Below are 46,650 nucleotides of genomic sequence, written 5' to 3'. Positions count from 1 at the left end.
ACCCCCTTGCCAAAGGTCCGTGAAGGGCTCCTTGAGGGAATCTGATTCCCTCAAGGAGCCCTTCACGGACAGTCACAACGGCGTTACGTAGGCGCCCGAGATGCCGCCGTCTACCAGGAACTGCGCGGCGGTGATGAAGCTGGCGTCGTCGCTCGCCAGGAAGGCCACCGCGGCGGCGATTTCCTCCGGCTCGGCGAACCGGCCGACCGGAACGTGCACCAGACGGCGGGCCGCGCGCTCCGGGTCCTTCGCGAAGAGTTCCTTCAGCAGCGGCGTGTTGACCGGCCCCGGGCACAGCGCGTTGACCCGGATGTTCTCGCGCGCGAACTGCACGCCCAGCTCGCGCGTCATGGCGAGCACGCCGCCCTTCGAAGCGGTGTACGAAATCTGCGACGTCGCGGCTCCCATCACGGCCACGAACGAAGCGGTATTCACGATCGAACCGCGGCCCTGGCGCTGCATGTGCGGCAACACGGCCTTGCAGCACAGGTACACCGAGGTCAGGTTGACCCGCTGCACCTTCTCCCACGCTTCGATGCCGGTGGTGAGGATCGAATCGTCCTCGGGCGGCGAGATGCCCGCGTTGTTGAAGGCGACGTCGACCGCGCCGAACTCGTCGACCGTCGTCTGGAAAAGGGCCTCGACCTGGTCCGCGTCGGTGACGTCGACCTGGACGAAGGCCCCGCCCACGGTGTCGGCGGCCGCCTTGCCCTGCCCCGGCTCGACGTCGCCGATCACCACCTTCGCGCCCTCGCTCGCCAGCCGTTTGGCGGTGGCGAGGCCGATGCCGCTCGCTCCGCCGGTGATCACCGCGACGCGGCCGTCAAAACGCTGCACCATCGTGGGTCATTCCTCTGTGCTCAGGAAAACGTTCTTGGTTTCGGTGAAAGCGGCGGCGGCGTCCGGGCCCAGCTCACGGCCGAGGCCGGACTGCTTGAAGCCGCCGAAGGGCGTCCAGTAGCGGACTGACGAATGCGAATTCACCGACAGGTTCCCAGAATCGACGCCGCGCGCAACTCGGAAGGCACGGCCGACGTCGCGGGTCCAGATCGAGCCGGACAGGCCATACTCGGTGTCGTTGGCCATCCGCACCGCGTCGGCTTCGTCGCGGAATCGGACCACCGCGACGACCGGGCCGAAGATCTCGTCACGGGCCAGCGGATCGTCCAAGCCCGGCGGGAGCACGACGGTCGGCGCGAACCAGTAACCCGGCCCGGACGGCGCGCTGCCGCGGAAAGCGACCGGCGTCCGCTCGGTGACGTAGGAGGAGACTTTCGCGTGGTGGTCCGCGGAAATCAGCGGGCCCATCTCGGTCGCCTCGTCGCCCGGATCGCCGACGACCACGCCCCGCACCGCGGGTTCGAGCAGTTCGAGGAACCGGTCGTAAACGTTGTCCTGCACCAGGATCAGCGAGCGCGCGCAGCAGTCCTGGCCGGCGTTGTCGAACACCCCGTACGGCGCGGTCGCCGCGGCTTTCTCCACGTCGGCGTCGGCGAACACGATGTTGGCGTTCTTGCCGCCCAGCTCCAGCGTCACCCGTTTCACCTGCGCCGCGCAGCCCGCCATGACCTGCTTGCCGACCTCGGTCGAGCCGGTGAACACGACCTTGCGCACCGCCGGATGCGTGACAAACCGTTGCCCGACAACCGACCCCTTGCCCGGGAGCACCTGGAAGACGTCTTCGGGGATTCCCGCTTCACGCGCGAGTTCGGCCAGGCGCAGCGCGGTGAGCGGGGTCAGCTCGGCCGGTTTGAGCACGACCGTGTTGCCCGCCGCGAGCGCGGGCGCGAAGCCCCAGCCCGCGATCGGCATCGGGAAGTTCCACGGCACGATCACGCCGACCACGCCCAGCGGCTCGTGGAACGTGACGTTGACGCCGCCGTCGACCGGGATTTGCTTTCCCAGCAACCGTTCCGGCGCGCCGGCGGAGTATTCGAGCAGGTCGCGCACGTTGCCCGCCTCCCAGCGGGCATTGCCGATGGTGTGGCCGGAGTTCTCGACCTCCAGCCGGGCGAGGTTCTCCCGGTCGGCGTCGACCGCGTCCGCGAACCGGCGCAGCAGCCTCGCCCGATCGCCCGGGGCGAGCGCCCGCCAGGCCGGGAACGCGGCGTGCGCGCGGGCGATCGCGGCGTCGGTCTCCGCCTCGCTGGTCAGCGCGACCTGGCGCACCACCTCCGCGGTCGCCGGATTGCGCACCTCGAACGTCGTCATTTCGCCTCCCGCACGGCGTTCACTAGCGCGGCGAACAGCCGGACGTCGTCGCTGTCCTGCTCCGGATGCCACTGCACACCGAGCACGAACTCGCCCGGCACCTCCGCGGCCTCGACCGTCCCGTCCGCCGCGTGGCCGGACGCGATCAAGCCGGAGCCCAGCCGGTCAATCGCCTGATGGTGGTAACACTGGACTTTCGTTTCCTGGCCCAGAATCGCGGCCGCCCGTGTGCCGTCGACCAGGCTGACCGTGCTGGTGCCGAACGTCGCCGGAGCCGGCTGATGCGTTGCGTCGCCGAGGGTTTCCGAGAGGTGCTGCGAGAGCGTGCCGCCGAGCGCGACACTCATCACCTGCAGCCCGCGACACACGCCGAGCACCGGTTTTCCGGCCGCGCGCGCCGCCTCGAACAGGCCGAACTCGAACGCGTCGCGCTCCGGTCGGATGTACGTCTTCTCGTGCGGCTCCTGGCCGTAACGGCTGGGTTCGACGTCCGCGCCGCCGGTGAGGACGAGGCCGTCGATGCGTCCCACGAGCGCGTCGTACTTCGTGCTTACTGGCGGCAGCAGCACCGGAACCCCGCCCGCCTTGACCACGCAGTCCGCGTACACCCGGTGCAGCAGCATCGCTTCGGTGTCCCACGCCAGGAACTTCGCCTGTTCCGAGTAGGTGCTGAGCCCGATGACAGGTGGGTCAGAGTCGTTCAAAACCACGGATGCGCTCCCAATCGGTCACAGCTCGCTCGTACGCTTCGCGCTCGATCCGCGCGGCGTTGAGGTAATGGTCGACTACATCAGCGCCGAAGGCATCTCGCGCGATACGGCTGCCTTCGAGGACTTCAGCGGCTTCAGCGAGCGTGACGGGCACAGTGGGCTTGTCGGACGCGTACGCGTTGCCTACGAACTCAGGCTCCAGCGGCAACTCGTTCTCGATGCCGTGCAACCCAGCAGCGATCATCGCGGCGACTGCGAGGTACGGGTTCACGTCTCCGCCGGGTACGCGGTTCTCGACGCGCAACCCGTCACCGTGCCCGACTACGCGCAACGCGCACGTACGGTTGTCCGTGCCCCACGCGATCGCTGTCGGCGCGAAGCTGCCAGGGACATAACGCTTGTACGAGTTGATGTTCGGGGCGAAGAAGTACGTCATCTCGCGCAACGCTTCCAGCTGTCCGGCGAGGAAGTGCTGCATCAGCTTCGAGAAGCCGTGGTCGCCGTCGCCGGGAAGCACCGCTTCGCCGGACTTGCCGCGAAGGCTCAGATGGATGTGGCAGGAGTTGCCCTCGCGTTCGTTGTACTTCGCCATGAACGTGAGGCTCTTGCCCTCCTGCGCGGCGATCTCCTTCGCACCGTTCTTGTAGATGCCGTGGTTGTCGCACGTCGCGAGCGCTTCGGCGTAGCGGAAGGCGATCTCGTGCTGGCCCGGGTTGCACTCGCCCTTCGCCGACTCCGGATACAGGCCCGCGCCCGCCATTCCGTTGCGGATCCGGCGCAGCAGCGGCTCGATGCGCGCGGTGCCGAGCATGGAGTAGTCGACGTTGTACTGATTGGACGGTTTGAGGTCCTGGTAGCGCTTGTCCCACGCGGATTCGTAGGAGTCGTCGAACACGATGAACTCGAGTTCGGTGCCGACGTACGCCTTCAGGTCGCGTTCGGCGAGCCGGTCGAGCTGGCGGCGCAGCACCTGGCGCGGCGAAACGGAAACCGGGCCGCCCTGCACGCGCTCGACGTCCGCGAGCACCAGCGCGGTGCCCTCCTGCCACGGAATCTCCCGCAGCGTCGCGAAATCCGGCCGGAGCACGAAGTCGCCGTAGCCGCTCTGCCAGGACGAGATGTCGTAGCCGTCGACGGTGTTCATGTCGACGTCCACCGCGAGCAGGTAGTTGCACGCCTCGGTCGCGTGGCCGACCACCTCTTCGAGGAAGTACTCCGCCGAGCAGCGCTTGCCCTGGAGCCGCCCCTGCATGTCGGTGAGCGCGACGAGCACCGTGTCGATGGTGCCCGCCGTCACCCGTTCGCGGAGATCTTCGAGCGTGAGCATTCCTCGCCTGGCCGCCATCGCATCGCCCCAAAGGTTCGGATCAGGTCCTTTGCGGCTTCTTCTTACCGGGCGGTCCTGCCAGGGTCAATCCACTGAAAGGTATTTTCATAGACCTTTAAACGAGGGTTCAGCGCGGCTCACCCAGGCGGCGCCTGCTATGTCCGGGTTGCCCGGCTGAGAAGATACTGTGAATCGGGTGCGTCCGGGACCAAATCCGCCGCCTCGTGCGTTGGACCGGGCAAGAGAGGTGAGAGGGATGACTGAAGCATTCACGCAGACCACGTTCAGCCAGCAGCAGGCGCGGCCGCAGCTCCCGACGCTGCCCACCGGGTGGCCGATCGGGTCGTACGAGTCCTACGAGCAGGCCCAGCAGGCCGTCGACCACCTCGCGCACGCTGACTTCCCGGTCGCCGACGTCACCATCGTCGGCGTCCAGCCGATGCTCGTCGAGCGCATCGCGGGCAAGATGAGCTGGAGCCGGATGCTCAGCAGCGCGGCCATGTCCGGCGCGGTGTTCGGCCTGTTCCTGGGCCTGGTGCTGAGCATGCTCAACCCGGCCGCCGGGCTGCTGTCGATCGTGCTCGGCCTCGCCGCGGGTGTCGTGTTCAACGTGGCCTTCGGCGCACTGGGCTACGCGGCGAACCGCAACAAGCGCGGGTTCATCTCGCAGAGCCAGCTGGTCGCGCAGCGCTACGACGTGCTGTCGCAGCCGCGCAACGCCGAGAAGGGCCGCCAGCTGCTGGCGGACCTGGCCGCGCGCTCGGCGTTCAACCACTGAGTTTTCGCCGACTCGCCTCCCGGGCGCCCGGGCCGTTCGCGGCCTGGGCGCCCGGTTTCGCGTTCGGCGGCTCGGGACCACGAGCCGGGCGAGAGACCGCCACACACCTCCGGCGTTTCCGGCAACGCCCGCGCCAGTCGGTGCACCCGGTCCAGCACCTCGTCGCCGGTGAGCCGCTCGTCCCCCGGTTCTCGAACAGGGTCGCGAACCTGCCAAGGGTCCGGCGCTGGGCGACGGCGGTCTTTGTCGGAGGCGGCTGCCAGAGTTGTCGCGGCGGCTGGGGCTGCGGCGGGTCCTCGTGCGCGGCGATGCCGGTTCTAACCGGCATTACCACGCACGACCCGCACTACCGCGTCGGCGGAGCGGCCTTCGTCGGAGTGCTCGGCGGGACCGGCGTCCCGGATGTCGCCGAAGCCTTCGGGATCACCGCCGCGAACGGCACCCCCGCGTCCTCCCGGCAATATGCGCGATGCCCGTTGTACCCGTTGACGTTCCCGCGGTCGTCCTGCACTCCCTCGACGACCTTCGGACGCGGGAACTGGTTGTCCTGCCCGGTCAGCTGGCTCGTGCCGGTGTCCTTCTCGCAGCCGTAGCGGGAGATCGCGAGCGGGCGGCCGCGGTCGTCGTACAGGTAGACGTTCTCAAGCGGTTTGCCGTTCGCGTCGAACACGTACAGGTTGCTCAGTTCGTGCTGGCCGTAGCGCAGCGCTTCGTTGCCGTGGACGTCCTCGTACATCGACGAGGCGTACGACGGGGTGGAACTCGACGAATACGTGCGGTCCCGGACGAGGTTGACCGCCGCGCCGAGTCCGCCGAACGCGCTGCCCACCACGAACGCCGACACCGGCACCGCGATCCACAGCATCCGGCCGTCGACCTTGATCCGCGGGCCCGCCCACATCACCAGGCCCGCGCCGACGAGCAGCACCGGCAGCAGCAGGACCGCGTGCAGGTCCCGGATCATCAGCAGCAGCCCGAACGCCAGCAGCGCGAACCCGCAGACCACCCACCACGCCGGCTTCAGCGAATCGAGATACGCGAGCGCGCGGTCGGCCGACCGGTCCTCCCGCATCGACTTCACCATCGCCCGCGCGCGGACCACCTCCGGCAGCTCCCGCATCGCGTCGAGCCCGCGCAGCAACAGGAACGCCACGCTCACCGCGAACACCGGGGCCAGCAAGATCATCCCGGCCAGCGCCTCGGCATTGAAGCGCACCGCGGTGTAGAACGCGATCATCGCGGTGCCTGCCGCGCAGAACACCAAGCCCCACAAGGCAAGCCGCGCTCCGGCCCGGCCCGGCTTCGCCGCCGCCGTCGGCAGGACCTCGGTCGCCGCTTCCGGAGCCGGAGCGGGCGGGTAGCCGCCGGAAGCCCGCAGTTCGGCCGCGTAGCTCTCCGGGGTGCCGAGCCGCGCGACGAGGTCCTCGACCCGCGCCGCAGCGCCTGCTTCCGCCTCCATCTCGGCCAGCTGCGGCCGGACGTCCTCGAGCAGTTCCTCGATCTCGTTCGCGGGCAGGTCCGCGAGCGCGGTGCGCACCCTCGACAGGTACACCCGCGCGGCCGTCGGCTTGTCCGTGCTCATGCTGCCTCTCCCCGATTCGTGCCCGCGGTTTCGCCTGTCCGCGCGGTCAGGCCCGCTCTTTCACCAAACTGTCCATAATGGACGCGAAGCTGCCCCACGTGCGCGCCGATTCGGCGAGCCGCGCCCTGCCCCGGTCGTTCAAGCTGTAGTACTTGCGGTGCGGGCCCTCTTCGCTCGGAACCACGTACGACGTCAGCAATCCCGCCTTGTACAGCCGCCGCAGAGTGCCGTACACCGACGCGTCCCCGACCTCCTCCAGGCCGGCGGCGCGCAGTCTTCGCAGCACGTCGTAGCCGTACCCGTCGTCGTCGCGCAGCACCGCGAGGACCGCGAGGTCCAGCACTCCCTTGAGCAGCTGACTGATCTCCACGGCGTTCCTTCCCGGTCCTGCGCGAGAGAAGCTACCACGCATAGCGCAGTAGTGTGCGCGGCGAGCGGCCGTTCGGCGGTATCGCTGCCCATCCGGCCAGGTCAGCGAGAGACGAACGGTCAGGTATACAGCGTAGACGTCGAGGTATACAGTGTAGACATGGTCGAGATCCCGACAGCCGAACGGCTCGCGGCGGCGGCGCGCGAGATCATCGCCGCCGAGGGCGCGGCGGCGGTCAGCATGCGCCGGGTCGCCGAAGCCGCCGGAGTCACCGCGATGGCGATCTACCGGCATTACGAAAACCGCGAGGTCCTGCTGCGCGCGGTCGCCGACTCCACCGGCCGGGAACTGGGCGCGGCGTGGAAAGACCCGGCGCCGGACGGCGAATGGCTCGACCGCTTCGACGCACTGCTGGACCGGTTCCTGGATTTCGCCCTCGGCCAGCCGCATCTGTACCGCTTCCTGATGACCGACGGCTGGGCTCGGGCCCGGATCTATCCCGACGGCTACCGCGAACCCGGCTCGCCGCCGTTCACCGCGCTGGTCCGGCTGATCGAAGAAGGCATCCGCGACGGCGTGCTGCGCGACGACGATCCGCTGGAAGCCGCGCTGACCGTCAGCACGCAAACGCAAGGCATGGTGCTGCACTACCTCGCCGGCCGGATGGGGGCGGCGGAACCCGAGTTCCGTGCGCTGTGCCGACGTACTTCCCGGAGGATTTTCGATGGCCTCAGAACGTAATGCCCGTTGGCAGGTCCCGGTCGCGCTGCTTTCTTCAGCGGCGCTCTTCTACTTCGGCACCGGACTGGACCCGATCGCCGCGCTCACCTGGCTCGCGCCGTTTCCGGTGCTGCTGCTGGCAACCCGAGCCAGCGGCTGGACGACGGTGAGCACCGCGTTCGGCGCGTTCTTGCTCGGCACCGCGAATATGTGGGCCTACCAAACACATTCCGGCGACGAACCGTTGTGGCCGTTCGGCGCCGCCATCGATGTCGGGATGTCGCTGGTGTTCACGTTCGCGGTGTGGCTGTTCTGGGCCTTGGCGCGCCGCCGCCGGACGCTGCTGGCCAGCCTCGCCGCACCCGCGGCGTGGACCGCCCTCTTGTACCTGATCGCCACGCTGAACCCGATGGGGATGATGGGTTCCCTCGCCAACGACCAGGGCGACGCGCCGCTCGTGCTGCAAACCGCTTCGTGGGCCGGGATGTGGGGCGTCGAGTTCCTGGTGCTGCTGCCCGCTTTCGCAGTCGCCGCGATGTGCGCGCCCGGAGCTTCCCGGGTACGCATAGGCGTTGTCGCCGCGGTCATTGTGGCTTTGTCCCTTGGCGGCGGCGCACTACGGCTTTCCGGCACTGGCGGTCCGACGGTGCGAATGGCCGCTATCACGCAAAATGCCGGCTACCACTGGGGTCCCGCGCTCGGCACCGCTCAAGGCCGCGCCTTGGTCGACGACTACATCCAGCAGATCTCAGCCATGCCAGACGGCGTGAAGCTCATCGTGTTGCCCGAAGCCGCTTTCAGCGCCGAGGAGGAATGGCCAGCGGCGTTGGTCGAGCCGATGCGGCGCGCGGCCAAGGCCCGGGGCGCGGCGATCGTGGTCGGCTTCGAGTACTACGACCGGCCAGGCAAGCACAACTACGACTACGCGCTGGCCTTCCCCGCCGACGGCGCCTCACCCGCTCGGTACCTGAAACACCACGACCTGGTGAGCCCGCCGGGCCGGGATCTGGTGTTCGTCCCGGGCACCGAGGTCCCGACCGGACTGGTGATCTGCGGCGACACGACGTTCACCTCCCCCAGCCGCGACTACGCCGCCGCCGGTTCGCGGATCCTCGCGATCCCGGCCGAACTGGCGGTCCCGCCGGGCAACAACGACGAGGGCGGCTGGCAGCACACCCGCAACGCACTGCTCCGGGGTGTCGAAAGTGGACAGTCGATCGCGCTCTCCGACGCGAACGGCAGCCTGATGCTGTCCGACGGTTACGGCCGCGTCCTCGGCGAAGCCCGCACCGGCGGACCAGCTCCGTTCACGACAGTCGTTGCCGATGTTCCCGCAGGTCCCGGCCAGACGTTCCACACGCGCTTCGGTGATTGGTTCGCTTGGCTCGCGATCGCGATTACCGTTGCTGGCTTGGTTTTCACCCGCCTCCGCGCGGCTACGCGACCATCCTGAAAATTCGCGGATCCACCCCGCCGCGCCGTGTCACTGCGGTCGGCGCAGCCCGTCCAGCAGGAGGGTGATGACGTCGTCAGCCTCGGCACGCCAATGTGGACGGTCGTGAGCCGCACCGATGCCGTGCAGCACCATCATCACGGCACCGGAATCCACGTCGTCGCGAACGCTGCCCTCCCGCACGGCGGCGGCCACCAGATCGGCGACAGCCTGCTCCAGTGCCTGGCTGCCCTCGGCGAGATCGCCTGAGCGTTCGGCCATGAGCGTGGCCAGCGTGCGGGCCAGGCCCTCGTGGGCGTCGATGTGGTCGACCATGCCGCGCAGGAAAGTCGCCAAAGCCTCCGCCGCGGGCAGCGTGGCCCGCAACTCGCGCGCGCGGTCGCACAGCGCGGCGACTTCTCCGTGGTAGACCGCCTCGGCCAGCGCCTCCCGGGTGGGGAAATGCCGGTACAGCGTGCCGGTGCCGACCCCCGCCAGGAGGGCGAAGTCGTCGAAGCGCAGGTCGAAGAACTCACCGGTGTCGAAGATCTCTCGCGCCTTGGCGACCAGGACATCGCGGTTGCGCCGGGCGTCGGCCCGCAGCGGCTTGTCGGCGGTCATGTGCTCCCTCGCGTTGACAAGTGGAGACAGTCTCCATATTTTGAAAAGTGGAGATTGTCTCCACATCGAATGCTACCCCACGAGGTGCACGTGAAGATCCTGATGTTCGGCCGAGGCGTGATCGCCACCGTCTACGGCTGGACCCTGCAACAGGCGGGCCACGACGTCGAGTTCTACGTCCGGCCGGGCCGCGCGGCGACGTACGGCGACACCGTCGACCTCGACCTGTTCGATCCGCGGCACTGGCGGCGTGGGCAGCGCGTCGAGAAGTGGCCGGTGCGCCTCCGCGAGGAGGTGGAACCAGACCATGACTTCGACCTGATCGTGCTCAGTGTCGGGCACCACCGCCTCGCGGAGGCGACGGCTTTCCTGGCTCCGCGCGTCGGCCAGGCCACGGTGCTGATCTTCGGCAACGTCTGGACCGAGCCGTTGGACGCGATCGGCGCACTCCCCGTCGACCAGGTCGCCTGGGGCTTTCCCCAGGGCGGCGGAGGTTTCGGCGCGGACGGCGTGCTCCGCGGATTCCTGCTGCGGTCGGTCGTCTTCGGCACTCTCGGCCAGCCCCCGACCGACCGGGAACTGGCTGTGCGCCAGGCGTTTCGCGAGGCCGGGCTCCGGATCAAGGAGCGGCCCGATTTCCGCGGCTGGCTGTGGGTCCATTTCGTCTCGGACGCGGGCCTGTTCTCCCAAGGCCTGCGGCTGGGTTCCCTGTCCCAGCTGGCCGGGTCGACGCGCGACGTGCGCGAGGGCCTGCTGGCCGGGCGCGAGCTCGTGCCGCTCCTCGAAGCGCGCGGTATCGATCTGCGACGGCACCGGGGCGGTCTGCTGCCGTTCCGAGCGCCCACCTGGCTGACGGCCCCCGTGCTCGCCTGGCTGACTGCTCATTTCGCGCCCGTGCGCGCGAGTTTCGCCGCACACAACAACCCCGACGCGGAGGAGCCACGCGAGGTCTGCCGGGACACACTGGCCGAAGCACGTCGGTTAGGCATCACGGCACCGCGGCTGGAAGCGGCGGAACCGCTCTTCGCCCGCGAGGAGACGGGTCGAGCCTGAACTCGCCGATGTCCCTGTCGCACAAGGCTTTTCGCTGTCGAGTGTCCGGGACATGGAAGGAAAAGGCCGCTGGTTCGCGCGGTTTGGTCTCACCACCTGGCCTCAGCGACCTCCCGTTCTCGCCCGACCGCAGCCACAACTGGCCGCCCAGCCCCGCCTCCACTGCCAGGCGACCACCCCGCGCGGCTAAACCACCCGAGCCCGCCGCTGACACCTGGGACACGAAAACGACGACCGGTTCATGAACGGCTCCCGCCGGATCGGCGAACCGCAGCGGCGGCACGGCATTCCTTCCTGACCGTACGCGTCGAGCGAGCGCTCGAAATACCCCGATTCTCCGTTCACGTTCACATAAAGCGCGTCGAACGACGTCCCGCCCGCGAGCAGCGCAGCCGACATCACGTCGCTGGCCGCGGACACCAGCGTTCGCCCTTGTGCGGCAGTGAGTTTCTCGGTCGGCCGCGACCAATGCAGTTTGGAGCGCCACAACGCCTCGTCGGCGTAAATGTTGCCCACCCCGGACACCAGCGTCTGGTCGAGCAGCGCCCGTTTCACCTCCGTGCGCCGCGAACGCAACGCGCGCACGGCGGCCTCCGGGTCGAACTTCGGGTCCATCGGGTCCCTGGCGATGTGCGCGATGGTGCCGGGCAGGCTGTCGCCGTCGACCTCGACCAGTTCGTCCAGGGCCAGGCCGCCGAACGTGCGCTGGTCGACGAACCGCAGTTCCGGTCCGCCGTCGGCGAATCGGACCCGGACGCGCAGGTGTTTCTCGTCCGCCGAGCCCTCGGGCTGCACCAGCATCTGGCCGCTCATGCCGAGATGCGCCAGCACCGCCTCGCCGTCGGACAGTTCCAGCCACAGGTATTTGCCGCGCCGCCGGGCCGCCTCGATCGTGACTCCGGCGAGCCGTCCGGTGAAGTCGGCGGCTCCTTGGGCGTGCCGCCGGATGGCGCGGTCGTGCAGCACCTCGACGGCCCGGACGGTACGGCCGGCGACGTGCGCTTCGAGACCGGCGCGGACGGTCTCGACCTCGGGTAGTTCGGGCATGCGCTCATTCTGCCCGGCGCCCCCGACAAAAAACGGCGGGCCCGTGCCCAGCAACAAAAAACCGGGGCCGGCCGACGTCAAGTCGGCCGGCCCCGGGAAGAAAAAACGACTCAGCTCGCGTCGTCGCCGGTGCCGAGTTCCTCCGACAGCGCCCGCCAGGCGGTCTCCGCGGCCTTCTGCTCGGCTTCCTTCTTCGTGGTGCCGTTGCCTTCGCCCAGCGCGCGGCCCGCCACCAGCACGGTGGCGGTGAATTCCTTGCGGTGGTCGGGACCGCTGTCCTCGACGCGGTACTCGGGCACGCCGAGTCCCCCGGAGGCGGTCAGCTCCTGCAGGCTGGTCTTCCAGTCGAGGCCTGCCCCGCGCAGCGGAGCCTCGGCCAGCAACCCGTCGAAGAGGTGGTGCACGAGCTTGCGCGCGACCTCGATGCCGTGCGCGAGGTACGTGGCGCCGATGACGGCTTCGAGACCGTCGGCGAGGATGCTCGCCTTGTCCCGGCCGCCGGTGAGCTCTTCGCCCTTGCCCAGCAGCAGATGCGCCCCGAGCCCGCCCTCGCCGAGCCCGCGTGCGACGCCCGCCAGCGCGTGCATGTTGACGACGCTGGCGCGCAGCTTCGCGAGCTGGCCCTCGGGCAGGTCGGGGTGGGTGGTGTAGAGGTGGTCGGTGACGACGAGGCCGAGCACCGCGTCTCCGAGGAACTCCAGTCGCTCGTTCGGCGGCAGGCCGCCGTGCTCGTACGCGTACGAGCGGTGCGTGAGCGAAAGACGGAGCAGCTCGGGGTCGAGAACGACCCCGAGCGCCTCGAGCAACGATGCGGGATCGGCCGCGGGTCCTCCGACGGGCTTACCCCCCATGATCGGCTGCCCGCTCAGGCGGGCTCGACGACCTGGCGGCCGTTGTGCTGGCCGCAAGCCGGGCAAGCGACGTGCTGGATTTTCGGCTGGCGGCAGGCGCGGTTGGAGCAGGGCACCAGCTGAACCGGAGCCGCCTTCCACTGGCTGCGGCGGGAGCGCGTGTTGGATCGCGACATCTTCCGCTTCGGGACGGCCACGAGTAGATCTCCTTCAAACGGTCTGCTCGCGGATGCGAGCGAACTTACTTCTCCCGGATCGAGCTGGACGCTCGTCAGGCTTGCTCTCCGGAGCCGTGCGCAGGCTTTTCGCCCGCGTTCTCGTCGAATCGCTCGACCAGCGCGGCCCACCGAGGGTCTATCTTCTCATGCCCGTGTCCGGGCTCGAGATCGGCCCACTTGACGCCGCATTCGATGCACAGACCGGGGCAGTCCTCGCGGCACAGCGGGGCGAGCGGAAGCGCCAGCACCACGGCGTCGCGGACGGTCGGCTCGAGGTCGATCCGGTCGTCGATCAGGCGGGGGATCTCGTCCTCGTCGGTGGTCTCCTCGGTGGCCGACCCCGGGTAGGCGAACAGCTCGGTGAGGTCCACCTCGATGTTCTCGGTGACCGGGTCGAGGCAGCGCGAGCACTCGCCGGCGGCGACCGCCGTGGCGGTGCCGGTGACGAGGACGCCCTCGACGACGGATTCGAGCATCAGGTCGAGCTCGACGGGCTCGCCTTCGCGGATTTCGAGCACGCCGGGGACGCCGAGCGCGGTCGGCACGGGCGCGGCGCGGCGCAGCTCCCGGCTGAGTCCCGCGCGGCGGCCGAGCTCACGGGTGTCGACCACCCACGGGCTGCGGTCGTCGAGCTGCGCGGGGCGGGGGTTCTGGGCAGGGTTTTCGGACATCGCCTACCAGCGTACGCAGGCCCCGCAACCGCATTGGAGGTGGCCGGACCTGGCGAGTGCCGATCGCGGCCGGAACCGGGACCGGCACACACGAGGCCACAGTGCCGGTCGGGACGGATGCCGAGGCTGTCGGCGGGGCGCATGACCGCCGCGCATCCGGTACCACCCGGCCCGGAACATCCACGCGGCGGGAACTCAGACCTGGTAGTCGTACAGCGTCGAGCGGCCGTTGCCGTGGCCGGTCGAGGGCGAACGCAGGTGGTTGCGGCCCGAGTCGACGGTGCGCAGCGTGGTGGCCAGCAGCTCGGAGAACTCGGCCAGCTTGCCGTCCACGTACGCGTCGCAGTCGGCGCGCTGGCGGTCGGCTTCGGAGTGCGCCTCGTCGACGATGCGCGCGGATTCGGCGTGCGCGGCCTGCACGACCTCGGTCTGCGAGACGAGCCGGGCCTGTTCGGCGCGGGCGTCCTCGATCGCGCGGTCGTAGGCGTCGCGGCCGGCCTGGATCATCCGCTCGGACTCGGCACGGGACCGTTCGGTGAGGTTCTGGTACTCGGCCTGTCCGCCCGCGACCATGCGCTCGGCCTCGTTGTGCGCGTCGCCCAGCATCTGCTCCGCGCGGGCGCGCGCGTCGGCGAGGATGCGCTCGGCCTCGGACGTGGCGTCCGACACGGTCCGCTCGGCTTCCTCGTTCGCGCCGGCGACGGTCTCCCCCGCCTCCTTGCGCGCGGCCAGCAGCAGGTCGTCTCGTTTGTCGAGAACGTCCTGCGCGTCGTCCACTTCGCTGGGAAGCGCGTCGCGGACGTCGTCGAGCAGCTCGAGAACGTCGCCGCGGGGCACCACGCAGCTGGACGTCATGGGAACCCCACGGGCCTCTTCGACGATCGTGACGAGCTCGTCGAGTGCCTCGAAAACCCGGTACACGGCCACTCCCTCAAGCAGTTTCCCCGATCACTGGCTTCCAGTCTGCCCGCTTCGCAGCCTGAACCGGTGAACGAGCACCCGACCGGGCGTGTCCTCACCTAACAGAAGGGGCGGCTTCACCCGCTGGTGAAACCGCCCCTTCCGGACCTGGGTCAGCCGTTGAGGTCGATCTTCTGGAAAGTCGCGTAGTGGTCCGGCGTGTAGACCAGCTCGCCGCCGTCGCCCGAGATCACGCGGTCCTCCGAGCCGACGTCGTACAGCGTGTAGTAGCCGGCGTCGCACGCGGGCAGGACGCCCTCGCGGTTCTCGTAGGTCGTGCCGTCGCTGAGGGTGCCCGCACGCACGCCGTCGACGACCTTCTTGGCCTCGTCGGAAAGCGTCGAGTAGCCGACCGGGCTCAGCTTCGACAGGTCGCCGCACTTCGTCGGGGTGCTGCCGCCGTCGATGTCGATGACCTGGAAGGACTCGTAGTGGTCGCCGGTGTAGAAGTACTCGCCGCCCTGGCCGGTCACGATCCGGCGGGTGCCGCGGTTGCTCGAACCGGGCGTGGGCACGGTGTACTCGTGGTAGTAGCTCGACGCGCAGGAGGGCAGGATCCCCTCGCGGTTGGTGAACACGACGCCGTCGTTCTTCGGGTACGGGAACGGGCCGTTCGTCTGGATGAGCTTGTAGGTGTCAGTCGCCTGTGCGGGCAGCGCGGACAGCTTGACGTGCGTGAACCCGGACAGATCCCCACAGGAGTTCTGCTTCGGCTGCACGGACGCCGGCGCCGCCGGGGACATCGGAACGGCCTCCGCGGCCGTGCCGAACCCCAGGAAACCGACCAGCAGTGCGAAAAGGACACCGACTATGCGGCTGCGGTTGTTGGTCATTTTCGGACGGTAACCCGGTCGGGTAGTCCGCAGAATGACGTGAGGTGAACAGCTTCGGGACGCGGCCGAAGTCCCGACGAAGGCTGTAATCCGTTCAGGCTAAATCGGCCGCCGGGCTGGCGTTTCGGCCGGAGGCGGTGCTCAGTCCCGGGGTGCTCAGTCCTGTTTGGCGTAGACCGCGACGAGGCGTTCGTACACCACCGGCGGCACCAGGTTCTCGATGTCGCCGCCGAGCGCCGCGATCTCCTTGACCAGCGAACTGGACACGAAGCCGTACGCCGGGTTGTTGGCCATCAGCAGCGTTTCGAGGCCGGTGAGCTCGCGGTTCATCTGAGCCATCTGCAGCTCGTAGTCGAAGTCGCTGACCGAGCGAAGGCCCTTCGCGACCGCGGCGATGTCGTTGTCGCGGCAGTAGTCCACGAGCAGGCCCTGCCACGAATCGACGCGTACGTTCGGCAGCTTCGCGGTGATCTCGCGCAGGATCTCCATGCGTTCCTCGACGCTGAAGAGGCCCTTCTTGCTCTTGTTCACCCCCACCGCGACGACAACCTCGTCGAAGAGCGCCGAAGCACGCTCGATGATGTCGAGATGTCCGTTGGTGGCCGGATCGTAAGAACCGGGACAGACCGCACGCCGCATGGCGCGGACGCTATCAAGCCACGCGGTCGCGCGCGCACTCGTGACGACTGCGTCACACCTCAGATGAGCTGTCGTACTCCGCCCAGTACAGCGCGGTGTCGCCGTAGCGCTTGTCGCGAAGCGGCTTAAACGTCGACGGCCAGTCTGGAGCACCGTCGCGCGCAGCCCGTTCAATCACCGTCAACGCGCCGTCAGCGAGCCAGCCACCACTGTGCAACGAAGCGAGCACTGTGCCCAGAGAAGCAGCATCGACCGCGTACGGCGGGTCTGCGAGCACAACGTCGAACTGCACCGACGCAGGAGCAGCGACGACCGTCTCGACCTGGCCCGCGCGCACTGTGCCGCCTAGCCGTAAATCGGCGACGTTGCCGCGAAGCACGTCTGCCGCCTTACGGTCGGCTTCGACGAACCACGCGTCCGCAGCACCTCGCGAAAGCGCTTCGAGACCGAGCGCGCCCGAGCCGGCGTAGAGGTCGAGCACTCGGGCTCCGTCCAGCTCACCGGCCACTTCGAGGGCGTTGAACAGCGCTTCCCGCACCCGCTCCGACGTCGGGCGGGTGCCTTTGGGCGGCACCTTCAGCCGCCGTCCGCCCGCCTTCCCGGCCACGATCCTCGTCACCCGGCCATCTTCGCCCAAGGTCGCGATGTGGCGTTGGGCAGGACTTGCCGAACCCTCGCGCGCGGGCGCGTAGAGTCGTTCTTCGCCCTCCAGAGGCGAAGTCATGGTGTTCAAGGGAGCGTTGCGTGTCGGAACCCCGGGTGAGACGGGCTGAGATCGCCGTCGAGCAGGCACACGTCGACCGGGTCTACACGCGGCTCGCCGAGCTGCGGACCCAGGCCGAGGCGATGCGGGCCAAGGGCTACGAGCTGGGCCAAGGCGCCCAGCGCGAAGCGATCTTCGAGCAGGCGTCGATGCTGTTCGAACGCGACATGATGGTCTACCACGCGAACCAGACCCTGCAGACGCTCGACGCCGAGTACGAGGGCCTGGTCTTCGGCAGGCTCGACCACCTCGACCGCGAGCACATCTACGTGGGCCGCCTCGGCATCCGCGACACCGAGTTCGACAACCTGGTCACCGACTGGCGAGCGCCCGCCGCCGCCGCGTTCTACCAGGCCACCGCCGAGGAGCCGATGGACGTCGTGCGCCGCCGCGTCATCCGCTGCTCCGGGCAGACTGTGCTCGACGTGGACGACGACGTGCTGATCGCCGACGCCGTGCCCGAGGACATGCAGATCGTCGGCGAGGGCGCGCTGATGGCCGCGCTCGGCCGCTCGCGCGGCGAGAAGATGCGCGACATCGTCGCCACGATCCAAAAGGAACAGGACGACGTCATCCGCGCGCCGTGGCGCGGGGTCACCGAGATCACCGGCGGTCCGGGCACCGGCAAGACGGCTGTCGCGCTGCACCGCGCGGCGTACCTGCTGTACCGGCACCGCCGTCAGCTCGGCGGCGCGGGCGTGCTGGTGATCGGCCCTTCGGGCGTCTTCACCACGTACATCTCGCGTGTGTTGCCGTCGATGGGCGAAACGAACGTCGAACTGCGCGCGCTCGGCGAAGTGCTCGACGGTCTCGAAGCGACGCGACAGGACACAGCCGCGCTGGCCGCGATCAAGGGTTCGCTGCGGATGCGAAAGGTGCTTCTGCGCGCGTTGCGCGACACCCCGCCCGAAGCGCCGACGGAGCTGAAGATCGTCTACCGCGGCGAAGTCCTGAAGCTCACCGCGCGCGAGCTGGAGAAGGTACGGCGCAAGGCACACACGCAGGGCGCGCCGCCGAACCGGTCGCGCGTACGCGTGGCAGAGCTGCTTCTGGCCGCGCTCGCGGACAAGGCCGAGGAGTACGCGAAGGCGGACGGCAAGGAGAGCGACCGCGCGGAGCTGATCAACGATCTCGGCGAGCGCATCGACTTCCACCGTTTCCTCGTGGTGTGGTGGCCGACGCTGTACCCGGCGCAGGTGCTCAAGTGGCTCGGCGCCGAGAAACGGCTGGCCGCGGCGTCGAAGGGCATCCTGAACCGGACCGAGATCAGCTTGCTGGCGGCCGATTTCGCGGACCGTTCGCGCGGCTGGTCGGTGGCCGACATCGCGTTGCTGGACGAACTGCGCGTGCTGGTCGGGCCGGAGCCGAAGCGGCGCCGTCGCCAGACCGTGGTCGAGGTGGCCCCGGAGCGCGGCAGTTCCGGAGGCGCGCCGCACCGCCCGGAGCACTACGACGAGTACTCGCACGTGGTCGTCGACGAGTCGCAGGACCTTTCGCCGATGCAGTGGCGGATGGTCGGCCGTCGCGGCAAGTACGCGAGCTGGACCGTCGTGGGCGACCCGGTGCAGAGCTCGTGGCCGGATCCGGACGAGGCGGCGCAGGCGCGCGACCAGGCGTTCGGCGTGAAGACCACGCGGCGGCGCTTCACGCTGCGCACGAACTACCGGAACTCGGCGGAGATCTTCGACCTGGCGGCGAAGGTCGTGGCCGGCCACGCGCAGGCCGACGAGCTGCCCAAGGCCGTGCGCACCACCGGGATCGAGCCGGAGGTCCGACCGGTCGACCAGGCCGCGCTGGCGACTGCGACGCAGTCCGCGGCGAAGGAACTGCTCGGCGCGGTCGAGGGCACGGTCGGTGTGATCACCGCCATGGACCGCGTCGAAGAGGTCGAGGGCTGGCTCGCCGGGCAGACCGACGAGCGGCTCAAGGTCGTCGGGTCCCTCGATTCGAAGGGCCTCGAATACGACGCGGTCGTGCTGGTCGAGCCGATGGACCTGGTCACCGAGTCCTCGACCGGGCGGCGCGTGCTGTACGTCGCGCTCACCCGGGCGACGCAGCAGCTGATCGTGCTCGCCTCGAACCCGGACTGGCTGCCGCACGCGTGAGGCGGGAAGGGAATCGCGGCCGCGCGCGTTACGGCTGTTCGTGACCTCCCTGCCTGACGTGCCGCTGTCCGTGCTCGACCTCTCCCCCGTTTCCGAAGGGAAGGGGGTCGGCGAGGCGCTGCGCAACACGCTCGATCTCGCCCGCAACGCCGAGCGGCTGGGCTATCACCGGTACTGGCTCGCCGAGCACCACAACATGCCCGGCATCGCCAGCTCGGCCACGGCGGTGCTGATCGGGCACGTCGCGGACGCCACCGAGAGCATCCGCGTCGGCTCCGGCGGGATCATGCTGCCGAACCACGCGCCGCTCGTGGTGGCCGAGCAGTTCGGCACGCTGGAGGCGTTCCACCCGGGCCGGATCGACCTGGGCATCGGCCGCGCGCCGGGCACCGACCAGCGCACCGCGCTCGCGCTGCGCGGGCCGGGCGGGCTGTCCGCGGAGAACTTCCCCGAGCACCTGATGGAGCTCATCAGCTACTTCGAACCGGACGCGGCGCGCGGCGTCAACGCGGTCACCGCCGAGGGCAACAAGCCGCCGGTGTGGCTGCTGGGCTCGTCCGGCTTCAGCGCGCAGCTGGCCGGACGGCTGGGGCTCCCGTTCTCCTTCGCGCACCACTTCGCGGCCGAGAACACGATTCCGGCGGTGCGCCTGTACCGCGAGAACTTCCGTCCGTCCGAGGTGCTTTCGGAGCCGTACGTGATGCTGGGCGTGCAGGTGATCGCCGCCGAGACCGACGAGCGCGCGGAGTATCTGGCCGGGCCGAGCGGGCTGACCTTCCTCAGCCTCCGCCGCGGCCGCCCGATCGCGCTGCCGACGCCGGAGGACGCCGCCGAGTACCCGTACACCGAGATGGACCGCGCGTTCCTCGCTGAGCGGTTCGGGTCGAGCATCGTCGGCGGGCCGGAGAGCGTCCGGAAGGGACTGGACCAGTTGCTGGCCGACACCGACGCCAACGAGCTGATGATCACCACGATGGTGCACGGTCACGAGGACCGCGTGCGTTCGTACGAGATCGTCGCGGACCTGAAGCGCTGATGGAGGTCTTCGACTGGCAGGGCAAGCACGGGCAGCAGGTGCGGTGGTCCCGACAGGGTGCGGGGCCGCCGCTCGTGTTCTGTCACGGGACGCCGTGGTCGTCGAAGCTGTGGGAGCCGATCGCTTCGACGTTCGCGCAGGATTTCACCGTGTACCTGTGGGACATGCCCGGCTACGGCAGTTCCACGATGGCGGACGGCCAGGACGTCTCACTGGCCGCGCAGGGCGAGACGTTCGCCGCGCTGTTAGACCATTGGGGTCTCGAAGAGCCGGACGTCGTGGCGCACGACTACGGCGGCGCGGTCAGCCTGCGCGCGTTTCTGTTGCACGGCGCGGCTTATCGGTCGCTGGCGCTGGTGGACGTCGTCGCGCTGGCACCGTGGGGTTCGGAATTCTTCCGTTTGGTGTCGGAGAACGCGGACGTGTTCGCACAGTTGCCACCGAACCTGCACGAGGCACTGGTGCGGGAGTACATCGCCGGTGCCGCCCAGCGTCCGTTGTCCGCCGAAGCGCACGACATGCTTGTCACGCCGTGGCTCGGTTCGTCTGGACAGGCGGCCTTCTACCGGCAGATCGCGCAGGCCGATCAGCGGTACACCGACGAAATCGAGCCACGCTACCGCGACATCAGCGTGCCCACGCTCGTCGTGTGGGGCACCGAGGACACCTGGATCCCGGTCGACCGCGCGCACCGGCTCGCCGGGATGATCCCGGGTGCCGGACTGGAATTGGTCCGTTCGGCCGGACACCTCATCCAGCTCGACGCACCCGAGGCGCTGACCGCTTCGCTGCACCGCTGGCTCGCCCGCTGAAATATCCGGAAACCGCCGCACCGGTATTTATTTTCCGGCACTGACAACCGCATTCCCCGCAGTTGTCACAACCGCACAAGAATTCGGCGGTTACGACGCCGTGACCCCGCAGGACGGGGCAAGTTCTTGTCTGCGGGCAAGGCCCTCGTTAGCGTACTGACCAGTAACGAAACCGCACGGTAACCCCGCCGACGCTTTCGCTTCCGTCCCGGTCCGCCAAACGGATCAGCACCGGAACGGGCGTTCGGCGGGCATTCCGCCGTGCCCGGAAATTGCTGGGAGGTCGGGCGATGGCGTTTCCCGGCGCCGCGGCACTGCACCAGACCGGCCGGCTTTACGCACTGGGGCTCGACGTCGTCCGGCTGACGTTCCGCCGTCCGTTCCAGTTCCGTGAACTCGTGCAGCAGTTCTGGTTCATCGCGAGCGTGTCGATCCTGCCGACCGCGCTGGTGTCGATCCCGTTCGGCGCGGTGATCGCGCTGCACATCGGGTCGCTGACCACGCAGATCGGCGCGCAGTCGTTCACCGGCGCGGCGAGCGTGCTGGCGATCATCCAGCAGGCCAGCCCGATCGTGACCGCGCTGCTCATCGCGGGCGCGGGCGGCAGCGCGATGTGCGCGGATCTCGGTTCCCGCACCATCCGCGAGGAGATCGACGCGATGGAGGTGCTGGGAGTTTCGCCGATCCAGCGCCTGATCGTGCCGCGCGTGCTGGCCGCGATGGGCGTGGCGGTGTTCCTCAACGGCATGGTCAGCGTGGTCGGCGTGCTCGGCGGCTACTTCTTCAACGTGATCATGCAGGGCGGCACGCCGGGCGCGTACCTGGCGAGTTTCTCCGCGCTGGCACAGCTTCCCGACCTGTGGATCAGCGAGATCAAGGCGCTGCTGTTCGGGTTCGTCGCGGCGGTCGTCGCGTCCTATCGCGGGCTGAATCCGCGCGGGGGGCCGAAGGGCGTGGGCGACGCGGTGAACCAGTCCGTCGTCATCACGTTCCTGCTGCTGTTCGTGCTGAACCTGATCCTCACCACGGTGTACCTCCAGCTCGTGCCGCCGAAGGGAAGCTGATGGCCACCCCGACTCCGACGCGCGTGCTCGAGGCCATCGACCGCAGGCTGGGCTTCCTCGACACTCTCGGCGACCAGATCCTGTTCTTCCTGCGCGCGCTCGGCTGGGTGCCGCGCGCGGTGCACCGGTACCTGCGCGAAATCGTCCGGCTACTGGCCGAGGTGAGCTTCGGCAGCGGCGCGCTGGCGGTAATCGGCGGGACGATCGGCGTGATGGTCGGGATGACCGTCGCGACCGGGACTGTCGTGGGGCTGCAAGGGTATTCGGCGCTGAACCAGGTGGGCACGTCGGCGTTCGCCGGGTTCATTTCGGCGTACTTCAACACGCGCGAGATCGCGCCGCTGGTGGCTGGGCTGGCGTTGTCGGCGACGGTCGGCTGCGGGTTCACCGCGCAACTGGGCGCGATGCGGATCTCGGAGGAGATCGACGCGCTCGAGGTGATGGGCATCCCGAGCGTGCCGTACCTGGTGACCACGCGGGTGATCGCCGGGTTCGTCGCGGTGATTCCGCTGTACGCCGTGGGGCTGTTGTCGTCGTATCTCGCGTCGCGGCAGGTCACGGTGTGGGGCTTCGGGCAGTCGGCGGGCACGTACGACCACTACTTCCTGCTGTTCCTGCCGCCCGGCGACGTGCTGTGGTCGTTCGGGAAAGTGCTGATCTTCAGCGTCGTCGTGGTGCTCGCGCACTGCTATTACGGCTTCCGCGCGAGCGGCGGTCCAGCAGGCGTCGGCGTCGCGGTGGGCCGGGCGGTGCGGACGGCGATCGTCGCGATCAGCGTCCTGGACTTCTTCCTCAGCCTCGCCATCTGGGGCGCCACGACGACCGTCCAGGTGGCCGGATGAACCGGCGCTGGCACAAGACCCGAGTCCGCACCGCCGGGGTGCTGTTCCTGGCGGCGCTCTCGGCGTTCGTGCTGCTCACGGTGAAGATCTACAACAAGGACTTCACCACCACGGTCCCGGTGACGCTGCAGGCCGACCGCGTCGGCAACCAGCTGCGCGCGGGCGGGCAGGTGAAGGCGCGCGGCGTCGTGGTCGGCGAGATCCGGGGTGTGCACGCGATCCGCGGCGGCGCCGAGATCTCGCTGGCGCTGGACCCGGAGCAGGTGAAATGGCTGCCGGTCAATGTTTCCGCGTTGCTCGTGCCCAAGACCCTCTTCGGCGAACGGTACGTCCAACTGTCCATTCCGGACACTGGCCGGAAGCGCCCCCTGCAGGCCGGAGACGTAATCTCGCAGGACCGGTCGGCGAACGCGATCGAACTGGAGCGGGTCTTCGACAACCTGCTGCCGGTGCTGAAGGCCGTCCAGCCGCAGAAACTCGCGACCACGCTGACCGCGGTTTCGACGGCGTTGCAAGGCCGCGGCGCGCAACTGGGCCAGACGTTGGCGACCGCGTCGGACTATCTGCGGCGGTTCAACCCGAACCTGCCGCAGCTGGACCGCAACGTGCGCGACCTGGCCACCGTCACCCGGATGTACGGCGACATCGCGCCCGATCTGCTCGACGCGCTCACCGATTCGTCGGTCACCCTCGGCACGGTCGACGCGAAGCGCACGGACCTCGGCTCGCTGTATCAGCAGGTCACGACGTCGTCGCGAGACCTCACGACGTTCCTGCGGCAGAACCGGAACAACATCATCGCGTTGTCCGCGGACAGCCGCCGTCCGCTCGAAATCGGCGCTAAGTACTCCCCCAGCTTCCCTTGCACTCTACAGGCGCTCACCGACATGAAACCGTCGATGGACCGGATCCTCGGCGCCGGATCGAAGGAACCCGGCCTGCACGTCGAGGTCACCGTGTCGCAGTCGCGCGGGAAATACGTGCCGGGCAAGGACGCGCCCGCCTACACCGAAAAGACCGGCCCGCGCTGCTACCCGAGCGGGGTCGTGCCGAGCGCCGGAACTCCGGCGACCACGCCGTCGACCGGCGACCTCGGCATCGCGAATTCCCCGCAGGAGCAGCAGTTCCTGGCCCCGCTGATCGCGCCGTCGCTGGGCATGTCGACCGCTGACGTGCCGACCTGGGGCAGCGTGCTCGTCGGCCCGCTCTACCGCGGAACGGAGGTGACGGCGAAGTGAGAAACCTTGTCGCTCCCCTGGTCAAAAGCCTGATCTTCATCCTGGTCACGGTCCTCGCGACGGTCGTTCTCGCGTTGTCGATCACCGGCGGTTCGGTCGGCGGAAGCCAGCGGTACGGGGCCACTTTCCTCGATGCCACCGCGTTGAATGTCGGCGATGACGTGCGAATTTCCGGAGTGAAGGTCGGGCAGATCGAAGACCTCGGGGTGATCGATCACAATCGCGCGCACGTCAGCTTCTCGCTCGAGAACGGCCGCACGGTGCCCGCCAACGTGACCGCGGTGATCAAGTACCGCAACATGGTCGGCCAGCGCTATCTCGCACTGGAACGCCCCCGCGCCGCCGCCGGGGTGTTGCCTCCGGACGGCGAAATCCCCCTCGACCGCACAACTCCGGCACTCGACTTGACCGACCTGTTCAACGGCTTCAAACCGCTCTTCCAGGCCCTGTCGCCCAAGGACGTCAACGACCTCTCCGGCGAGATTGTCCAAGTGCTGCAAGGAGAAGGCGGCACGGTGACCGAACTGCTGCAGCACACCGGATCGCTCACCAGCACCCTCGCCAGCCGGGACCGCGTGATCGGCGAGGTGATCGGCAACCTGAACTCGGTGCTGAAAACCGTGAACGGCAAGGGGGATTCGCTCGCGACGCTGGTGTCGACCCTGCGCCAGCTCGTGTCCGGCCTCGCCGAGGACCGCACGGCGATCGGCGACGCGGTGTCCGGCCTGGCCGAGCTGACCCAGTCCACCAGCGGTCTGCTCACCGAAATCCGGCCGGGACTGAAGGACAGCGTCTCCGGTCTCGACGCGCTGACCCAGAACTTGAACAAGGGGGAAGCCGACGTGGACAAGGCCCTGACCACGCTGCCGAAGAAGCTGGACCGCATCGGCACGCTCGGGTCGTACGGCTCGTGGATGAACTTCTACTTGTGCAAGGCCGTCCTGGAAACTTCGCCGCCGCGCGGAGTGGCGGCGACCGCGGCGAGGTGTGGCGCGTGAAGTCGTTCCGGGAGCGCAATCCGCTCGTGCTGGGCATCGTCGGCAGCGTCGCGCTGGCCGCGATCCTCACCGGCACGCTGAACTACCACAACCTGCCGTTCCTCGGCGGTACCACCTACCAGGCCGAATTCGGCGAGGCCGCCGGGCTGCAGGCCGACGACGAGGTGCGGATCGCCGGGATCAAGGTCGGCGAGGTGTCCCAAGTGGACCTCGACGACGACCACGTGCTGGTCAGCTTCCGGGTGAAGAACGCCTGGATCGGCGACCGGACGTCGGCGCAGATCAAGATCAAAACGTTGCTGGGCCGGAAATTCCTCGCCCTCGACCCGTCCGGCCGCGCGGAGCAGAACCCGGACCAGCCCATCCCGCGCGACCGCACAGTGACCCCGTATGACGTGACCGACGCGTTCAACGGCCTCGCCGACACCGCGGGCGCGATCGACACGAAACAGCTCGCGACCAGCTTCTCAACGATCAGCGACACCTTCCGCAATTCGCCGCAGCACGTCCGCACCGCGCTCGACGGGCTCAGCGCGTTGTCGAAAACGGTCTCGTCGCGCGACAACGAGATCGCCGAACTGCTGGCCAACGCGCGCAAACTCACCACCACGCTCGCCAACTCGAACGACGACTTCGAGAAGCTCGTCAAGGACGGCGACCTGCTGCTCACCGAACTGGACCACCGCCGCGAGGCGATCCACCAGCTGCTCGTCGGAACCCAGCAGCTCGCGAAGCAGCTGTCCGGCTTGGTTTCGGACAACACCGCGCAGCTCGCGCCAGCGTTGAAGCAGCTCGGCCAGGTGACCGACCTGCTGCAACGCCAAGACGCGAACCTCACGCAAAGCCTCAAACTCGCCGGGCCGTACTTCCGCGTGCTGAACAACACCGCGGGCAACGGCCGCTGGCTCGACAGCTACCTGTGCGGCCTCATCCCGGAGAACCGCGATCCGTGCATCCCGCCGAGAGGAGGCGCGAAATGACCACGCGCGCATACCGTTTCGTCGTCTTCGTGCTGGTGATGGCCTTGGTGGTCTGCGGCGTGCTGTGGTGGGTGTTCTCCGGATCGGGCCGATACCGCGTCACGGCGTACTTTTCGCGGGCCGTCGGTGTCTACAGCGGATCCGACGTCCGGGTGCTCGGGGTGAAGGTCGGCGAGGTCACCGCGGTGCTCCCGCAGGGCGAGCAGGTCCGTGTCGACTTATCGGTAGATCCGCACATCCCGGTCGCCGCAGACACCACCGCGCTGGTCATCGCGCCAAGCGTGGTCGCGGACCGCTACGTCCAGCTGGGCAAACTCGCCCGGGGCGGCCCGCGCCTCGCCGACGGCGCGGTGATCGGCACCGACCGCACGGGCACGCCGGTGGAGCTGGACCAGCTCTACTCGAGTCTGGACACGCTGAGCAAAGCACTCGGTCCGAACGGCGCGAACTCCAACGGCGCGTTGTCGGATCTTCTGCGGACGGGCGCGGCGAACCTGGACGGCAACGGCAAGGCGTTCAACACCTCCGTCCGCGACTTCGCCCGCCTCGCGCGCACGCTGGCGGGCAACTCCTCGGACCTGTTCGGCACGGTCGACGAGCTGCAGAAGTTCACCACCATGCTCGCCACGAACGATCACCAGGTCGCGGACGTGAACCAGCAGCTGGCCAAAGTGTCCGACACCCTCGCCGCGAACCGCTTCGAGCTCTCTGACGCGCTGCGCTCGCTGGCCAGCGCGCTCGCCTCCGTCCAGGGCTTCATCCGGGACAACCGGGCTGCTATCAAGTCCAATGTAGACAAACTGGCCAAGACGACGCAGATCCTGGTCGACCAACGCGCTTCGCTGGCCGAAGCGCTGGACGTCGCCCCGCTGGCCGCCCAGAACGTGCTGAACGCGGTCGATCCGGCCACCGGACGTCTGCAGGGCCGCTCCGACCTGCTGGAATACCTGCCGCTGCCGGCAACGGACGCGGCCGTGACGGGAGGCGGCCGATGAAGGCGCGACGGCTTTTCCTCGCACTGGCGGTGAGCACGCTCGCCGGCTGTGCGGCACCCAGCGGTTTCCACGGCGTCTACGACCTCCCATTACCCGGCGGCGCGGACCTCGGCGCGCATCCGTACGAGATCACCGTCCAGTTCGCCGACGTCCTGGACCTGGTCCCGCAGGCCGCGGTGAAGGTGGACGACGTCCCCGTCGGCCGCGTCCAATCGATCCGGCTGGGCTCCGACGGCTGGACCGCCGAAACCGTCCTGGCCGTCAACGGCGACGTCCGCCTGCCCGCGAACGCCGTCGCGCGGTTGCGGCAATCTTCACTGCTGGGCGAGAAATTCGTCGAACTGGCCGCGCCGGTCACGTCCCCCTCCGGCCAGTTGGGCGACAAAGCCGTCATCCCGGTGTCGCGAACCAACCGCAACCCGGAGTTCGAGGAGATCTTCGGCGCGCTGTCGCTGCTGCTCAACGGCGGCGGAATCGGCCAGCTGCAGACGATCAACCGCGAACTGACGAAAGCCATGGACGGCAACGAGGAAGAGATCCGCAGCTTCCTCGCCGGAGTCGACCAGCTGATGACGAACCTCGACGCCCACCGCCACGACATCACCGCCGCGCTGGACGGCCTCAACCACCTCTCCGCGACGCTGGCCGACCGCAACTCGCAGATCGCCGACGCCCTCACCGACCTGACGCCAGGATTGAAGACCCTCACCGACCAGCGGCCGCAGCTGGTGACGATGCTGCAATCGCTGGACCAACTGTCCACAGTGGCCACCGACGTCACGAACAAGAGCCGCGACGACCTGGCCGCCGACCTGCGCGCACTCGCCCCCATCCTGCGCCGGCTGGCCGATGCCGGGCAAAACCTGCCCAAGGCGCTGGAAATCCTGCCCTCGTTCCCGTTCACCGACCCCGTGCTGGACGCGATCAAGGGCGACTACGTGAACGTCTACGCCTCGATGGTTCCCGGCCCCGGCGTCCCGCTGCCGCCGCCTGGCCAAGGCGTCCCACCAGGACTCCCGACCCTGCCGCTTTCGCCTGGGGGTCACTGATGCTCACCAGACGGATCCGGGTCCAGGTCATCGCCTTCGTGATCGTCGCGCTGGCCGCGACTTCCTTCGTCGGCGCGAAATACGCCGGAATCGCCCGCCTTCTCGGTGCCGGTACCTACACCGTCCGCCTGGAGCTTTCGGAAGGCGGCGGCATCTTCACCAACGGCGAGGTCACCTATCGAGGCGTGGCCGTCGGCCGGATCGGTCAACTGCGCCTGACCGACCACGGCATGGAAGCGGACCTGCTGCTGGACACGTCCGCTCCGCCGATCCCTTCACACTCCCGCGCAATCGTCGCGAACCGTTCCGCGGTGGGCGAGCAATACGTCGACCTGCAACCTTCAACCGACCAGGGGCCTTTTCTGGAGGACGGCAGCGTAATCCCCCGCAGCGCAACCGCTCTGCCGCTTCCCGTGCAGACGTTCCTGTCCGATGTGGACTCCCTGACCGCTTCGGTCCCGACAGAGGACCTGCGCACCGTGGTGAACGAACTGGACAACGCGTTGCAAGGCAGCGGCCCGGATCTGCAACTGCTGATGGACACCGCGAGGTCCTTCACCAACTCCGCCTCCAGCCATCTGCCCTCGACGGTGAAACTCATCGATGACGGCTCGACGGTCCTGAAAACCCAAGCCGCCTCCTCGACCGCGTGGCGAGACTTCAGCCGAAACGCCCGCCTGTTCGCCTCGCAGCTAGCGTCCTCCGACGGCGACCTGCGGAAACTGATCGCCACCGCCCCGCCCGCCGCTACCCAGGTGACGGGCTTGCTGCGGGACACCAGCCCAGGCCTGCCCATCCTGATGGCAAACCTGCTCACGACGGCCGACGTCTTCAGCGCCCGAACCGACGGTCTGGAGCAGCTGCTGGTGACCCTGCCGAAAACCGTGGCCGCGACGTCGTCGGCGATCACCCCCGACGGCGGGAAACTGTCGTTGGCCTTGACGTTCTTCGACCCGCCTCCGTGCCGGAAGGGTTACGAGAGCACGAAGTACCGCAGCAGCGAGGACCTGCCGGTGCTCCCGTTCAACACCGCCGCCGCCTGCACCCTGCCCGCTGGAGACCCGTCCTCGGTGCGCGGTTCGCAGAACGCACCGCATGCCGGGGTGCCGGAACCTGCCAAGCCCGGGGGTCTCTCCGGGGTGGCTGGCGGGCTTCCGACGTCGACTGATCTGGAGGAGATGCTGTGGCTACGCCGGGGAAACTGAAGGTGTCGCCGGAGGTGGCTTCTTCCGGTGGCGCCGCTTCTGGTGCTGAGGTTGACGATTCCCGTCCCATCGACGACTCCGAGCGTCCCGCTGCCATCGACGACGCCATTTCCCCTGCCGCCGACTCAGTTGCCGACAGCCCACCCGTCGACGAAGACAGCTCGACCGCCAAGTCCCGCCGCACCATGACGTGGGTCGCCGGAATCGCCCTGACCGCAGCCACCGCTTTCGCCGCCTGGTCAGCCTGGTCGTGGCACGACGCCGCAACCGCTCCGACCTCAACCGCAGGCGAGACCCGAGACGAAGCTGTGGCGGCTGGCCGAACCCTGATCGCCACCGTCACCACCTTCGACCCCCACCACCGAGATCAGGACCTGGCCCGCTGGCAAGCCGCGACAACCGGCGCCCTCCAAACAACCCTGCCCGGCAACGTCCCACCCGACGGCTCCACGACGACCGGCCACGTCCTAGACGCCGGACTCTCCGACCTGGACGCCGAAGCCGGTACGGCGAAACTCCTCGCGTCAGTGGAAATCACCGTGTCCAAGGACGGCGCCGCCCAGCCCATCCGCCGGACCCGCCTGGCCGCGACCCTGACCCGCACGGCGTCAGGCTGGAAACTCAGCACCCTGGAGCAGTTGGGGGTCGCCGGATCATGAAACTCAGTCTGCGCCGGTCGAAGTCCCGCACTGGACCTGCCGATTTCCCAGCTGGCACAAGCTCATCCGAAGACCCGCTCGCCGCTTCCGCCGAGACCACTCAGCCGGGTGCAGCCAGTACTGGTCAGATGCCTGCCGCAGCCGAAACCGCCCGGCCAGCCCAGACGGGCCGGGCGTGCGCCTCAGCAAAAGCCGCCCAACCAGCCAGCATCGGCCACGCGTCTACCGCTGCCGGAGCCGTAGCCGGAGCCATCCAACCACCCAACACCGGCCACGCGCCTGCCACGGCAGAAGCAACCCAACCGCCCAACACGGGCCAGGCACCTACCGCAGCCGGAGCCACCAAGCCGCCCAACACCGGCCACGCGCCTGCCACGGCAGAAGCAACCCAGCCACCCAACACCGGCCAGGCACCTACCGCAGCCGAAGCAACCCAACCACCCAACACCGGCCGTGCGAATGCCGCGGCAGAAGCCACCCAGCCAGCCAATACTGGCGAGGCGTTTACCTCCGCCGAAACCGCCCAGCCAGCCAACACAGCCGCTCACCCGCCCACCACCGCGGAAGCCGCCCCGTCACTCACCGGCTCAACTCCCGAGCAGTCCGCACCAACCTCCAATCCCCATCAACCACCCACCGCCACCGAACCGGTCCAAACTCCCCTCTCCGAAACCAAATCCACTCAGCCCTCGGCCGCCGACCCACTCGACGCCGAGCCAACCACCCCACCTTCCCCGGACCCCGAACCCGCGAACACCCGCCGCCTCCCCGCACTCCTCCTGGCCTTGACCGTCCTCCTCACCGCCGTCGGCGTCTGGTGCACCGTCGAAGCCCGCTCCACCTCCGCGTCCGCTGCCGCCTCAAACCACGCGCTGACCGATAAACCCGCCACCGCCGAAGTCACCTCCGCCATCAGCCTCACCCTCAACAAGATCTTCTCCTACACCTACGACAAAACCGGCGTCACCGAGAACGCCGCCGCCACCCTGCTGCGCGGCCACGCCCGCGATTCCTACGAGAAGCTCTTCGCCCAGGTCCGCACCATGGCCCCGGGCCAGCGACTGACCCTCGCCTCGCGAGTCTCCGCCACGTCCGTCCAGCAACTCACCGAAAACAACGCACAGTTGCTCGTTTTCCTCGACCAGTCCGCCACGAGGGGGAATTCCGCCACTCCGGAAACCGCTGCGGCACAACTGTCCGTCACCGCTCAGCGCATTGACGGAAACTGGTACGTCACGGATCTCGCGCCCCGATGAAATTCTGTTTCCTCACCGCCGAAGGAGTACCGTCATGCCCATTTCCCGGATCGCCCGAATCGGCGTGCTCGCCGCGGCCGCCGCGACCGCGGTCAGCCTCGCCTCCGCCGTTCCCGCGTCGGCGACCGAAATACCCATTCCGATCTCCTACTCGGTGGCGGGAAGCACGGTCGTGAAGAAGACCGGCAGCACGCTCGACCTCGGCCCCGGAACTCTCGCCGGAAATCTCCTGGTCGACGACCAAACCGGAGCCGTCGGACTCAACGCCAATCTGCAATTGCCGCCGTCCACCGCGCACATTTCGCTGCTCGCCGGCGGCTTCAAGATCAAGGCGACGGTCACCGTCACCCCGACCGCGCCCGCGACCGGCAGCCTCGCGAACGGCACCCTCACCACCCACGAAACCGCGAACATGGAGATCAGCGACATCTGGGCGGGCCCGATCGTGCCGGTCTTCCCGGTGCCGACCGTGCCCGGCAGCTGCACGACCGTCAAGCCGATCGACCTGACCCTGAGCGCGGCGAACGTCGACATCACCAAGCCGATCACGCTCACCGGCAATTACACCATTCCGGACTTCAAGAACTGCTTCATCGCCGATCTCGCACTCGGCGCGCTGGTGTCCGGACCGGACAACACGATATCCCTGACCCTGACCTCGAAGAACTGATCAATCCCATGAAAAAGGAGTACCGGATACCTTTCCGGTACTCCTTTTTCGCATACCTGATCTTGAATTAATTGTCACCCCCGCACGAAACGCCGATACTGTTTACGCTGCCACTGACAAAAGAATCGGTCCAGTTGCCGACCTGCGGACCAGGCGCGGAGCAGGGTTGTTGTCGACTGAACTCACGGGTAACCTTGGGCTCGCGGCCGGGATTCCCTACCGAGCCGATCCCCGTTCCCGGCGAATGTCCCGGAACGGAATCCGCGGAAACCTCCGTCCCCACTGCGCAGGATCGCCGCGAAAACTGCAGTCCGATCTAAGGAGAATGGTATGCCCCGGCTCAGCAAACTGTCCACCGGCGTGATGACCGGCGTCGCGGTAGGCGCGATCGCGGTCCTGACCGCGGGCACGGCCTCGGCCGCCACCGCGACCTACCAGGCAGGACCCGCGACCTACAGCTGCACGTTCCCGGCCATCCCGGCGCAGAACGTGGCGGTCACCGCGCAGTTCAACGGCCCGGACACGATCCCTGTGAACGGCACCACGACCCCGACCAACGTTTCCGGCACCGCGACCATCACCGCGCTGGTCCACGCGCTGCTCACCGCCGCGGGTTACGACGGAATCCGCGGCACCGCCGACGTCCCGATCACCGTCGACAACGGTTCGCTCTCCCCGTCGGACGCCTCCGGCCTGCAGATCCCGGAGCAGATCTACCCGGCGGGCGGCCCGATCACGGTGAACATCGCGCAGACGTCGACGTCGTCGATCCCGACCTACACCGCGCCGGCCAGCCCCGGCACGGTGACGTTCGGCCTCGACACGGCGCTCTCCGCGCAACTCGAGTTCCACAAGGCGTCCGACGGCAGCTGGACTCCTTGGACCATGCAGTGCACCGCCGCGTCGGGCACCAGCTTCAGCCCGTCGGGCACCATTTCCTGACCCATCCCGGCGGAGGGGCGGCCGAGTGCCGCCCCTCCGTTTTTCGGTTCAGTGGCAGGGAATCGAACGATCCGTCACCACCAGGCTGAACTCGTCGCCCGCGGACCCGCTGGCAACCGGCCCGCAGATCGGCGGCCGAGGCACGGTCGCCTGGCCGTAGGTGTTGTTGCCCCAGCCGACGACGGACCCGTCCGCCTTGAACGCGAGATTGTGGTTCCATCCCGCGTCGATCGCGACCACCCCGCTCGTCGCCGCCGGCGGCACGTCAGTCTGGCCGACGTTGTCGCGCCCCCACGCGAGCACGCCGCCGTTCTTGAGCGCGAGACTGTGCTCGAATCCGGTCGAAATCGCCGTCACCCCGGATTGCGCCGCCGCCGGAACCGTTGCCTGGCCATACGTGTTGTTGCCCCACGCGAGCACGCCGCCGTTCTTCAGCACGAGGTTGTGGTCCCCACCCGCCGAGATCGCGGCGACGCCCGACTGCGCGAAGTCCGGCACGTCCGACCGGCTGCCCCAGCTCACGACCTGGCCGTTCTGAAGCAACGCGAGACTGTGCACCGAACTGGTGGAAATCGCCGTCACACCGCTGGACACCGTTGCCGGAAGATCGGTCTGGCCGTACCAGTCGTTCCCCCACGCGTACACCTTGCCGCCCTTGAGGCCGAGCCCGTGCGTCCAGCCGGCGGCGATCTGACTCGTCCCGGACGCGAGGTCCGCGGGCACCTCGGTCTCGCCGAAGTTGTTGTCCCCCCAGGCGATCACGGCGCCGTTCTTGAGCGCCAGCGCGACCAGCCCCCCAGCCGACACCGCGGACACGCCGGACGAGACTGTCGCCGGCGTCCGGAGAATCGCGTTCGTCACCCCCCACGCGTAGACCCCGTTCGCCGCCGCCAACTGCGGCTCGCTCGCGGCAGCCGCGGTCACCTCGCCCGTCCCGAGCGCGACGACCGCGGCAACGAATGCCGCAGCCCTGCCCCACTGTCTGTATCCGGTCGCCATCGCAGCCCCTTTCTCCGCACTTTTCCGGCGATACTCGCAGCCGTCGGCGGGCGCGCGGATTCTTTGTCAGATTCCGATGAAAACACCGCCCCGAACTAGCCCGCGAGCATAAGAAAACCCTTCTCCGCCAAGGGAAATTCTCACCTGTGGCCAACCCTCTTGCCCGCCTGGTAAACCCACCGGTAACTTCGCCGGAGAACGATTCCCGCGGGCGAGGAGGGCGTCTCAATGCCAGCACTCCGCAGGCTGACTGCCCGCCGCACGACCTTGACCGCGCTGGCGATCCTCGCCGCCCTGTCGATCGGGACCGGCGGCCTCACCGGCATCAGCTCCGCCGCGACCGACGCGACACCCCCGGCCGCCCCGCCTTCGTCCGGCGAACAACAAGCATCCACGGACGTCGCCCTCGACTGCCCGTTCGCCGCCCCCGCCGGCCCCCAGCGGATCACTCTCAAGACGACCGCCACCCTGCCCGCGACGGCGACAGTCGGCTCCGCAGTCAAATTCCGTTCCTTGACCGCGTCGTTCACGCTTCCCCGGGCCGTCGCGACCCAGCTGGCACCGGCCCCCGCCACCAGCCTCCGCGGCGGCTTGACCCTGGACCTGACCGCACATCAAGGCGACAAAAGCACCGCGATCCCCGCGCCGTTCACGATCGCCCCCACGCCGTTGCCGGAAAACGGCGACGTCCAGTTCACCGCGACCGCGGACTTGCCGGACCAGGCGATCACCGTCCCCGGCGAAGTCACCTTCGACGTCGGTGCCCCGGCCATCGCCCTGAAACCGGCGGCTGAAGCCACCACCGAGGCTACGCCAGTCCGGTGCACCCTGGCCCCGAACCAGAAGACCGCGCTGGCCTCGATCCTCGTCGCCCCAGCTCCCGCCAAACCAAGCGCAAGCAACCCGGACACTCCGCCGCCCGCCGCGCCGCGCGATAAAGCCGCCCCGCAGGACAGCGGCGGGTTCACCATCGTGACGCCGCTGAACCTGGTGCAGATCGTCGCCAATTCGTCAATCTACCGGGTGGGCGCGACCGTCACCAGCAAACCGACCGGCCTGCTCAACGGAGTCTGGACGATTGTGCTGGACGACAACGGCATCCAGCACGATCCGAGCACGATCACGGGGTCTGTCGGCTTCAAGCCGGTCACGGCGACCTTCCTGGGTTTCGGCTTCGTGCCGGTGAGCGCCACGGTCGAGTTCCTCCCCGCCGACTACCACAACGCCAAGCTGATCGAACTCAACGCGCAGCTCAGCGCACCGCCCGGCGAGACCATCCTGACCACTCACGTCAAGGTCATGGCCAGGATGAGCAACGCCACGGTCAATGGCGTCCCCCTGGACCTCGGCCCGGACTGCGTGTCCGCCTCGCCGATTTCCCTCAATCTTTTCGGCCCGTACAACGCACTGCAAGGCGGCACCGTCGGTACCGACCCGAACGCGCCGGACCCCGACTACCGCGGTTTCACGTTGCCCCCGTTCGTCCACTGCGGCACCGCCGAACCGCTCAACCCCCTGCTGACCGGCATGGCCTCCACCACGACGAACATCAACCAGGCCAAGGTCGTCGCCGTCAACTTCGGCGAATGCACCAAGCCGGACCACACCCAGTGCCCGCCACCCCCGACCCCGCCGGGCTCGACCCCCAAACCGAACACCGCACCAAACACCGGACGGACGCTCGACACCGGGCCAGAGACAACCCCGCCAACCCACGGCCCCACGACGAGCCATCCCGCCACGGCCGTCTCCCCGTCTACCCGACCGAACTGAAAACACCGCCTTCAGCCAGCGCCGCCCCAGCCACAATGATCTGACGGGCTTTGGCCGCGGAACGGCGAATCCTCGCCGCCAACAGACAACACCTCGCACAACGCTGGTTCGGCCGCTCGCCCATTCGACGCTGGACCGCCAAACCAGCGACACCCTCTCCCTCCGCCGACCTGGCTACTCGCTATCCACCACACCGTCGGCGAACCAGCGACATAACCAGCTGCCACCAACTCAGCCGCAGCCGGTCCGCATCACACCAACTCAGCCGCGGCCGATCCGAAGCACGTCAACCCGGCTTCGAAAGGCGCTCGCCACCGTTTCGCCATTTTTCGGCAACAGCCCGGATCCGCTGGTCACCGGTGGCTTTTCGCATCCTCGTACGAGCTGGGCTGTCGACTGGCCGGCACCACGCTCGCGCTCTTGAGCGGTGTCGGCCAAAGCAGTTCTGCCCGCAGGTTCTCGGACGCGGCCGCACGCAAGACCAGCTCCATCTCGAACCGCGCAGCCGGATCGCGCAACAGCTCGCCGAACGTCGCCTGCAACTGGCGCATGCGATACCGCACCGTCTGCGGATGCACTTGCAGACGCTCGGCGATCTCGACGACGTTCCCCTGACTGTCGAGCCAAGCACGCAACGTTTCGAGCAAACGATCCTGTTGCTTGTCGGTCATGTCCGCCAGGGGAGCAAACAGCCGGGCACGAAGGAGCTCCGTCAGCGCGCCGTCCGAATGCACCAGCAGCGCGGCAAGGTGTTCCTCGGCACGGAGTACTCGTTCGGCCGGGATTCGCCCCCTATCGGCGAGAACCAGTGTCCGGCGTGCCCAGCGCAGGGAATCGGCGAGGCTGGCCAACGGCACACACGGCCCGACGGACAACCGGTAATTCGGCAGCGCTGCCTGAAGTGTCGCCAGGCGCGCACCATTAACCGCGCCGGGGACGACGACGCACGGCTCGGCGGAGTCCAGTTCCGCCAGGACGTCGGAGTCCAACGTCGCATGCCGGCGGGCCCTGCCGTTCAGTGGCGAATGGACGGCAATCGGCGACGCCTGCTCCGGCACAGCCCAACCGGTGAGCTGCGCCAGCTCCGCAATCGCCTTCGGCGGAGCAGCAGGCACCTCCAGCAAAACACCGAGTAGCCGTCGCCGCCAAGTGTCCAACGCACCGGCGGTGCGGGCTTTCGCCTCTAAGTAGCCATCCAGCGCCACAGAAGCCAATTCGTCCATAAACGCCAACATGGCGTCGGCCAGCTGCGACATCACTGCCGACGAAAGACCGGCCCGCCGTCCGACGCGCATGATCCGGCGCCACGAGACGCGCGCGCCCACGCGATAGGCCGACTGCAGGGTGTCGAGGCTCCGTCCTTCCCTCATCTCGTTCTGCCCTAGCCGATGGTGCACCTCGTGCGACTGCTCCTTCGACGCCCGCGGGTCCGCGATCTGCGCGACGAACAGCGTGATCGCATACTCGACACCCGCACGGATCGATCTCCCGTACGGACCGTCGAGCGGTCGCGCGTAGGCGGGAATCGTCGCGCGTATCTCATCGACGATCTCGGCGGACAGGCTCGCCAGCTCGGGCCGAAGGATCTCGGCGAGCTTGCGCGGCAGCGCAGCCGGCGGCACAGCGTGATCGAGTCCCCGCTCCACCGACATCGCAGCTCCTTCGCTCCGCCCGGTCCCCGGCGGCGCCTTGGCACCGCCAGAAGCCCCGCATCCATTGAGGGGTGACACCCGGCACATCGAAAAACCAACGCCAAATGTGTCACGAGTCGCCGAAGAAACCGATTTCTTGTCACGTTTGTGACAAGTTCACGAGGTCAGAGCGGCACATCGCGACAACACACCACCAGGCGCGCTACGCCGTGCGTACGAACGGGCGAACCCGGGCGCCTGCCTTCAGCGGCGACCCAGCGGGCAGCGAAAACGACCACAGAGCGTCACCCGGCAGAACCGGCAGCCCTCTTGTAACATGTGCTTGATACAAGAGGGAGGGGTCCACGATGCAACTCGACTCAGCGCTCGCCGTCGCGGGCATCACCGGCCTGTTCGGGCTGATCATCCTCGTCGCGTTGTGGCCAGGCGAGAAGCAAGGCGCTCGGCTGCTCGCGAAATGGGGCGTGCGGAACCCGACCGCCGACCAGGTGTCGGTAGCCGTGCGTTACCTGCGTCGTCGGCGATTCTGGTACCCGTGGCTGTTCCTCGGTCTCCCGCTCATCCCGGGCGCGACGGGTCTCGTCGGCGAACGGAACGCGAACTCGCTGGTGTTCGTGGTGCTGCTCGGCGGACTCGCCGCCGAAATTCTCGCGCAGCGTCCCTCACGGGAATCCCGCAGGGAAGCCGTGCTCGCACCACGCGGCGTGCTCGATTTCGCTCCGTTGTGGACGGTCATCGTCTCCGGGCTGGCCACCGTCGCCGCCGTCGTGCATCTCGCCGTTTTGCGGCAATGGGGCCCGCTCGCGGTAACCGTCGGCGCGGCCGCGGTGTCGTGGATCATCGTGCTCCTCGCGGTGCGGCGTCCGGCTGCTGGCGACCCGGAAGTCGACCTGGCACTGCGCATCCGCAGCGCCCGTGTCGCTCTCGGACTCGGCACCGGAACGGCTGCCACACTCGGCTGGACGACGATCGGGAACCTCGCCACGTTCCTCGCGTTCGTGGTCACCGTCGCCGCGTTCCTCGCGATCGTCGGCCCGCCGCCGAAGCAGCGCGCAACGACCACGGCAGCGCGGTAGATGCCGCTGCGAGTAGTGGTCGACGCCGACAGCGGGATTCCGCCCTGGCGTCAGGTGCACGACCAAATCGTCCGCGCGATCACGACCGGATCCCTTGCCAGGGAAGCCCGTCTGCCGCCGATCCGTCAGCTTTCGAGGGACCTCGGGCTCGCCTCCGGGACCGTCGCCCGCGTGTACCGCGAACTTGAGGCCGCCGGCTGGGTCACCACCGCACGAGCACGTGGAACCGTCGTGACCGGCCCAGCCGAACGACCGGATCCGGGCATCCTACTTCGCAGCGCAGCCGCCGAATACGCCCGGCACAGCCGGGAACTCGGGGTCGCGCCGGACGAAGCCGTCGACGCCGTGCGCGTGGCTCTGGCGAGCCTGGACGCACCGCTGCGGTGAATCCGGGCGTTCGTCCGGCCGACGCGGTTGTCGCCGTATTGTGAACCGTCTTCCGCACGGTCTCGGGCACACCTCCTTCTTGCCCGTGCGTTCCCGCGGTCCACTCACCGGACGAGGCGCGGATCATCCCGCCTCGATGCGGAGGTTCAGCCCTCCATCAGCACCCTCCCCACCGCGGCCAGCACGGGTTCCAGCGCGGCGACTTCCGTGCCGACGCATTCCGTGATGCCCGCACCGACGACGTCCATTCCGGAAAGCCCGTCGATTGCTTCGGCCAATTCGGCGATCGTGAGCCCGCCGGGCTCCGGATAATTCACTCCGGGGAACTCTTCGGGATCAAGAATGTCCAAATCCACATGCAGATAAACGCGGTCGGCTCCCGCCGCGTTGAGCGCTCCGGCGACGTCGTCGGAGCGCACAACGAGGCCGCCGGCAATGGCTTCCTCTTCCGCGGAATCGAGCGAACGGGTGCCGAACAGCACCGCCCGGCCTCGCTCGAGCGCCGGGCTCGCGGCGAAATCCTTGTCGCCTTCGCCGAACAGCGACCGCAGCACCATGCCGTGATACGCGCCCGACGGCGAAGAATCCGCCGTGTTCAAGTCCGCGTGCGCGTCGAACCACGCGACGCCAAGCGTTGCGCCGTAACGGAAACGCGCGACGCCGACCGGGACGAGCTCAACGCCGCAGTCGCCGCCGATCGTGAGCACCGGGCCTTCCGGCGCTTCGAGCGCGGCGAGCTGCAGCTGCCGGTTCGTGCCCGTGAGCACGGCCCGGTTGGCTATCCCGGTCACGACATCGGACGTCGCCGCGTCCTGGCGCACGTGGTGCACCGGTTTGCCGAGCACGTGCCCGGCCAGTTCGGAAAGTGCGCGGCAGCCCTCGATCAGCCCCTTTGCCCCGGGGCTGAGCGCGCCCTGCCATTGCGGCACCGCGTTGATCAGCATGCATCGACGCTAGCGCGAACACCCCGGAAAAGGCGAGCTTTAAATAGCGCGAGGGGTCCCTTCGCTCCGTTTCGGAGCGAAGGGACCCCTCGCGCAGTAAAAAGTGGCGCGAAAGCGGGTTATTCGAGCACGATGAGAAGGTCTCCGCCCTCGACCTGCTGAACGGAGGTGATTGCCAGCCGACCGACTTTGCCCGCCGCCGAAGCGGTGATCGACGCTTCCATCTTCATGGCCTCGATCGTCGCCACGGTCGCTCCGGCCGCCACCTGGTCGCCCTCGGCCACCTGCAGCGTCACCACGCCCGCGAACGGCGCGGCGATCTGCTTCGGGTTGCCCTTCTCGGCCTTTTCGGTGGCCGGGATGTCCGAGGCGATGGAACGGTCGCGGATCTGGATCGGCCGCAGCTGGCCGTTGAGCGTGGACATGACGGTCCGCACGCCGCGTTCGTCGGCCTCGCCGATGGCTTCCAGCTCGATGAGCAGCCGGACGCCGGGTTCGAGGTCCACCGAGTACTCCTCGCCCGGGCGCAGACCGTAGAAGAAGTCCTTGCTCGGGAGCACGCTGGTGTCGCCGTACGCGTCGCGGTGCGCGAGGAATTCCTTGGTGGGCCCGGGGAACAGCAGCCGGTTCAGCGCGCCGCGGCGGTTGTCGGCGAGTTCCTTGTGGTCCTCTTCGGACAGTTCGGCGACCGGTTTGGCCGCCGAACGGCCTTCGAGCGCCTTGGTGCGGAACGGTTCCGGCCAGCCGCCGGGCGGGTCGCCCAGTTCGCCGCGCAGGAACCCGATCACCGAGTCGGGGATGTCGAATTTGTTCGGCTCCGCCTCGAAGTCCGCCGGGGAAACGCCGGCGCCGACGAGGTGCAGCGCGAGGTCGCCGACCACCTTGGACGAAGGCGTGACCTTCACGAGGTGGCCGAGGATCTTGTCCGCCGCGGCATACATGGCCTCGATGTCCTCGAACCGGTCGCCGAGGCCCAGCGCGATCGCCTGCGTGCGCAGGTTGGAGAGCTGACCGCCGGGGATCTCGTGGTCGTAGACGCGGCCGGTGGGCGACGCGAGACCAGCCTCGAACGGGGCGTAGATCTTGCGGACGCTCTCCCAGTACGGCTCCAGGTCGCCGATCGCGTGCAGGTCGAGGCCGGTGCTGCGGTCGGAGTGGTCGGTCGCCGCGACGATCGAGCCGAGCGACGGCTGCGACGTGGTGCCCGCCATCGACGACACGGCGCCGTCCACGGCGTCGGCGCCAGCCTGGATGGCGGCCAGGTAGGTGGCGAGCTGACCGCCGGCGGTGTCGTGCGTATGGATGTGCACCGGAAGGTCGAATTCCTTGCGCAGTGCGGTCACCAGCCGAGCCGCGGCCGGCGCGCGGAGCAGGCCGGCCATGTCCTTGATGGCCAGGACGTGTGCCCCGGCTCCGACGATCTGCTCGGCGAGCTTGAGGTAGTAGTCGAGCGTGTAGAGCTTTTCGTTCGGGTCGGACAGATCGGAGGTGTAGCAGAGCGCGACCTCGGCGACTGCGGTCCCGGTGGCGCGCACGGCTTCGATCGCCGGTCGCATCTGCTCAACGTCGTTGAGTGCGTCGAAGATGCGGAAGATGTCGATGCCGGTCGCGGTGGCCTCCTCGACGAAAGCCGTGGTGACCTCGGTCGGATAAGGCGTGTAGCCCACGGTGTTGCGGCCGCGGAGAAGCATCTGCAGGCAGATGTTCGGCACGGCCTTACGCAGCCGCTCCAGCCGTTCCCACGGGTCCTCGGCAAGGAACCGCAGCGCGACGTCGTAGGTCGCGCCGCCCCAGCACTCCAGGGACAGCAACTGCGGCACAGTCGCGGCGACAACCGGGGCGACGGCCAGCAGGTCCTTCGTCCGGACGCGCGTCGCGAGCAGCGACTGGTGGGCGTCGCGGAAGGTGGTGTCCGTGACGCCGAGCTGCGGCGTTTCCCGCAGCCAGCGCGCGAATCCCTCCGGGCCGAGTTTGGTCAGCTTCTGCTTGGAGCCGTCCGGAGGAGTGAGATCCGCAGGCAGTTTCGGCAGCTTCGCCGCAGCCTCGGGCGTGCGCGGGCGCTCGCCGTTCGGACGGTTCACCGTCTGGTCGGCGAGGTAAGTGAGCAGGCGCGTGCCGCGGTCGGCGGAGTGGCGCGCGGTCAGCAGATGCGGCCGTTCCTCGATGAACGACGTGGTGACGTTGCCCTCGCGGAAGTCCGGATCGTCCAGCACCGCCTGGAGGAACGGGATGTTCGTCGCCACTCCGCGGATACGAAACTCGGCGACCGCGCGGCGCGCACGGCCGACCGCGGTGCGGAAATCACGGCCGCGGCAGGTGAGTTTCACCAGCAGCGAGTCGAAGTGGGCGCTGATCTCGGTGCCGGAGAACGCGGTTCCGCCGTCGAGCCGGATGCCCGAACCGCCCGGCGAGCGGTAGGCGCTGATCATGCCGATGTCCGGGCGGAAACCGTTGGCCGGGTCCTCGGTCGTGATGCGGCACTGGAGGGCGGCGCCGCGCAGGTAAATCTTGTCCTGCGACAGGCCGAGGTCGTCGAGGGTTTCCCCGGACGCGATCCGCAGCTGGGACTGCACGAGGTCGACGTCGGTGACCTCTTCGGTGACCGTGTGCTCGACCTGGATGCGCGGGTTCATCTCGATGAACACGTGCTTGCCCTTGCGGTCCAGCAGGAATTCGACGGTGCCCGCGTTGCGGTAGCCGATCTGCCGGGCGAATTTCACGGCGTCGGCGCAGATGCGGTCGCGCAGCTCGGGGTCGAGGTTCGGCGCGGGGGCCAGCTCGACGACCTTCTGGTGGCGACGCTGCACGGAACAGTCGCGCTCGAAGAGGTGGATCACGTTGCCCGCGCCGTCGGCGAGGATCTGGACCTCGATGTGCCGCGGTTCGACCACGGCCTTCTCCAGGAACACGGTCGGGTCGCCGAACGCGGACTCGGCCTCGCGCGCGGCGGCCTCGATCGACTCGCGCAGCAAAGCCGGGTCCTCGACGCGGCGCATGCCTCGGCCGCCGCCGCCCGCGACCGCCTTGACGAACACCGGGAAGCCGAGTTCGTCGGCCGCCGCGACCAGCTCGTCGACGTTGCTGGACGGCTGCGACGAACCGAGCACCGGCACCCCGGCCTCGCGCGCCGCCTTGACCGCGCGCGCCTTGTTGCCGGTCAGTTCGAGGATGTCGGCGCTCGGGCCGACGAAGGTGATCCCCGCTTCTTCGCAGGCCTTGGCCAGGTCGGGGTTCTCCGACAGGAAGCCATAGCCCGGATAGACCGCGTCCGCGCCCGCCTTCTTGGCGGCCTTGACGATCTCCTCGACCGAGAGGTAGGCACGGACCGGATGGCCCGGTTCGCCGATCTCGTAGGCCTCGTCGGCCTTCAGCCGGTGCAGAGAGTTGCGGTCTTCGTGCGGAAACACAGCGACTGTGCCCGCGCCCAGTTCGTAGCCTGCGCGGAACGCCCGGATCGCGATTTCGCCGCGATTGGCCACCAGCACTTTGCGGAACATGCCCGGTCCTTCCCTTTTCGGATCGGTATCGAAGGCACGTTACCCGGTTCGTCCCGCGGTGCGGGAGCCGTAGTCCAGGTGATGGACATCATGCACGCCGACCTGCATGCATGATGCTGGCCGAGCCGTCGTCCCGCAACCGTCAGGGCGTTCCCGCAGGCAGTGTGCACAACAGCCGATTCGCAGTTCCGGAGGGCGCATTCTTGACCACGTTCTGCGTTGCGTCCTGCACAATTGCTTCGCTGACCGCATTGGCCGCGGCATCCGGGTGCGAAGACCGGTAGAGGGCCACCGCGCCTGCGGTCACCGCCGCTGCCATCGAGGTGCCGGACAGGGTCCCGACATCGGCGGTTCCGGCGATCGGCGCGGGGATGTCGACGCCCGGTGCGTACAGGTCGAGCGACGTGCCGAAGTTCGAGAAGGGCGCGACCTGGTCCTGGACGTCCGTCGCGCCGACGGTGAGTGCGTCGGGAACTCGGGCGGGCGAGGTCTGGCTGGCGTCGGTGCTGCCCTCCCCCGCCGGGACCACGATCGGCATCGCCGCGGCGACACCCTTGACCGCGTTGTCGAGCTGCTCGTTCGGCACTCCGCCGATGCCCAGCACCGCGACCGCTGGTTGGTGCGCGTTCTGGGCGACCCAGTTCAGGCCGGCGATGATCGTGTCGGTCGCGCCGCCGCCAGCCTTGTCGAGCACCCGGACCGGGAAGATCTGTGCACCCTTGGCGACACCGTAGCTGTGTCCCGCAACGATTCCCGCGACTCGCGTGCCGTGGCCGTTGGTGTCCGACGTGTCCGTGCCAGTGGTGAGGAAATCCTTGCCCGGCATGACCCGGCCCTGCAGATCCGGGTGTTTGGCGTCGACGCCGCTGTCGATCACGTAGACGGTGACTCCGGAACCGTCCGAGTCGTAGTGGTACTTCTGATCGAGGCCGGTTCGCTGGTCGATCCGGTCGAGCGCCCAGCTCGGCGGGTTGGCCTGCGTCCCGCTCGCCGCCAGCGCGGCCGGTTGCACACCGGCGACCAGCAGGAATGTCAGTGTTGCCGAAAAAAGGCCACGAGCCGCTCGGTTCCGCATGCCTGCGGTCGTATCCCGGTCGCCACCGGGCGGCAACTCGACGTCACACGATGGGTTGGTCCCTGTCCGGTGTCCGCCCGGCCGGACGCACTAGTAAGCGACCGATAAGGGGGACGATGAACTGCGCCCATCGATGTTTCGCCGCTGGGTGGCTAACGGGTGGCCGAACGACAGGTGTCGCCGATGCGTGGCCAGCCGTGGACCGGCTGGCGGGTTTCGCCGTTGGACGGCCAACTGCTGGCAGACCGACAGGTTTCGCCGCTCGGCGGCCGACCGTTGACCAAACGACACGCTTCGCCACTACGCGACCAAGCGTTGGAAGACTGACGAGTTTCTCCGCTGAACGGCCGACCGCTGGCAGACCGGCAGGCTTCGCCACTGGGTGGCAAGCGTTGGCAGACCGGTGGGTTTCGCCGCTGGGTGGCGAGCGTTGGCAGACCGGCGGGTTTCCGCCACTGAGCGGCGAGTGTTGGCCAGACCGGCAGGTTTCGCCGTTAGGTGGCGAGCCGCTGGACGGCCGAGGGCTACTTCGCGGCTGGGACGTGTGCGCTCACCGACATCGTCGGCAGGTAGACCAGCGCGTCGAAGGCTTGCGCGACGTCGACCTTGGTGAACATGTGCGCGTGCCGCAGGCTCGACGGTCCGGTCAGGCCTTGCGCTCGGTCTTGCCGCAAATCGACCACGCACGGATCCGAACCCGCCAGGGCCGCTTCGACACTGCCTTCGACGGGCGGTTCCAGCTCCTGTCCATAGACCCGGAAGCCGAGACGTTCGCTCTCGTCCGGTTCTAGGCCAGTGGTCGTGCCGGTGCCAGCGGTCAGGCCGAGAGCGAAGTAGTCGTCGCCGAACTCCGCGGCGAGGTGAGTCCCGGCGGAAGGGAACGTCATGGTCGGCAGAGCGGCGAAAGGCACTCGCTGCAGGTGTCCGTTGTGGACCATCACCACGATTTTCTCGCCTTCGCCGTGTAGCTGGCGAAGCAGCTTCACGGTGGCGCCCATGTACGTGTCGCGAGACGACCCCTGGAGCGACGGTGCTGTTCCCGCCATCATCGCGCTGAGTTCGCGCAGGTACGTGTCGACACGAAGCGCGCCGACCGCGTGGTGTTCGGCGATGGCGTACCGGGCCGGCTCGCTCCGTTGCCGATAAACTGGCGACAGGGAACGAAGGTGCGCTACGAGAGTCGTCAACGCGGCCGTCGCGGCGTCCCGGTCTGCGGTGGTCATTGCCGCATAGCGGCCAGGCGCGACCGCGCTGCTGACTGCCGAGTACGGCTCGGATGCGGTGATCGCGGCGTCGACCAGCGGAAGCACCTCCGGATCGACGTCCTCCACGAAGCTGCGGACAATCCGCAACGCTGGTTGCGGCGAACCGGCCGAACTGGGCAGGTCGAGGCCGGAGAATCGGACGTCGCCGTGGCTGCGCATCCAGGTCAGCATTTCGTGCACTTCGGCCGACTCGCCGAGGGAGAAGGTGAATCCTTCTCGCCCGATATCGGCGACATCGCCGGGACCACCGCTCAGCCACTGCTGGACCAGATCGCCCTCGGCGAATCCCGACTCGAAACCGAGCACCGTGAACCCGTGGTCCTCGACGAGCCGGCGGAGCAACCGGGCGCGGAGTTCGCCGAACTCGCGGATGTGGTGGTTGTTCTCGCCGATCGCGACGATGCGCGCGTCGCCGATCAGGTCGGTGATCGAGACGACGTCGCCGTCCAGCGGCGAACGGGTGCTCAGCGGTGTCATACTGAGGACACTAATGCAACAGGGGTAGCGATTGACAACCGAGTTACCGGGGACCAGCCGACCGGGCGGGCGCACGGAACGCACGCGCGTCGCCGTTTTGCGGGCGACGCTCGACCTGCTGGCGGAGGTCGGGTTCGCCGAGCTGACGGTCGAGGCCGTCGCCGAGCGGTCGGGCGTGCACAAGACGACCGTTTATCGGCGATGGGAGTCGCGCGAAGGACTGGTCGCGGCGGCGTTGCGATTCGGCACTGCTGAACCGTGGAGTCCGGCGGACACCGGTTCGCTTGTCGCCGATTTGCGGCAACTGGCGTTGGACGTGGTGCGCGCGTTGACCTTGCCGGGGCGACGGGAGCTGCCGACGGCCGCGGTGCTGGCGGCATTCCACTCGGAACGGGCGGCCGAGGCGTTGCGCGAGTTCTACCAGGACCGGCATGCCCGAGCCGCGGTGATCGTGGAGCGGGCGGTGGCGCGTGGCGAGGTGCCGGCCGACACCGACCCGGACGAGGTGACTCGGACGGTGTGCGGGCCGGTGTTTTACCGGCTGTTTGTGTCGCGGGAACCGGTGTCGGAGGAGACGGCTGGGGTCGCGGCGGAGGCGGGGGCCGCGGCGGCTCGGGCGGGAGTGTTGGGCAGGCGGTTGCCGAGGAGTGGTGACGCGGGTTGATTCCCCGGTTGGGGTGACGGAGGCTTGTTGCCGGAAAACGGCGACGGGTGGAGTCGGGGTTGATAAGCGAGCTGGCTTGGCATTCGCCGCGCGACGGCGATGGCGTAGCGCGGCGAACTGCGACAGTGGAGCAAAGCTGGCAGCGAGCCAGCTCGCCACTCGCCGCCAAACGACGACAGCCGAGCCAAGCCAGCAGACAAGCCA

The 46,650-nt window shown here is 68.4% G+C and carries 44 protein-coding genes; 23 read left to right on the top strand and 21 right to left on the bottom strand.

The genetic code is table 11. The features are described 5' to 3' along the window. Nucleotides 1–72: 72 nt before the first annotated feature. From ABZX37_RS14190 to ABZX37_RS14175, 4 genes are read right to left on the bottom strand one after another with little or no spacing between them, the layout of a single operon-like run. Nucleotides 73–840 (bottom strand): 3-oxoacyl-ACP reductase, encoded by a 768-nt coding sequence (locus tag ABZX37_RS14190; RefSeq protein WP_354739408.1) that lies wholly within the window; start codon nucleotides 838–840, stop codon nucleotides 73–75. 6 nt (nucleotides 841–846) lie between these two features. After that, nucleotides 847–2,211: an aldehyde dehydrogenase family protein gene (locus ABZX37_RS14185; protein ID WP_354739406.1), complete on the bottom strand. Its 1,365-nt coding sequence runs from the start codon at nucleotides 2,209–2,211 to the stop codon at nucleotides 847–849. Further along, entirely contained in the window at nucleotides 2,208–2,921 is a 714-nt protein-coding gene (locus ABZX37_RS14180; RefSeq protein ID WP_354739404.1) for a gamma-glutamyl-gamma-aminobutyrate hydrolase family protein, read from the bottom strand. The genes ABZX37_RS14185 and ABZX37_RS14180 overlap by 4 nt, the downstream gene beginning before the upstream one ends. Continuing rightward, nucleotides 2,902–4,248: a glutamine synthetase family protein gene (locus ABZX37_RS14175; RefSeq protein WP_354739419.1), complete on the bottom strand. Its 1,347-nt coding sequence runs from the start codon at nucleotides 4,246–4,248 to the stop codon at nucleotides 2,902–2,904. Before ABZX37_RS14175 ends, ABZX37_RS14180 begins: the two co-directional genes overlap by 20 nt. 256 nt (nucleotides 4,249–4,504) lie before the next feature. On the opposite strand from ABZX37_RS14175, the gene ABZX37_RS14170 reads away from it, so the two are divergent. Next, the gene (locus ABZX37_RS14170) at nucleotides 4,505–5,026 is read left to right on the top strand and encodes a general stress protein (RefSeq protein WP_344285862.1); all 522 of its coding nucleotides are present in this window, start codon (nucleotides 4,505–4,507) and stop codon (nucleotides 5,024–5,026) included. A 346-nt stretch (nucleotides 5,027–5,372) separates the two neighbouring features. On the opposite strand, the gene ABZX37_RS14165 is transcribed toward ABZX37_RS14170, so the two are convergent. Together ABZX37_RS14165 and ABZX37_RS14160 are read right to left on the bottom strand one after the other, a co-directional pair. Beyond that, nucleotides 5,373–6,608 (bottom strand): hypothetical protein, encoded by a 1,236-nt coding sequence (locus ABZX37_RS14165; RefSeq protein WP_354739402.1) that lies wholly within the window; start codon nucleotides 6,606–6,608, stop codon nucleotides 5,373–5,375. A 46-nt stretch (nucleotides 6,609–6,654) separates the two neighbouring features. Next, nucleotides 6,655–6,978 carry a PadR family transcriptional regulator gene (locus ABZX37_RS14160; protein ID WP_354739400.1) on the bottom strand — a complete coding sequence of 108 codons (324 nt, stop codon included), beginning with the start codon at nucleotides 6,976–6,978 and terminating at the stop codon, nucleotides 6,655–6,657. Between the two features lie 159 nt (nucleotides 6,979–7,137). Here ABZX37_RS14160 and ABZX37_RS14155 point away from each other — a divergent pair, with 159 nt between their 5' ends. Together ABZX37_RS14155 and ABZX37_RS14150 are read left to right on the top strand one after the other, a co-directional pair. Next, nucleotides 7,138–7,719, top strand: coding sequence for a TetR/AcrR family transcriptional regulator (locus ABZX37_RS14155; protein WP_354739398.1), 582 nt, complete (start codon nucleotides 7,138–7,140; stop codon nucleotides 7,717–7,719). Then, nucleotides 7,703–9,151: a nitrilase-related carbon-nitrogen hydrolase gene (locus ABZX37_RS14150; RefSeq protein WP_354739396.1), complete on the top strand. Its 1,449-nt coding sequence runs from the start codon at nucleotides 7,703–7,705 to the stop codon at nucleotides 9,149–9,151. Before ABZX37_RS14155 ends, ABZX37_RS14150 begins: the two co-directional genes overlap by 17 nt. A gap of 30 nt (nucleotides 9,152–9,181) precedes the next feature. Here ABZX37_RS14150 and ABZX37_RS14145 read toward each other — a convergent pair whose 3' ends face one another. After that, nucleotides 9,182–9,751 (bottom strand): TetR/AcrR family transcriptional regulator, encoded by a 570-nt coding sequence (locus tag ABZX37_RS14145; RefSeq protein ID WP_354739394.1) that lies wholly within the window; start codon nucleotides 9,749–9,751, stop codon nucleotides 9,182–9,184. 90 nt (nucleotides 9,752–9,841) lie between these two features. Here ABZX37_RS14145 and ABZX37_RS14140 point away from each other — a divergent pair, with 90 nt between their 5' ends. Beyond that, nucleotides 9,842–10,804: a 2-dehydropantoate 2-reductase N-terminal domain-containing protein gene (locus ABZX37_RS14140; protein WP_354739392.1), complete on the top strand. Its 963-nt coding sequence runs from the start codon at nucleotides 9,842–9,844 to the stop codon at nucleotides 10,802–10,804. 186 nt (nucleotides 10,805–10,990) lie between these two features. Here ABZX37_RS14140 and mutM read toward each other — a convergent pair whose 3' ends face one another. From mutM to rsmD, 8 genes are all read right to left on the bottom strand, one after another. After that, nucleotides 10,991–11,851, bottom strand: coding sequence for a bifunctional DNA-formamidopyrimidine glycosylase/DNA-(apurinic or apyrimidinic site) lyase (gene mutM / locus ABZX37_RS14135; RefSeq protein WP_354739390.1), 861 nt, complete (start codon nucleotides 11,849–11,851; stop codon nucleotides 10,991–10,993). A 110-nt stretch (nucleotides 11,852–11,961) separates the two neighbouring features. Next, nucleotides 11,962–12,702, bottom strand: coding sequence for a ribonuclease III (rnc, locus tag ABZX37_RS14130; RefSeq protein WP_182892148.1), 741 nt, complete (start codon nucleotides 12,700–12,702; stop codon nucleotides 11,962–11,964). Nucleotides 12,703–12,716: 14 nt separating this feature from the next. Next, nucleotides 12,717–12,899 (bottom strand): 50S ribosomal protein L32, encoded by a 183-nt coding sequence (rpmF, locus tag ABZX37_RS14125; protein WP_009074209.1) that lies wholly within the window; start codon nucleotides 12,897–12,899, stop codon nucleotides 12,717–12,719. A gap of 74 nt (nucleotides 12,900–12,973) precedes the next feature. Then, a complete protein-coding gene (locus ABZX37_RS14120) occupies nucleotides 12,974–13,591 on the bottom strand; it encodes a YceD family protein (protein WP_354739388.1) in 618 nt (205 codons plus the stop codon). Between the two features lie 195 nt (nucleotides 13,592–13,786). Next, the gene (locus ABZX37_RS14115) at nucleotides 13,787–14,512 is read right to left on the bottom strand and encodes a DivIVA domain-containing protein (RefSeq protein ID WP_354739386.1); all 726 of its coding nucleotides are present in this window, start codon (nucleotides 14,510–14,512) and stop codon (nucleotides 13,787–13,789) included. Nucleotides 14,513–14,664: 152 nt separating this feature from the next. Next, nucleotides 14,665–15,384, bottom strand: coding sequence for a ribonuclease domain-containing protein (locus ABZX37_RS14110; RefSeq protein ID WP_354739384.1), 720 nt, complete (start codon nucleotides 15,382–15,384; stop codon nucleotides 14,665–14,667). 156 nt (nucleotides 15,385–15,540) lie between these two features. Continuing rightward, the gene (gene coaD / locus ABZX37_RS14105; RefSeq protein WP_344285825.1) at nucleotides 15,541–16,023 is read right to left on the bottom strand and encodes a pantetheine-phosphate adenylyltransferase; all 483 of its coding nucleotides are present in this window, start codon (nucleotides 16,021–16,023) and stop codon (nucleotides 15,541–15,543) included. Between the two features lie 52 nt (nucleotides 16,024–16,075). Continuing rightward, on the bottom strand, nucleotides 16,076–16,642 hold the full coding sequence (gene rsmD / locus ABZX37_RS14100) for a 16S rRNA (guanine(966)-N(2))-methyltransferase RsmD (protein ID WP_354739381.1): 567 nt from the start codon (nucleotides 16,640–16,642) through the stop codon (nucleotides 16,076–16,078). 125 nt (nucleotides 16,643–16,767) lie between these two features. Between rsmD and ABZX37_RS14095 the strand changes: the two genes are divergently transcribed. The 15 genes from ABZX37_RS14095 (at nucleotide 16,768) to ABZX37_RS14025 (ending at nucleotide 32,637) form a co-directional block, all read left to right on the top strand. Continuing rightward, a complete protein-coding gene (locus ABZX37_RS14095; RefSeq protein WP_354739379.1) occupies nucleotides 16,768–18,891 on the top strand; it encodes an ATP-binding domain-containing protein in 2,124 nt (707 codons plus the stop codon). Nucleotides 18,892–18,931: 40 nt separating this feature from the next. Further along, the gene (locus ABZX37_RS14090; protein WP_354739377.1) at nucleotides 18,932–19,927 is read left to right on the top strand and encodes an LLM class flavin-dependent oxidoreductase; all 996 of its coding nucleotides are present in this window, start codon (nucleotides 18,932–18,934) and stop codon (nucleotides 19,925–19,927) included. Then, entirely contained in the window at nucleotides 19,927–20,739 is an 813-nt protein-coding gene (locus ABZX37_RS14085; protein WP_354739375.1) for an alpha/beta hydrolase, read from the top strand. The genes ABZX37_RS14090 and ABZX37_RS14085 overlap by 1 nt, the downstream gene beginning before the upstream one ends. A 290-nt stretch (nucleotides 20,740–21,029) precedes the next feature. Further along, nucleotides 21,030–21,803 (top strand): ABC transporter permease, encoded by a 774-nt coding sequence (locus ABZX37_RS14080; RefSeq protein ID WP_009074192.1) that lies wholly within the window; start codon nucleotides 21,030–21,032, stop codon nucleotides 21,801–21,803. Then, on the top strand, nucleotides 21,803–22,645 hold the full coding sequence (locus tag ABZX37_RS14075; RefSeq protein WP_354739373.1) for an ABC transporter permease: 843 nt from the start codon (nucleotides 21,803–21,805) through the stop codon (nucleotides 22,643–22,645). The genes ABZX37_RS14080 and ABZX37_RS14075 overlap by 1 nt, the downstream gene beginning before the upstream one ends. Then, a complete protein-coding gene (locus ABZX37_RS14070; protein WP_354739371.1) occupies nucleotides 22,642–23,883 on the top strand; it encodes an MCE family protein in 1,242 nt (413 codons plus the stop codon). Before ABZX37_RS14075 ends, ABZX37_RS14070 begins: the two co-directional genes overlap by 4 nt. Then, nucleotides 23,880–24,881, top strand: coding sequence for an MCE family protein (locus ABZX37_RS14065; protein WP_354739369.1), 1,002 nt, complete (start codon nucleotides 23,880–23,882; stop codon nucleotides 24,879–24,881). The genes ABZX37_RS14070 and ABZX37_RS14065 overlap by 4 nt, the downstream gene beginning before the upstream one ends. Beyond that, on the top strand, nucleotides 24,878–25,861 hold the full coding sequence (locus ABZX37_RS14060) for an MCE family protein (protein ID WP_354739367.1): 984 nt from the start codon (nucleotides 24,878–24,880) through the stop codon (nucleotides 25,859–25,861). Before ABZX37_RS14065 ends, ABZX37_RS14060 begins: the two co-directional genes overlap by 4 nt. Beyond that, nucleotides 25,858–26,856, top strand: coding sequence for an MCE family protein (locus ABZX37_RS14055; protein ID WP_354739365.1), 999 nt, complete (start codon nucleotides 25,858–25,860; stop codon nucleotides 26,854–26,856). The genes ABZX37_RS14060 and ABZX37_RS14055 overlap by 4 nt, the downstream gene beginning before the upstream one ends. Continuing rightward, nucleotides 26,853–27,905, top strand: coding sequence for an MCE family protein (locus ABZX37_RS14050; protein ID WP_354739363.1), 1,053 nt, complete (start codon nucleotides 26,853–26,855; stop codon nucleotides 27,903–27,905). The genes ABZX37_RS14055 and ABZX37_RS14050 overlap by 4 nt, the downstream gene beginning before the upstream one ends. Then, nucleotides 27,905–29,110: an MlaD family protein gene (locus ABZX37_RS14045; RefSeq protein WP_354739361.1), complete on the top strand. Its 1,206-nt coding sequence runs from the start codon at nucleotides 27,905–27,907 to the stop codon at nucleotides 29,108–29,110. The genes ABZX37_RS14050 and ABZX37_RS14045 overlap by 1 nt, the downstream gene beginning before the upstream one ends. Continuing rightward, nucleotides 29,089–29,769 (top strand): hypothetical protein, encoded by a 681-nt coding sequence (locus ABZX37_RS14040; RefSeq protein WP_354739359.1) that lies wholly within the window; start codon nucleotides 29,089–29,091, stop codon nucleotides 29,767–29,769. Before ABZX37_RS14045 ends, ABZX37_RS14040 begins: the two co-directional genes overlap by 22 nt. Nucleotides 29,770–30,554: 785 nt before the next feature. After that, a complete protein-coding gene (locus tag ABZX37_RS14035) occupies nucleotides 30,555–31,025 on the top strand; it encodes a hypothetical protein (protein ID WP_354739357.1) in 471 nt (156 codons plus the stop codon). Nucleotides 31,026–31,059: 34 nt separating this feature from the next. Further along, a complete protein-coding gene (locus ABZX37_RS14030) occupies nucleotides 31,060–31,695 on the top strand; it encodes a hypothetical protein (protein WP_354739355.1) in 636 nt (211 codons plus the stop codon). 330 nt (nucleotides 31,696–32,025) lie between these two features. Next, entirely contained in the window at nucleotides 32,026–32,637 is a 612-nt protein-coding gene (locus ABZX37_RS14025) for a DUF6801 domain-containing protein (protein WP_354739353.1), read from the top strand. Nucleotides 32,638–32,685: 48 nt separating this feature from the next. Here ABZX37_RS14025 and ABZX37_RS14020 read toward each other — a convergent pair whose 3' ends face one another. Next, nucleotides 32,686–33,636, bottom strand: coding sequence for a hypothetical protein (locus tag ABZX37_RS14020; RefSeq protein WP_354739351.1), 951 nt, complete (start codon nucleotides 33,634–33,636; stop codon nucleotides 32,686–32,688). A gap of 228 nt (nucleotides 33,637–33,864) precedes the next feature. Here ABZX37_RS14020 and ABZX37_RS14015 point away from each other — a divergent pair, with 228 nt between their 5' ends. After that, the gene (locus tag ABZX37_RS14015) at nucleotides 33,865–35,409 is read left to right on the top strand and encodes a DUF6801 domain-containing protein (RefSeq protein ID WP_354739349.1); all 1,545 of its coding nucleotides are present in this window, start codon (nucleotides 33,865–33,867) and stop codon (nucleotides 35,407–35,409) included. Between the two features lie 353 nt (nucleotides 35,410–35,762). Here the strand turns inward: ABZX37_RS14015 and ABZX37_RS14010 are convergent, their stop codons facing one another. After that, nucleotides 35,763–37,061 (bottom strand): helix-turn-helix domain-containing protein, encoded by a 1,299-nt coding sequence (locus ABZX37_RS14010; RefSeq protein WP_354739347.1) that lies wholly within the window; start codon nucleotides 37,059–37,061, stop codon nucleotides 35,763–35,765. A 347-nt stretch (nucleotides 37,062–37,408) separates the two neighbouring features. Here ABZX37_RS14010 and ABZX37_RS14005 point away from each other — a divergent pair, with 347 nt between their 5' ends. Continuing rightward, complete coding sequence (locus tag ABZX37_RS14005; RefSeq protein WP_354739345.1) at nucleotides 37,409–38,137, top strand: hypothetical protein; 729 nt, start codon at nucleotides 37,409–37,411, stop codon at nucleotides 38,135–38,137. After that, a complete protein-coding gene (locus ABZX37_RS14000; RefSeq protein WP_354739343.1) occupies nucleotides 38,138–38,524 on the top strand; it encodes a GntR family transcriptional regulator in 387 nt (128 codons plus the stop codon). A 146-nt stretch (nucleotides 38,525–38,670) separates the two neighbouring features. Here the strand turns inward: ABZX37_RS14000 and ABZX37_RS13995 are convergent, their stop codons facing one another. The 4 genes from ABZX37_RS13995 to ABZX37_RS13980 form a co-directional block, all read right to left on the bottom strand. Then, nucleotides 38,671–39,468 carry an arginase family protein gene (locus tag ABZX37_RS13995; RefSeq protein ID WP_354739341.1) on the bottom strand — a complete coding sequence of 266 codons (798 nt, stop codon included), beginning with the start codon at nucleotides 39,466–39,468 and terminating at the stop codon, nucleotides 38,671–38,673. Between the two features lie 119 nt (nucleotides 39,469–39,587). Next, nucleotides 39,588–42,965: a pyruvate carboxylase gene (locus ABZX37_RS13990; RefSeq protein ID WP_354739339.1), complete on the bottom strand. Its 3,378-nt coding sequence runs from the start codon at nucleotides 42,963–42,965 to the stop codon at nucleotides 39,588–39,590. Nucleotides 42,966–43,107: 142 nt separating this feature from the next. Then, nucleotides 43,108–44,040, bottom strand: coding sequence for a S8 family peptidase (locus tag ABZX37_RS13985; protein WP_354739337.1), 933 nt, complete (start codon nucleotides 44,038–44,040; stop codon nucleotides 43,108–43,110). 524 nt (nucleotides 44,041–44,564) lie between these two features. Continuing rightward, the gene (locus tag ABZX37_RS13980) at nucleotides 44,565–45,782 is read right to left on the bottom strand and encodes an erythromycin esterase family protein (protein ID WP_354739335.1); all 1,218 of its coding nucleotides are present in this window, start codon (nucleotides 45,780–45,782) and stop codon (nucleotides 44,565–44,567) included. Between the two features lie 31 nt (nucleotides 45,783–45,813). Here ABZX37_RS13980 and ABZX37_RS13975 point away from each other — a divergent pair, with 31 nt between their 5' ends. Continuing rightward, nucleotides 45,814–46,446 (top strand): TetR/AcrR family transcriptional regulator, encoded by a 633-nt coding sequence (locus tag ABZX37_RS13975; protein ID WP_354739333.1) that lies wholly within the window; start codon nucleotides 45,814–45,816, stop codon nucleotides 46,444–46,446. Nucleotides 46,447–46,650: the final 204 nt, after the last annotated feature.

Origin of the sequence: Amycolatopsis sp. NPDC004079, assembly GCF_040610415.1 — a bacterium.
Taxonomy (GTDB): domain Bacteria; phylum Actinomycetota; class Actinomycetes; order Mycobacteriales; family Pseudonocardiaceae; genus Amycolatopsis; species Amycolatopsis halotolerans.
The sequence above is the reverse complement of the archived record's forward strand: the minus strand, read 5'-3'. Positions and strand labels throughout refer to the sequence as shown.

What these genes read in the sequence shown, in the direction of transcription:
- ABZX37_RS14110 (WP_354739384.1), bottom strand. Translation starts at nt 15,384, where the DNA reads ATGACCAACAACCGCAGCCGCATAGTCGGTGTCCTTTTCGCACTGCTG.
- ABZX37_RS14150 (WP_354739396.1), top strand. Translation starts at nt 7,703, where the DNA reads ATGGCCTCAGAACGTAATGCCCGTTGGCAGGTCCCGGTCGCGCTGCTT.
- ABZX37_RS13985 (WP_354739337.1), bottom strand. Translation starts at nt 44,040, where the DNA reads ATGCGGAACCGAGCGGCTCGTGGCCTTTTTTCGGCAACACTGACATTC.
- ABZX37_RS14015 (WP_354739349.1), top strand. Translation starts at nt 33,865, where the DNA reads ATGCCAGCACTCCGCAGGCTGACTGCCCGCCGCACGACCTTGACCGCG.
- rnc (WP_182892148.1), bottom strand. Translation starts at nt 12,702, where the DNA reads ATGGGGGGTAAGCCCGTCGGAGGACCCGCGGCCGATCCCGCATCGTTG.
- ABZX37_RS14185 (WP_354739406.1), bottom strand. Translation starts at nt 2,211, where the DNA reads ATGACGACGTTCGAGGTGCGCAATCCGGCGACCGCGGAGGTGGTGCGC.
- coaD (WP_344285825.1), bottom strand. Translation starts at nt 16,023, where the DNA reads ATGCGGCGTGCGGTCTGTCCCGGTTCTTACGATCCGGCCACCAACGGA.
- ABZX37_RS14070 (WP_354739371.1), top strand. Translation starts at nt 22,642, where the DNA reads ATGAACCGGCGCTGGCACAAGACCCGAGTCCGCACCGCCGGGGTGCTG.
- ABZX37_RS14045 (WP_354739361.1), top strand. Translation starts at nt 27,905, where the DNA reads ATGCTCACCAGACGGATCCGGGTCCAGGTCATCGCCTTCGTGATCGTC.
- ABZX37_RS14075 (WP_354739373.1), top strand. Translation starts at nt 21,803, where the DNA reads ATGGCCACCCCGACTCCGACGCGCGTGCTCGAGGCCATCGACCGCAGG.
- ABZX37_RS14155 (WP_354739398.1), top strand. Translation starts at nt 7,138, where the DNA reads ATGGTCGAGATCCCGACAGCCGAACGGCTCGCGGCGGCGGCGCGCGAG.
- ABZX37_RS14120 (WP_354739388.1), bottom strand. Translation starts at nt 13,591, where the DNA reads ATGTCCGAAAACCCTGCCCAGAACCCCCGCCCCGCGCAGCTCGACGAC.
- ABZX37_RS14085 (WP_354739375.1), top strand. Translation starts at nt 19,927, where the DNA reads ATGGAGGTCTTCGACTGGCAGGGCAAGCACGGGCAGCAGGTGCGGTGG.
- ABZX37_RS13990 (WP_354739339.1), bottom strand. Translation starts at nt 42,965, where the DNA reads ATGTTCCGCAAAGTGCTGGTGGCCAATCGCGGCGAAATCGCGATCCGG.
- ABZX37_RS14000 (WP_354739343.1), top strand. Translation starts at nt 38,138, where the DNA reads ATGCCGCTGCGAGTAGTGGTCGACGCCGACAGCGGGATTCCGCCCTGG.
- ABZX37_RS13995 (WP_354739341.1), bottom strand. Translation starts at nt 39,468, where the DNA reads ATGCTGATCAACGCGGTGCCGCAATGGCAGGGCGCGCTCAGCCCCGGG.
- ABZX37_RS14010 (WP_354739347.1), bottom strand. Translation starts at nt 37,061, where the DNA reads ATGTCGGTGGAGCGGGGACTCGATCACGCTGTGCCGCCGGCTGCGCTG.
- ABZX37_RS14190 (WP_354739408.1), bottom strand. Translation starts at nt 840, where the DNA reads ATGGTGCAGCGTTTTGACGGCCGCGTCGCGGTGATCACCGGCGGAGCG.
- mutM (WP_354739390.1), bottom strand. Translation starts at nt 11,851, where the DNA reads ATGCCCGAACTACCCGAGGTCGAGACCGTCCGCGCCGGTCTCGAAGCG.
- ABZX37_RS14175 (WP_354739419.1), bottom strand. Translation starts at nt 4,248, where the DNA reads ATGCTCACGCTCGAAGATCTCCGCGAACGGGTGACGGCGGGCACCATC.
- ABZX37_RS14025 (WP_354739353.1), top strand. Translation starts at nt 32,026, where the DNA reads ATGCCCCGGCTCAGCAAACTGTCCACCGGCGTGATGACCGGCGTCGCG.
- ABZX37_RS14050 (WP_354739363.1), top strand. Translation starts at nt 26,853, where the DNA reads ATGAAGGCGCGACGGCTTTTCCTCGCACTGGCGGTGAGCACGCTCGCC.
- ABZX37_RS14005 (WP_354739345.1), top strand. Translation starts at nt 37,409, where the DNA reads ATGCAACTCGACTCAGCGCTCGCCGTCGCGGGCATCACCGGCCTGTTC.
- ABZX37_RS14080 (WP_009074192.1), top strand. Translation starts at nt 21,030, where the DNA reads ATGGCGTTTCCCGGCGCCGCGGCACTGCACCAGACCGGCCGGCTTTAC.
- ABZX37_RS14170 (WP_344285862.1), top strand. Translation starts at nt 4,505, where the DNA reads ATGACTGAAGCATTCACGCAGACCACGTTCAGCCAGCAGCAGGCGCGG.
- ABZX37_RS14020 (WP_354739351.1), bottom strand. Translation starts at nt 33,636, where the DNA reads ATGGCGACCGGATACAGACAGTGGGGCAGGGCTGCGGCATTCGTTGCC.
- ABZX37_RS14145 (WP_354739394.1), bottom strand. Translation starts at nt 9,751, where the DNA reads ATGACCGCCGACAAGCCGCTGCGGGCCGACGCCCGGCGCAACCGCGAT.
- ABZX37_RS13980 (WP_354739335.1), bottom strand. Translation starts at nt 45,782, where the DNA reads ATGACACCGCTGAGCACCCGTTCGCCGCTGGACGGCGACGTCGTCTCG.
- ABZX37_RS14165 (WP_354739402.1), bottom strand. Translation starts at nt 6,608, where the DNA reads ATGAGCACGGACAAGCCGACGGCCGCGCGGGTGTACCTGTCGAGGGTG.
- ABZX37_RS14055 (WP_354739365.1), top strand. Translation starts at nt 25,858, where the DNA reads ATGACCACGCGCGCATACCGTTTCGTCGTCTTCGTGCTGGTGATGGCC.
- ABZX37_RS14030 (WP_354739355.1), top strand. Translation starts at nt 31,060, where the DNA reads ATGCCCATTTCCCGGATCGCCCGAATCGGCGTGCTCGCCGCGGCCGCC.